We start from the raw sequence: 48,663 nt of genomic DNA, 5'->3' as shown, positions 1-48,663 counted from the left end.
CCGGCCTCGGCCGCGCACGGCGCCACCGAGGCGCCGGCGGTGACCAACGTTGCCGTCGCCCAGCAGGTCGTCGCCCAGGCCGAGAACAAGGAAGCCGCGCCGTCGGTCGAGCAGCTGATGACCAACGGCATGCCGGCTGACCAGTCGACGTATGAGATGACGCCGGAGCGGATGGCGAATGCGAAGGCGATCATCGAGGCGGGTAAGCAGATGAACCTGCCGCCGCGGGCGTGGGTGATCGCGATCGCGACGTCGCTGCAGGAGTCGAAGCTGGACAACCTGGGTCACCTCGGTGACCGTAACGACCATGACTCGCTGGGGCTGTTCCAGCAGCGTCCGAGTTCGGGTTGGGGTAGCCCGGAGCAGATCACCGACCCGAACTACTCGGCGAAGGCCTTCTACGCGGGTCTGAAGAACGTCGAGGGCTACGAGAAGATGCCGCTGACGGTGGCGGCGCAGACGGTGCAGGTCTCGGCGTTCCCGAACCACTACGCGCAGTGGGAGAAGATGGCCGCTGAGATCGTGCAGGGCACCTACGGTGTCGGCCCGTACGCCGGCCTGGCCGCCCAGCACTGACACCGCTCAACAACAGCACAGACAACACACGCCACGTGGGCGCCTTCCCAACCGGGAAGGCGCCCACCGGCATATCCGCCGGCCGTCGACGCGACGCTGCGTGCCGCCAGCGGCAGCCGCTCCGGCCGTCAGGTCAGCGCAAGGGGCGCCGGTCGTGGAATGTCCGGTGTGGACATCTTCTGCAGGTCCACACCGGCCAGCGCGTCCCGGTGCGGCACGTGCGCGAGATCGGAATCGGCGAGGCCGAGCCGCCCGTACGCGGTGTGCAGCGCGGCCACCACGGCGCCGAGCGCGCCGGAGAGGTCGCCGAGTTCGGCGCTCTGGACGCCGGGCGCGGCGGGCAGGATGTCGCGCAGCCGCGCGCCGAGGCGTTCGGGTTCCAACGCGTGCGAGATGCCGCCGCCGAGCACGATCACCTCGGGCTCGTACGCGACCACGGCGGCGGTGAGCACGATGAGCAGCGCCTGCTCGACGTGTTGTCGGACGGCGACCAGCCGGGGGTCGGTGGAGCGGAACACGTCGGCGGGGTTGTCGAAGTGCAGTCCGAGTTCCCGGCTGCGGCTGAGGATGCCGGGGCCGCTGATGAGCTGTTCGAGGGCGGAGCCGAGCGGACCGGCCGGTAGATGCCCGAACTCGCCGACCAGGCCGCTGCGGCCGCGGAAGAGTCGTCGTTCCAGGGCGACCCCGGCGCCGAGCCCGGCGCCGACGGTGAACATCACGGCGGTCTCGGCGTCGCGGGCGGCGCCGAAGCGCAGCTCGCCGAGGAGCGCGTAGTTGGAGTCGTTGTCAACCTCGACGCGGCCGTCGAGCCGTTCCTCCAGCAGTCGCAGGAACCGCGGGTCCTCCACCTGGCGCAGGTTGGGGGCGTTGGAGACGGTGCGGTCGTCCTGGCGAACCGCGCCGGGCAGGCCGAGCGCCACGCAGTCCAGTCGGGTCGAGTGGTCGCCGACGGTGTCGGTGATCAGATCGGCGAGCCAGTGCGCCAGCTGCGCGGCGTCGACGTGGCCGGGGGTGGGCACGGTCCGGGTGGCCAGCGGCGTGGCGGCCAGGTCGGCGACCACGACGCGGACGTTCGAGCCGCCGACGTCGACGCCGCAGACCACGGCGCGTTCGGCCGCGACCGTGACCGGGGTGGCGGGACGCCCGCGCGCGGGGGTCGCGGCCGCGTCGGTCTCGGTCAGCAGCCCTTCGTCGAGGAGCTGCTCCACGATCCGGGAGACGGTGGCGGGGGAGAGCCCGGTCTGGAGTCCGATGACGGCGCGGGTGACGGGACCGTGGGCCAGCACGTGGGCCAGGACGGCCGACCGGTTGGCGCGTCGGGGCGCCTGGGATTCCACCTGTCCCACCTCCGCCGGGGCCTGCGGCGTACCTCGGTCAGTGCACGCCTTCTTTTCAACGCGAAATGCTAGGGGTGCCGGGTGTGCATGGTCAACGCAGGCACGTAGGGTGAGTTGGCCGGATAGGACTCGATATGTACGCTTCCAGCGTGCCGAGACGCCCCGAGACTCGACCGTTGCGGCCCTTGACGCTCCTGTGACCGCGCCTAATACTCTCAGCCTGAGCGAAATTGGTTGCTCACCAGGCTCGACCAGCGGCTCTGCCCGACGGTTCGGCGGATACGGATCCCCGCGACGCGGGGCCCGTGCCGGCGGCCGGGCGGCGGCGCCGGCCTCGGGAGCTACAGGTTCGAAAGGGAACGATCGATGAAGATCAGCCGTAGGCGAGTGGCGGCGGTTGCCGGCCTCTCTGCCCTGGTGCTCCTGGCCGGCGCGTGCGGGAGCGGAAAATCCGACAGCAACGGCGGGGGGAGCGGGTCCAACGCGGCCCGGACCGAACCGAGCCGTTCGTTCACCGGCCCCAACGGGGAGACCCCGACCGCCGCCGACCAGCTGAAGCTGACGCCGGAGGACGAGGCGAAGGTCAAGGCCGGCAACTACACCGCCGCGTTCGTGTGGCACGAGAGCTCGGCGCTGACCAAGGCCGTCGAGTCCGGGGTGCGCGCGGAGTTCGACAAGCTCGGCATCAAGGTCGTGGCGAGCACGAGCGCCGAGTTCGACGCCGCCAAGCAGGCCAACAACGTTCAGACCGTGCTGGCGCTCAAGCCGGACGCGATCGTGACGATCGCGGTCGACCCGACCGCCGCGGCCGCGGCCTTCAAGCCCGCCGTCGACCAGGGCGTGAAGGTGGTCGTGATGACCACGCCGCCGAAGGGCTTCACCGCGGGTAAGGAGATCGTCGGCATCGTGACCGTCGACCTGACCGCGTTCGGTAAGGCCAACGCCGAGCTCATCGGCAAGGCGCTCGGGGGCAAGGGCAAGGTCGGCTACCTCTACCACGATGCCGACTTCTGGTTCACCAACCAGCGCGACAAGGCGTTCAAGGACTGGCTGGGCTACCTCTACCCGGACATCGAGATCGTCGAGGAGGCCGGCTTCTCGGACCCGGCCCGTACCGAGGACATCGCCAACGCGATGATCACCCGGAACCCGGAGCTGAAGGGCGTCTACGTGGCGTGGGCGACCGCGGCCGAGGGCGTGCTCGCCGCGGCCCGGCAGAACGGCCGCAACGACCTGAAGATCGTGACCAACGACCTGGAGGCCAACCTGGCCGCCGACATGGTCTCCGACGGCAACGTCGTCGGCATCGTCGCGAACGGCTCCACCCGGGTCGGCCAGAACCTCGGCATCGTCGCGGCCTACGGCCTGCTCGGCAAGAAGGCCCCGGCGCTGACCGTCACCGAGCCGATGGCGGCCACCAAGGACAACATCGCCGAGGCGTGGCGTGACGACTTCGGCACGGACGCCCCCGCCGAGGTCCTCAAGAAGTAGCACCGGCCGCGCGGAAGGGCCGTCACCGCGTACGGCCCTTCCGCGCGCCCACCCCCTCCACCCCGCGCAAGGAGAAAAGATCATGGGGTACGTCCAGACAGTCCGCGGGCCGGTGGCCCCCGAGGAGCTCGGCCGGGTGCTGCCGCACGAGCACCTCGGCTCGCTCGTGCCCGGGCCGTGGCTGTCCGGCGGCGTCGCCGACGACCGCGCCGACCTGGCCGTCAAGGCGGTGCAGGGCCTTGCCGAGCTGGGCTTCGGCACCATCGTCGACCTGTCCCCGTACGAGGTGGTCGGGCACGACGTCACGCTGCTGCGCGAGGTGTCGGAACGCACCGGCCTGCACGTCGTCGCGGGCTCGTCGATCTACCTGGAGCCGTACTCGCCGAAGTGGGCGCTCGAGGCCAGCCTCGACGAGATGCGGGACCGGTTCGTCACGGACGCGACCCACGGCGTGGGGGACACCGGCATCAAGGTCGGCATCTTCGGCGAGCAGGCCACCGGCCTCAACGAGATCACCCCGCACGAGGAGAAGTGCCTGCGCGCCGCCGCCCGGGCGCACGTGGCCACCGGGCTGGCGATCAACACGCACACCACGCACGGGACGATGGCGCTGGAGCAGGTCGAGCTGCTGCGCGAGGAGAAGGCCGACCTGTCCCGGGTCGTCATCGGGCACATGGACATCCACCCCGACCCGGCCTACCTGCGCGCCGTGCTCGCCACCGGCGTCAACATCGCCTTCGACACCATCGGCAAGCAGTTCTGGGACTTCGTGCTCGCGCCGCTGCCGGCGGACCCGCCGGAGGGCGAGTTCGGCAAGCGGGCGTACTACCGTCCGGACCGGGCGCGCCTGGCGAACCTCGCCGGACTGGTCCGGGACGGGTTCGCCGACCGGATCCTGCTGTCGATGGACATGACGGGCGCGGAGGCCTACCTCAACCCGCGCACGCACGGCCAGCTCGGCTACTCGTACCTGGGCAAGGAGTTCGTGGCCGACCTGGCGAAGCTGGGGGTTTCGGACGAGGAGCTCGACCAGATGCTGGTGCGCAACCCAGCCCGTCTCCTGACGATTGGCTGATGGCGGCCCCGGAACTGCCGCCGCTGGTCGACCCCGGCTACGTCGCCGGGGTCGATCTCGGGGGCACGAAGGTGCGGGCGGCGCTCGCGGACCTCACCGGACGGATCCTGGTCGAGGAGGCGGTCGGCACGGATCCGCGTGGCGGCGCGGCGGTCACCGCGCAGATCGCCACCCTGGTACGGGAGCTGGCCCACGCTGCCGGCGTCGCCTGGAGCGACGTGCGGACCACCGCCGTCGGCATCCCCGGCGCGCACAACCCGACCACCGGCGCCGTGGAGCTGGCCCCGAACGTCGCCGGCTTCGCCGACGTCGACGTGCACGACGATCTGGTCCGGCGGCTCGGGCACGCGGTGGTGCTCGACAACGACGTGAACATGGCGGCCTTCGGCGAGCAGTGGGTCGGCGGCGGCCGCAACCACCGTGATTTCGTCTTCGTCGCGGTCGGCACCGGCATCGGCATGGGCATCGTCGCCGACGGCCAGCTGATCCGGGGCGCCACCGGCGCCGCCGGCGAGATCTGCTACCTGCCGATCGGCACCGACCCGTTCGACCCCGCCAACCAGGCGCGGGGCGCGCTCGAGGAGGCGGTCGCCGGCGCGTCGCTCGCGGCCCGGTACGCGGCGGCGAGCGGCGAGGAGACGACCGTGCCGGACGTCTTCGACCGCGCCGCGGCCGGTGACGCGCGGGCCCGGGCGGCGCTGGACGACGAGGCCCGCTACATCGCGCTGGCCGTCGTCTCCGTCGCCGCGGTGCTCGACCCCGAGGCGGTCGTCCTCGGTGGCGGCATCGGGTCCCGTGCCGAGCTGCTCGAGCCGGTACGCCGCTGGGTCGCCGCGCTGCGCACCGGCGGCCCGATCGTCAAGACCAGTCAGCTCGGCCACCGTGCCGGGTTGATCGGCGCCGTCGCGGCGGCCCGGCGCGCGGCGATCTCCACCGGGCGGCCGCGGGCGCTGGCCCACCGGCACGGCGACCGGATCAGTTCTCTCAACCAGCGAAGGGACCACAGATGACCCAGGCCGACGCCGCGCTGAAGGCGAGGAGCGGACCTCGCCTGCGCGGATTCAACTGGCGCGAGTACGTCGTCTACATCGGATTCGTCGTCGTGTTCCTCTTCTTCGCCGTGACCCAGGGCGCCAACGGCTTCCTGACGACGACGAACCTCACCAACATCGTCATTCAGACGGCGCCGATCACGGTCATGGCGGTCGGACTGGTCTTCGTGCTCTCCGCCGGCGAGATCGACCTGTCGATCGGCTCGGTGGTGGCGCTCTCCGCGCTGATCGCCGCGGTCACGCTGCGGGCCACCGACAACATGCTGTACGGCGCGGCCGCCGGCCTCGGTGCCGGCGCGCTCGTCGGTCTGGTCAACGGCCTGTTCGTCACGCTGGTCAGGTTGCCGTCCTTCCTGGTCACGCTCGCGACGATGGGCGCGGTCGCCGGCCTGGCGCGCGAGGTGACCGGGCTGCAGTCGGTGCCGGTCGCCAACGACGCCTTCCTGTCGCTGTTCGGGCAGGGCGACGTCTTCGGCATCCCGGGGCTGGTGGTCTGGTCGATCGCGGCGGTCGTCGTCGGCTACGTGGTGCTGCGGCAGACCCGCTACGGCGCTCACACCCTCGCGGTCGGCGACAACATCGGCGCGGCCCGGGTCAGCGGCATCAAGGTGGCGCGCGTCAAGATCATGGTGTTGATGGGGAGCGCGATGTGCGCCGCGCTGGCCGGCCTGCTCTACGCCGGCCGCCTGCAGGGCGCCCGCTACACGCTGGGCGAGGCCGATCTGATGACGGTGATCGCCGCGGTGATCGTCGGCGGGACCAGCCTCTTCGGCGGCAAGGGCTCGATCGTCGGCGCGCTGCTGGGCAGCCTGCTGATGGGCATGCTCAACAACGGCCTCATCCTCGCCGGGCTCTCCGTCTCGCAGCAGATGATGGCCCGTGGCGCCATCATCCTCATCGCCGTGTCGCTCTCGCTGCGCGAGAAGCGCAGCTGACCTGGAGGCCAGTCATGTTTCTGGAGCTGCTGCGGCGCCGTAACCCCCGCTTCCTGCGGGCCGCCGCCGAACTGCACCACACCGGGGCGCTGCCCGCGAACACGTACGCGCTGGATCTGGACACGGTGGCGGCCAACGCCGCCGCGATCCGGCGTGAGGCCGACCGGCTCGGCCTGGCCGCCTTCGCGATGACCAAGCAGGTGGGGCGCAACCCGGACTTCTGCCGCACCATCGCCGCGGCGGGCATCACCGAGGCCGTCGGCGTCGACCTGCAGTGCGCGCTCGCCGACGCCCGCGGCGGGCTCGGCATCGGCCACCTCGGCCACCTCGTCCAGATCCCGCGGCACGAGGCGGCGACCGCGGCCGCGCTGAACCCGCGGTTCTGGACGGTCTTCAACGACACCAAGGCGCGCGAGGCGGCCGCGGCCAGCGCCGCGCTCGGCCGCGACCAGGCGCTGCTCGCCCGCATCGTCGCCGCCGGCGACCGCTTCTACCGCGGGCACGAGGGTGGCTTCGCCGCCTCCGACGTCGTCGCGGTCGCCGACCGGCTGGATGCGCTCGACGGCGCGCACTTCGCGGGCATCACCACCTTCCCGGCGCAGCTGTTCGACGCCGAGGCGGGGAAGGTCGTGCCGACGCCCAACCTGGGCACGCTGCGCGCGGCCGTCGAGCGGCTGCGCGCCGCCGGCCGCGACGACATTGAGGTCAACGCGCCGGGAACCACCTCCGCGGCGATGCTGGCGATGCTCGCCGAGGCGGGCGCCACGCAGGTCGAGCCCGGCCACGGGCTGACGGGCACCACGCCGTGGCACGCGGTGGAGGACCTGGTCGAGGAGCCCGCGGTCCTCTACGTCAGCGAGGTCTCGCACCGCTACGGCGACCACGCGTACGTCTTCGGCGGCGGCCTCTACGTCGACCCGGTGCTCGGGCTGGGCGCGACGCGGGCGCTGATCGTGCCGCAGGGCGGCACGATCGACGACGCGTACCTGGTCGACGTGGAGATGCCGGCGCCGGAGGCGATCGACTACTACGCGATGGCCGACGTGCGCGAGGCGCCGACCGTCGCGCCCGGCGACACCGTCATCTTCGGGTTCCGGCCGCAGGCCTTCGTGACCCGGGCGCTGACCGCCGGCATCACCGGTGTGCGCGCCGGCACGCCCGCCGTCGCCGGGGTCTACGCCGCCGACGGCTCCGACCCGATCGGCCCGGCCGACATCAACCCCACCGTCATCGCAGGGAGGGCATCGTGAGCACGGTGATCGAGGAGTCCGTCCCGGGGGCCGGGCCGGGAGCCGGCGGCGTGCCGCTGCAGCTGAGCAACATCCGTAAGCAGTTCGGCGGGGTGGTCGCGATCGAGCGGTTCGACCTGGAGCTGCGCGCCGGGGAGATTGTGGCGCTGGTCGGCGACAACGGGGCCGGCAAGTCCACCCTGGTTAAGATCATTTCTGGTGTCTACCAGCCGAGCGAGGGCGAGCTGCGGATGCACGGCAGGCCCGTGTCGTTCCGGGACGCGTCCGACGCGCGGCGGCAGGGCGTCGAGGTGGTCTACCAGGACCTCGCGCTGGTCGACTCGCAGCCGGTCTACATGAACATGTTCCTCGGCCGGGAGCTGACGCGGGGCCCGCTGCGGCTGCTCGACCGGCGGCGCATGGCCCGCGAGACCCAGGAGCTGGTGGACCGGCTCGACGTGCGGATCCCGAGCGCCAAGGCGACGATCCGGGAACTCTCCGGCGGTCAGCGGCAGGCGGTCGCGATCTGCCGGGCCACGCACTGGGCGAGCAGCCTGGTGTTGATGGACGAGCCGACCGCGGCGCTCGGGGTCGCCGAGACCGCGAAGGTCGAGGAGCTGATCATGCGCCTGCGCGAACGCGGCGCGGCAGTGCTGGTGGTGAGTCACAACCTCGACCAGGTGTTCCGGATCGCCGACCGGGTGACGGTGCTGCGCCGCGGCAGGCACATCGGGACCCGCGACATCGCCGCGACCACCCGCAACGAGATCGTCTCGATGATCACCGGCGCGTAACCGCGTCGGCCCCTCGCCCCGTCGATCGGGGACCTCCATCCACGGATGGCAGTCCCCGATCGACGGGGTTCTGCGTTACCGGGCCGTTGCCGCGCCCGGCCCTCCCATTCACCCGTTCGGGCCGTCTCGTCTGACCGAAATGGCCACGCCGCACGACCGCGGTCGATTCGTTGACCCGATGTACGTCGATGCGCACCGGCGGCGGACCGCCACGACTCGCGGTCGCCGCCGGAGGCGGTGCTCGGCCGACAAAGAGCTTCGCCGAACTCACAACGTTGAATGGGGAATCTCCGTGTGGGAAGAAGAGACGTCCGGCCCGGGGCGGTCGACGCGCCCGCGGACGGTGCGACGGCGGTTGTCGGCATGGCGGCGGACGCCGGTCCTGGTCGGGGCGCTCGCCGGGACGGCCGGGGTCGTCCTGGTCGCCGCCGCGTACGTGGGCACGCCCTCCCCGGCCGATCCGCGACTGCCGCCGGACGGGACGGTCGAGCTGGCGCTGGACCGGCCGGTCAACACCTTCAACGGCAGCCCGGCGCTGGGCGCGGGGGTCGACGGGCTCGAGGGCGGCGAGATCAACGAGGTCTGGACCCCGGAGAACCTCGCCGCGATGCGGTCGGCCGGTTTCGGCTCGCTCAGCTACCGGTTGCGCACCGAGCTCGGCGTGAAGGCCTGGCACTGGAACCCGCAGGGCCGCTGGAGCGACAGCGCCCGGCGGCAGGGCTACTGGACCTCGGACACCACGATGGACCACGACCCCGGCGTCTCGTACGGATACCACCTGCCGCGTCGCGGCAACACCATCGACCAGGCCAACAACGACGGTTACTCGCGTCTCGCCGACGGTGACCCCCGGACCTTCTGGAAGAGCAACCCCTACCTCGACTCGCACTTCACCGGCGAGCCGGACGCCCGCCATCCGCAGTGGATGCTGGCGGCGTTCCCCGAGGCCCTGCCGATCGACCAGGTCACAATCCGGTGGGGGACGCCCTACGCGACGCGGTTCCGGGTCCAGTACTGGACCGGCTCCGACGCCCTGCATCCCGCCGAACCGGGCAAGGTGGGCTGGAAGGACTTTCCGGCGGGTCGGCACGCCGGGCAGGGCGGCACCCAGACCGTCCGGGTGGCGCAGACCCCGCTCAAGGCGCAGTTCGTCCGGGTGTTGATGACGGCCGACTCGGACACCGCGCCGGCCGGCTCGACCGACGTCCGGGACCGCCTCGGGTACGCCGTGCGGGAGCTGTCGATCGGCTACGAGGGGGGCCGCGGCTTCGTCGACCACATCACCCACAAGCCGTCGCAGGGCCAGACGACCATGTACACGTCGTCGACGGACCCGTGGCACCGCGCGGTGGACGTGGACACGGACTACGAGCACGCCAGCTTCGCCCGCACGTACGCCAGCGGTCTGACCGCGGGGCAGCCGATGATGGTGCCGGTGCCGGCGCTGTACGGGACGCCGGAGGACGCCGCGGCGCTGCTGCGGTACCTGCGCGACCAGGATTTCCCGGTCCAGCGGATCGAGATCGGCGAGGAGCCGGACGGACAGTTGGCGCAGCCGGAGGATTACGCCGCGCTGTATCTGCAGATGGCGCGGGCGATGAAGAAAGTCGACCCGGACGTGGAGTTCGGCGGGCCGGGCTACCAGACGGTGCTGCCGGACTGGTTCGCCTGGCCGGAGGCCGGCGCGTCGAGTCGGTCGTGGACCGGGCGCTTCGTGGCGTATCTGCGCGCCCGCGACGCGATGGCGGAGTTCGACTTCTTCTCCTTCGAGTGGTATCCGTTCGACGACGTCTGCGCCGACCCGGCCCGGCCCGTCGCGCAGCATCCCGCGCTGCTGGCCGCGCTCATGCGTCGGCAGGAGGCGGCCGGCCTGCCGCCCGAGGTGCCGAAGGTGATCACGGAGTACGGCTACTCGTCGTTCGCCGGGCAGGTGGAGTTGGAGCTGCCGGGCGCGATCGTGAACGCGGAGACGGCCGTGCAGTTCCTCGCGCTCGGCGGCGAGACCAGCTACTTCTACGGACTGGAGCCGAACTGGGTCTTCCAGGAGAAGGAGGGGAAGCCCTGCGACACGTGGGGGAACCTGATGCTCTTCCAGTTCTACGACGAATTCAAGATCCGGCCGATCGTCACGTTCCACGCGGCTCAGCTGGTCAACGCGCAGTGGGCGCAGCCCGGCACCGGCGAGCACACCGTCTTCGCCGCCACCAGCGATCTGCGCACCGCCGGGGGGCATCCGCAGGTGACCGCCTATCCGGTGCGTCGCCCGGACGGCCGGCTGTCGGTGATGCTGTTCAACAAGGACCCGAAGAAGCCCGTGACCGTCCGGCTGATGCGGACCGGGGACGGCGCCCGGGAGCCGCTGCCCGGCGCCCTCGACCTCTTCCAGTACTCGGGGGAGCAGTGGCGGTGGATCCCGGAGAAGCGCAACGGGGGCCGCCCCGGGCGCAACGATCCGCCGGCGAGGTCGGTGGTGGCGCCGGGGCGCGACGCGACGATCACGCTGCCGCCGTACTCGCTGTCCGTGGTGCGGACGCAGGATCGGCTGCGCTGAGCGCGCGCCGACGCCGGCGCTCCACGGTGGACGGCCGGCTGCGTATCGAAACCTGTAACCGTCTCGTCACAGCAATAGCGTGATTCCCCGCGTACGGTCAGCGACGTTGTTGACCGTACGCGGGCGTCGGGGGCATCGGCGGCCGCGGCCCGATCCGCCGTTGGAGACGCGACATGTCGTCATGCCATCCGCGGCCGGGAGGCCCGCCCGTGCGCCTGGCTGACAGGTTCTACCTCGCCGCTCACCACGACGTGACCGGCCGGCCCCGGCTGCACGCCCGGGCGATGGCCTACGGCCTGGCCGCCGGCCTGCTCGCCGAGCTGCTCTACGCGCGCCGGATCCTGATCGACCGCGGCCGGCTGGCCGTCGTCGACCGCACCCCGCCGCCCGATCCGCTCGCCCACACCGTGCTCGACCACCTCGTCACCGAAGCCGAGCACACCGGGGTGCGGATCTGGCTCGACTTCCTGTCGCACGACGCCGGCGAGCGGGTCGGCCAACGGCTGTGGCGACAGGGACTGGTCCGCCGCGAGGAGTCGCGCCGGATGTGGCGCACCGCGACCGTCTACGTGCCGGCCGACATGAACGTCGCGGCCTGGTGCTGGATCAAACTCGCCACAAAGATCAAACGTGCCGAGGAGCTGACCCCCGAGGAGGTCGCGCTCGCCGGCCTGGTCGTGCAGACCGGCCTGGACGCACACGTGCTGGCGGGGGCGCCCCGCGCGGCGCGCGACTACCTGCACGAGCTCACCGACGCCGCGTGGCCCCCACTGCGCGAGCTGCTGGTGCAGACCGGCGTCGCCATCGGCGGCGGCGTGCTCAGCAGCCGGACCTGATTCCCCCCTCGTCCCCTCACCCCCCTGGAGGCGCAGCCATGTCCGCCCCTGCCCCGAATCCCCGTGCCGGCGCCGTCTCCGCGGTGCTGGCGAGCAACCGGCTGGGCATCCCCAGCGTGGTGTTCTTCGTGATGGCGGCGGCGGCGCCGCTCACCGTCGTCGCCGGCGGCGCCACCACCGGGTACGCGGTGACCGGCATCGTCGGCATCCCCGTGTCCTACCTGGCCGTCGCGGTCATCCTGGCCCTGTTCGCGGTCGGCTACGTCGCGATGTCCCGGCACGTCGTCAACGCAGGCGCCTTCTACACGTACGTCAGCCACGGGTTGGGCCGGCCGGCCGGGGTGAGCGCCGCGTTCGTGGCCCTGCTCGCCTACAACGCCATGCAGATCGGCCTGTACGGCGGGTTCGGCGCGGTGCTCGCCGACTACCTCGCCGGGCGACTCGGCTGGGCCGTGCCCTGGTGGGCGTGCGCGCTGCTCGGCTGGGCCGTGGTCGGCACGCTCGGCGTGCTGCGGGTCGACCTCAACGGGCGGGTGCTGGCGGTCATGCTGATCCTGGAGATCGCGGTGGCGGTCGTCTTCGACCTGGTCATGGTGGCCCATCCGGCCGGCCGGGTGGTCGACTTCGCCACCCTCGCGCCCGCGCACATCTTCGCCGCCGGCATCGGCGCGGCGCTGGTCACCGCGATAACCGGGTTCGTCGGCTTCGAGGCCACCGTCGTGTTCTCGGAGGAGACTAAGGACCCCAAGCGCACGATCGCCCGCGCCACGTACATCGCGGTGGCCGTCACCGGTCTGCTGTACGCGCTGTCGTCCTGGGCGATGTCGGTGGCGACCGGCCCGGACCGGATCGTCGAGGCCGCCCGGGCCGACGGCACCGAGCTGATGTTCACCCTCGTCGCGCCGCACGTCGGGCCGACGCTCGTCGACGTGGGGCACCTGCTCTTCATCACCAGCCTGTTCGCCGCGCTGCTGGCGTTCCACAACACCGTCGCCCGTTACCTGTTCGCGCTCGGCCGGGAGCGGGTCGTGCCGGCCGCGCTCGGCCGGACGAACCCCCGCACCGGGGCGCCGCTGTTCGGCTCCCTCACCCAGAGCCTGCTCGCGCTGGGGGTGCTCCTGGGGTACGCCGTGGCGGGCCTCGACCCGATCCTGCACCTGTTCTTCTGGGTCACCGTGACCGGCGGGCTCGGCGTGCTGATCCTGATGGCCGGCACCTCCGCGGCGGTCGTGGGTTTCTTCGCGCGGGATCCGCACGAGGAGCCCGCGTGGCGGCGCGCGCTGGCGCCGGCGCTCGCGACGCTCGCCCTGGTCACCGTGCTGGTGGTGACCATCCGAGAGTTCGCCGTCCTGCTCGGCGTCGCGCCGACCTCGCCGTTGCGGTGGCTCTTCCCGGCCAGCTACGGCGTCGCCGCGCTGCTCGGTCTCGGCTGGGCACTGCTGCTGCGCGCCGCCCGGCCACGGGTCTACGCCGCGATCGGGTGGGGCGCGGCCAGCGCCACCGTGCCGCCGCCGCCCACCGTGCCCGCCGCCGCCCGACCCGCCAGCCACGCCCGCGTCTGAGCCGACCCGAGGGAGGCCCCCGATGACCCGAACCCGACCGGCGGTCGCGATCCGCACCGGCACGACCGCCGACACCGACGTGATCACCGCGCTGCTCGCCGAGGCGTTCCTGACCGGGCCGGTCGCCGACTGGCTGGTGCCGGACCCGCGTCGACGCCGCGACGCCTACCTCGCGTTCTTCCGGCAGGAGGTGGAGCGCGCGCTGCGCGGCGGCTACGTGCACCTCGCCACCGACCAGAGCGCGGTCGCGCTGTGGCAGCTGCGGATGCGGCCGCCCGCGGAATCCGCCGAGCGCCCGGAGCGGCTACCCGGGGCGTGTGCCCCGTTCGCGGACCGGTTCGCCGCGCTGGCGGCCGCGTTCGCCGACCACCATCCGACCGTCCCGCATCACTATCTGGCGTACCTCGCGGTCGCGCCGCCGCGGCAGAACCGCGGGGTGGGCGCGGCGTTGCTGCGCCACCAGCACGCCGCGCTGGACCGGGCCGGCATTCCCGCCTACCTCGAGGCCAGTAACGGCGACAACCGCCGGCTCTACCTGCGGCACGGCTACCGCTCCGCGGCGCCGTTCCACCTGCCGTTCGACGGGCCGCCGCTGTGGCCCATGTGGCGCGATCCGCGCGCCGTCTGACGCCGCGGGGGCGCGTCCCGCGATCCGGCCGCCGTGCGACCCGACGTCCGGGCTGCGCCCCCTCGCGCGGGTTGAGCTGTTCCCAGGGGTGGATCCGGTTCGGGGAGTGCCTGGTCCGGAATGTCGGTTCCTGATGGTGCCGGCTGTCCGGTTTGCCGCGTCCGCCCGCTCGCGGCCCGCAGCTTAGCGCGCACAACCGCTGGCCGCCCCCTTTTTTGGAATGTCTCGCGCCCCGGCTCGGTTACATTCTCTGTACGCCTGAGCAACCGATGCTCGAGCGCCATTCTTCTTCGCCGCGGTATCGCGGCGCCTTTTCTCCCCGGCGTTTTCCGGGTGCGTCTTCCCGCAGCGCGACTCGCGCGCGGATTTTCCTCGAAACGGAAGGGTTTCCATCGTGAATACGATTTTCGGTCGATGGCTGCCCGCCATCGCTCACAGTTCTGCTCGTAAGGCTGTCCTGGCCGCCGCCGGTCTCGCGCTCGCGGGCGGCGCGGTCGCCGGCCCCGCGGTCTCGGCCGCGCACGCCGCGCCGGCCGGCACGCACGTGGCGACGCAGGCCGCGGTCGCGGCGCCGAAGGCCCCCGAGGCCAAGCCGGAGCTCGCGGTCAACGCCGCGCCGGCGAAGGCGCTGCCGCACGACCACCAGCTACAGCCCAACTACTACTACTGCGGCCCGGCCGCGACCCGGATCGCGCTGAGCGCCGACGGTCACGCCATGGACATGGACGCGATCGCGGCGAAGCTCGGCACCACCACCGACGGCACCAACTCGGCTGAGGACATCACCCGGGTGCTGAACGGCGTCCTCGGTGGCGACACGTACAAGATGACGACGATCCCGGGTCCGACGGCGAAGCCGGCCGAGGTCGACAAGCTGAAGGCCGACGTCGTGCGTGCGGTCGACGGTGGCCGCGCGGTCGTCGCGAACATCGCGGGCACCGCGACGGACATCGAGGGCGGTAGCCACTCGTTCGAGGGCGGCCACTACCTGACCGTCGTGGGCTACAGCGACAAGGGCAACACCGTCGAGATCGCCGATCCGGCGAACCCGGCCGGCGCCGTCACCTACAAGATGACGACCGACACCCTGGCGAACTGGATCGCCACCCGCGGCTACGCCGCGTGAGTCGGCGTCCGGTGAGCGCCGGTGACGGCGCGGGCGCGTCGAACATCCGTTTCGGCGTGTCCGTGCCCGTCCGGCCCGTCTCGGCGCGTGTGCGCCGGAATTCCCCAAGCGAAGAACAGACGGCCCGGCCATCGGCCGGAATGTGCGCCGGCGCCGGGCCGTTATATCTCCCGTGAGCCTGAGTGGTAAACGTTTCAGCTCACCCCGCGGGCCCCGATCGGAATGCCGGACGGACCGCACTTGTTATATCTCCTGCAAGCCTGAACGGCAAACATTCGGGCTTGGGCCGCGAGCGTCTTCTACCGCGGCTTCAACCCCCCGGCCGTATTCATTCCGGGGCGCTCTATGTCTTGAGGCGCACGGCGGTTTCTTACCGTGTTCCCCTTATCAGAAAGGCACCCCTCGTGAACACGACCCTGAAGCTTTCGCGTATTTTCCAGACTTCTCACCGTAAGGCTGTGCTCGGTATCGCGGGTCTCGCGCTCGTCGGTGGCGCCTTCGCCGGCCCGGCCGTGACCGCCACCGCCGCGCAGAACGCGCCGACCACGCAGGTCGTGGCCCAGGCCGCGGCGCAGGCCCCGGCGACCAAGCCGCTGGACGACATCGCGTCGAAGCCGGCGAACGCCGACGTCAAGCATGACTACCAGCTGCAGCCGAACTTCTACTACTGCGGCCCGGCCGCGACCCGGATCGCGCTGAGCGCGAGCGGTCACGATCTGAGCCAGGACGAGATCGCCGCGAAGCTCGGCACCACCGAGGCCGGCACCAACTCCGCGGTGGAGATCACCAAGGTGCTGAACCAGGTGCGCGGTGGGGAGGCGTACAAGACCACGTCGATGGGCGAGGCCGTGACGCCGGCCAAGATGGACCAGCTCCAGGCCGACATCGTCCGCGCGCTGAGCGACGGGCGCCCGGTGGTGGCGAACATCGCCGGCACCGCGTACGACACCGACGGTGTCGCCCATTCCTTCCCCGGCGGCCACTACCTGACCGTGGTCGGCTACAGCGACCAGGGCCGGACGGTGGAGATCGCCGACCCGGCGAACCCGCAGGGCGCCGTGCACTACAAGATGACCACGATCGACCTGGCCAACTGGATGGCCACCCGGGGTTACTCGGCCTGAGTGCCGACTCCGGAGCCCACGGGCGATCGGTGACACCGGATCGATCCGCGAAGGGCCAGCTCACCTCGAGCTGGCCCTTCGTCGTATCCGCGTCACGGGCTGTCCGCGTCCGCCCGCACCCGGAGTTGCAGCTCCCGGACGGCGAGCGCGGCGAGATCGCCGATCTGCGACTGCTCGACGACGGCGCCGCGCAGGCTGAGCAGCCCCCGCGCGACGGGCCGCAGATCGTTGCCGCGCAGGTCGGCGCCGGTGATGTCGCAGTCGTCGAGCTCCAGGCCGGTCAGCCGGCACGACCGGGCGACCAGTCCGGTGAGTCGGCTCTGGATCAGCAGCGAATAGCTGAGGTCGCACTGGGTGAGCGCGGTCGGCCCGGTGATCCGGGCGTGCAGCACGGTCGCGTGATCCAGGCGGCAGTCCTCGAGGATGACGTTCTTCAGCGCGGTGCCGGCGAGTTGCACGGCGGTCAGTTGACAGTCGACCAGATGGCACCGCTCCATCGTCACCCCGGTCAGCGTGGCGCCGGTCAGGTTGACCCGCTCCAGCCGGCAGCCGTACAGCGCGACGCCGCGCCAGTGCGTCTCGGCGAGGTCGACGCGCTCGACCTGACTTCGGCTCAGGCTGAAATCGACGAAGTGGGCGCGCGGCCACGCCTGGTCGGCGATGTACGCCTCGGTCAGATCGTCGGCCGGCGCCCGCGTGACCGGGACGAGGACCCCCGGCGTGAAGTGGGGAGTCAGGATCTGTACTTCGCCGATCTTCCTGGTCTGCATGGACGGCTCACCGTGGGGGCTTTGGGCGGACACGACGGGTTGATGGCGGGACGAGTTGTCTAACGACGTTCCATGTTGAAGCGCATCGATTCGGGCGTGCCATCTCCGGTGCGGCGTGACCCGCGTCAGTACAGCGGACCCCCGTGATCCCCCCATCGACGCCGCCAACCGTTACGATCGATGCCCATCTGAATGTGACCCACGCCACAGCGTTCCGGCTGGTTCCCCGTCCACCCGCGGCGACCCGCAAGGAGTAGGGCAATGGTCTCCACCGACACCCCGTCCCACCCCGCCCGCCCGACCGACGTCGACGAGGCGCTGCTCGGCGGCGGCACGTACCGCAGCCTGGGGGAGCAGCGGCTCTCCCCGACGGAGGAACGCTTCGAGCGTTCCCGGCGGACCATCGGCCTCTGGCTGGCGCCGCTGGTCACCATCGTCTTCCTGGCCCTGCCGCTGGACATGCGGCCCAGCCAGCAGACCCTCGCCGGGGTGCTGCTCGGCGTGATCGTCCTGTGGGTCACCGAGCCGGTGCCGATCCCGATCGGCGGGCTGATCGGCGTCGGGGTGATCGTCGTGCTCGGCGTGGCGCCCGCCGCCGACGTCCTCGAACCCTTCGGCTCCTCGACGGTCTTCACCTTCATCGGCGCGTTCATCCTCGCCCAGGCGATGCTCAAGCACGGAGTCGCCCGGCGGTTCGCGTTCCGCATCCTGTCGTTGCCCGGCGTCGGCCGCACCACCGGCCGCGTCATCGTCGCCTTCGGCGTCATCACCTGCGCGCTGTCGGCGTTCGTCTCCAACACCGCGACCGTGGCGATGCTGCTGCCGACCGCGCTGGGCATCCTCGCGGTCATCGCCAAGCTCATGCAGGACCGGGGGATCGCCGCAGCCGATTTCGACCCGACCCGGCTGCGCGTCGGGGTGGCGCTGATGCTGATGCTGGCGTACGGCGCCAGCGTCGGCGGACTGCTCACCCCCGTCGGGACGCCACCCAACCTGATCGGCCGCGCGCTGATCGAGGAGGCCACCGGGCGGCGGATCTCGTTCGCCGAATGGATGGCCACCGCCTTCCCGGTCTGCCTGCTGATGTTCATCGTCCTCGCCGCGATCCTGCTGCTGCTCAACAAGCCCGAGATCCGGCGCATCGACGGGGTCGCCGAGTACGTCGCCGCCGAGCGGGCCCGGCTCGGTCCGCTGTCGCGCGCGGAGAAGAACACCCTCATCGCGTTCTTCGTCACCGTGACCCTGTGGATCACCCCGGGCATCGTGGCGCTGGTCGCCGGCAGCGACTCGGCCATCTACGACACCGTCAGCGGACGGCTCAACGAGGGGACCGTCGCGGTGCTCGGCGCCGCCCTGCTCTTCCTGCTGCCCACCGACTGGCGCACCCGCGAGTACACCCTGCGCTGGAGCGACGCCGCCCGCATCGACTGGGGCACCGTCGTCCTCTTCGGCACCGGCGTGATCTTCGGCGCGCTGCTGCAGCGCAGCGGGCTCGCCGAAACCATCGGCACCGGCAGCGCGAACGTGCTCGGGCTGACCAGCGTCTTCGCCATCACCGCCTTCGCGGTGCTGCTCGCGATCCTCGTCTCCGAGACCACCAGCAACACGGCGTCGGCGTCGGTGGTCGTACCGATCATCATCCCGATCGCGGCCGCGGCCGGGGTCGATCCGCTGGTGCCGGCGCTGGCCGCCACGTTCGCGGCCTCGTTCGGCTTCATGCTGCCGGTCTCCACCCCGCAGAACGCGGTCGTATACGGTTCGGGGGTGGTGCCGATCACCAAGATGATCCGGTCCGGCGTCTCCTTCGACGTCCTGGGCGCGATCCTCATCCTGCTGCTCCTGCCGCTCATGATCGCGGCGGTCGGACTCGGGCGCTGATGACCGCCCAGCGCATCGCGGTGATTCCCGGCGACGGCATCGGCGTCGAGGTCACCGCCGCCGCGCGCCGCGTGCTCGACGCCGTCGCCGCGCGGCACGGCCTGGCCTTCCGGTACGACGAGTACGACTGGTCGTGCCAGCGCTACGCGCGCGAGGGCGCGATGATGCCGGCCGACGGCCTCGACCGGCTCCGCGACAGCGACGTGATCCTGCTCGGCGCGGTCGGCTGGCCCGGCGTGCCCGACCACGTCTCGCTCTGGGGGCTGCTGATCCCGATCCGCCGGACCTTCCGGGAGTACGTCAACCTGCGGCCGATCCGGGTCTTCGAGGGCGTGCCCAGCCCGGTGCGGGGCGCGGAGCCCGGCGCCGTCGACTTCGTGGTGGTGCGCGAGAACGTCGAGGGCGAGTACAGCGAAATCGGCGGGCGGCTCAACCGCGGCCAGCCCGACGAGGTGGCGGTGCAGGAGGCGGTCTTCACCCGGGCCGGGGTGAGCCGGATCGCCGACTACGCCTTCGCACTCGCCCGCACCCGCCGCGCGTACGTCACCTCCGCCACCAAGTCCAACGGGATCGTGCACACCATGCCGTTCTGGGACGAGGTCGTCGCCGAGCGCGCCGCCGCGCACCCCGACGTGCGCTGGGACGCCGAGCACATCGACGCGCTCGCCGCCAAACTGGTGCTGCAGCCCGGCCGGTTCGACGTCATCGTCGCGTCCAACCTCTTCGGCGACATCCTCAGTGACCTGGCCGCCGCGGTGGCCGGCAGCATCGGCATCGCGCCGTCGGGCAACATCGACCCCACCCGAACGTACCCGTCGATGTTCGAGCCGGTGCACGGCTCCGCGCCGGACATCGCCGGCCGGGGCGTGGCCAACCCGCTCGGCGCGGTCTGGTCGGCCGCGATGATGCTCGACCACCTCGGGCACCCGCGGGCCGCCGCCGACGTGACCGCCGCGGTCGAGGCCTGCCTGCGCGAGCCGACCACCCGGACCCGCGACCTCGGCGGCTCCGCCGACACCGAGCGGGTCGTCGAGGCGCTGCTGGGGCGGCTCCGGTAGCGAATGACCGGGGACATCCGCACCGTGCATGTCGTGCGGATCGACGATACGCTGCCGGTTATCCGGACAAACACCGGCTATTCGTGGTGAGCAGCCGGAGCAATCTATCTGCAATTTGTCACGACGCTGTCATGAGCGAAAAATACTCGCCCCCGGGCGGCGGCTCCGTCGCATGTGGTGGCGGGACGAAAACGTCGGACACATGCGAAACTCCGGGTCCGGCGCGCGGCGGATCGCGAACGGATGTCTGATACCTGCGCCTCGTCACGCTGGGCGCGATTTCGAAGGTCTGGGCCGACTGTTGCGGAAATCCCTGGGAGCGCCCACAAATCATGGCACACCGAGTGACATTCTTCCGGCGCGTCATGTCGCAACGCGGACAACAGTCTATGCCTTTTCTCCCCGTCGATTTCTCATGTGCTGAGGCCGCGGCATCGTGCCGTGGAGTCGTACGGAAGGGATCGACATGCTCAAGACGAAAAGGACGTTCGTCGGCGCGGTCGTCGCCACGACCGCCGCGCTGACGGTTCTCGGGGCTCTGCCGGCGCAGGCGGCGCCGGGCAAGGACAAGGAGCCTGCGCGCGCGGCCGCTAAGGTCGACGAGAGCCGCGCCCCGGACCGGGCGGCGGGCGTGCGGGCCGCCTCGTCGGCCGCCACCGCGGCGCTGGCGACGATCCAGACGCGGGTCGCGCGCTACGTCGCGACGAACGGCACCAGGTACACGTTCGGCAGCTACCTGGACCCGGCGACCGGGAACATCGTCCTGGAGACCGACGCGCCGGCGGGCGTCGTCTCCGCGTTGACCGACCTGTCCGGGGCGGCCACGGCGCAGCGGCAGGCCGCGACCGGGGTTCAGGTGCGGCGCGCCAGCGCGACCGACGCGTGGCACCGGCGGGACGACATCCAGCCGTACTACGGTGGCGGCGGCATCACGGCCGGCGGCGCGATCTGCTCCTCCGGCTACGCCGTGCAGAACGCCGCCGGCACCCGGTTCTCGGTCACCGCGGGCCACTGCTGGGCCAACGGCACCAGCGTGTCCACCGAGTCCGGCGCGAACAACTACGGCACGGTCTCCGACCGGCGGCTGGCCAGCGTCACCGGGGACGCGATGGACTTCGAGCTGATCGGTGGCCGGTCGTACTCGGGCCGCGTCTTCACCGGCGGCGTGACCAGCACCAGCAGCATCCCGGTGGTCGCCGCCGGCACCGCATACGTCGGCTACACCGACTACTGCCACAGCGGCCGGACCACCGGCGAGAACTGCGGGCACACCGCCAACAGCATCACCGCGCAGGTGTGTACGGCGACCGGCTGCAAGTCGCCGGTGATCGCGTTCACGGGCGGGACCATGATCCAGCCCGGTGACTCGGGCGGCTCCTTCTACGCCAAGGACGCCTCCGGGGCCTGGATCCGCGGCAACGTCATCGCCACCAACGGCGTCACCGGCTACGCCCAGCCGTGGACCGTCATCTCCGCGAACCTCGGCGTCAGCATCGTGACCGGCTGACCGAACCGTCCGCGGAAGAGCGGCCGGCGACCGTGCCCCGCGGTCGCCGGCCGTCGGCGTCTCAGCGCACCTCGATCGGCCACGGCCCGCCGAACGACTCCACGGTGGACCCGCCGTCGGGGGTGAACACCACCCGGCTGTACAGCTCGTACGTGCCCGGTCCGACCGTGTTGCCGCCGGCCGCGCACGACACCAGCGAAACGTCGCCGGGCAGCCGCAGCGGCTCACCCGGGGCGAGCTCCCACCGCACCCCGGCCGCGTCCTGTGCCGGCGGAACGGTCACGACGCGACCGTCGCGGACCAGGAATCCGCCGGCCCGCGGGGTTCCGACGCCCCGCACCGCCTCGCGGCTCGTGACCTCGACCGTGCCGCCGACGCTGTCGACGCCGGCCGACACGGCGGTGGGGAACTGGACGGTCATGGTCAGCGCGACGTCGACCGGCGGTCGGAACGGCTGCCCGCACTCGATGGTGGTGGCGGTGGAGGGGTTCACGGTCACACGCTCCTCGGGGGACGCATCGGGGTCCGACCCGCCGCCCACGGTGGCGCCGCCCCCGCACCCGGTGGTGGCGAGGACGGCGGCGAGCAACAGCATCGCGACCCCGCCGGCGGAACTACGGCGGTCTGACATGGCTACTCCCGGTGCTTCCTCAGTTCCCGGTGCTTCAATTTCCACTGGGATCACCCGTTTCGACGCCGTGAGCGCCGGCGGGCGTTCCGGGCGGCGCCGAAGCTGGCACACCGCGACATGCCGCGGTCAGTGTGCCGCCCGGGCGTGAACGTCCGGGTCCTCGGGCAAGATCGGTGGGGAAGCACCGGGCCGCGACGAGTTGCGAGGAGCGCGCGCAGATGACCGACACCGAGAAGAGCGACGAGTACGTCCGCTCACCGAACGCCTTCACCGACCGGATCACCGCCGACGGCTCGTCGGGCTGGCCGGTCGAGCCCGGCCGCTACCGCCTGGTCGTCAGCCTCGCCTGCCCCTGGGCGAGTCGCGCGCTGGTCGTACGCCGGCTGCTGGGGCTGGAGTCCGCGCTCTCGCTCGCGGTCACCGACCCGATCCAGGACGAGCGGAGCTGGCGCTTCACCCTCGACCCCGACGACCGCGATCCCGTGCTCGGCATCCGCTTCCTCTCCGAGGCGTACCTGGCGCGGGACCCGGACTACGACGGCGGGGTCAGCGTGCCGGTGATCGTGGACGTGCCGAGCGGCAAGCTCGTGACCAACGACTACCCGGAGATCACGCTGAACCTGGAGACGGAGTGGACGGCGCTGCACCGTCCCGGCGCCCCCGACCTCTACCCCGAGCACCTGCGCGCCGAGATCGACGCGATCAACGAAGACGTGTTCCGGGACGTGAACAACGGCGTCTACCGGGCCGGGTTCGCCGAGTCGCAGCCGGCGTACGAGAAGGCGGTCTACCCGCTGTTCGCGCGCCTCGACGAGCTGGAACGGCGGCTGCAGCGCCAGCGCTACCTGGTCGGGGACACGATCACCGAGGCCGATATCCGGCTCTTCACCACGCTGGTGCGCTTCGACGCCGTCTATCACGGGCACTTCAAGTGCAACATCCGCAAGCTGGCCGAGATGCCGGCGCTCTGGGCGTACGCCCGGGATCTTTACCAGACGCCCGGCTTCGGGGACACCGTGGACTTCGACCACATCAAGCGGCACTACTACCAGGTGCACCGCACCATCAACCCAACCGGCATCGTGGCGGTCGGCCCGGATCTGCGCCAGTGGCTCACCCCGCACGGCCGGGAGACGCTCGGCGGCCGCCCGTTCGGCGACGGCACCCCGCCGGGGCCGCCGCCGGCTGACGAGACCGTCACCCCGCTCGAGGTCGCCGGGAGCACCGCCGCATGACCGACTACGGCCACCCGCTGCGGTTCGGGGCGTTCGTCACCCCCGACGCGGGCAACCCCCACCGGACGGTCTCGCTCGCCCGCACCGCCGACACGGTCGGGCTGGACATCCTCGGCGTGCAGGACCACCCGTACCAGGCGGGCTTCTTCGACACCTGGACGTTCCTGTCGTCGCTGGCCGCCCAGACGCGGCGCCTGACGCTCTTCCCCGACGTGATCAGCGTGCCGCTGCGCCAGCCGGCGGTGCTGGCCCGCAGCGCGGCCACGCTCGACGTGCTCAGCGACGGGCGGGTCGAGATGGGGCTCGGGGTCGGCGCTTTCCCGAAGGGGATCGCGGCGATGGGCGGACCGGAGCGCACGCCGGGCGAGTCGATCGACGCGCTCGAAGAGGCGATCGCGGTGATGCGGGCGCTGTGGAACCCGGGCGGCGGGCCGGTGCGGCTGCGCGGGCGCTATCACTGGGTCGACGGCGCCGAGCCGGGGCCGCCGCCGGCGCATCCGATCGGCATCTGGATCGGCGCGTACAAGCCGCGGCTGCTGGGGCTGACCGGCCGGCTGGCGGACGGCTGGATCCCGAGCTCGATGTACGCCTCCCCGGAGCAGATCCGCGAGCTCGCCAAGATCATGGATCGGGCCGCGTCGGCGGCCGGGCGGCACCCGGGAGAGATCCGCCGCTGGTACAACGTCGCCGGCAGCTTCACCAGCCGCGGGGGCGGCTTCCTGCAGGGCGCGCCGAAGCTCTGGATCGAGCAGCTGACGGAGCTGGCGCTGTCCCAGGGCATCAGCGGGTTCATCCTCGCGCCGGGCCAGGCCGGCGAGTCGGATCTGCGGCGCTTCGCCGAGGAGGTGGCGCCCGGCGTACGGGAGAACGTCGCGGCCGCGCGCGGGACGGCCGTGCCGCAGCGCGCGGAGCAGGCCGACCTGGCGCCCTCCGAGCGCACCACGGGACACGCGATCGACCTCGACGAGGCGAGCCGGCCGCGCGCGCCGAAGCGTCCCGCGGCGCGGCGGACCGAGACCGGACAGTCCGGCGCGGACGCCCTGGTCTACTTCCACAACAACCTCCGCTCCGAGCTGGAGCAGCTCGGCGGGGTGATCGAGCAGGTCGCCAGCGGGCACAGCGACCCGGCCGCGGCGCGGTCGCTGATCAACCGGATGTCGATGCGGCAGAACTACTGGTCGCTCGGGGCGTTCTGCGCCGCCTACTGCCGCGTCGTGACGGTGCACCACACGATCGAGGATCAGCGGATGTTCCCCGACCTGCGTGACGGCGACCCGGAGCTCGGACCGGTGCTGGACCGGCTTGGGGAGGAGCACGAGGTGATCGCCGCCGTGCTGACCCGCCTCGACGAGGCGCTCGTCGCGATGATCGACGACCCGGACCGGCTGACGGCGGTGCGCGCGGAGTTCGACCGGCTGTCGGAGATGCTGCTGTCGCACCTCGACTACGAGGAGGAGGAGCTGCTGGAGCCGATCGCCCGGCTCGGCATCGTGGTGTAGCTGTCGTGCAGACGGTCGAGTTGCTCGGTGCGGCGGAGCTGGAGGCGGCGGTGCGGGCGGCCTGGGAACGGCTGGCCGCCGCCGGTCTGCCCAGCCTCGCCGGCCACCCGCACGCCACCAACCGGCCGCACGTCACCGTCGCGGCCGCCGACCGGTTCACGCCGGTGGTGCGCCGGCGGCTCGACGCGGCTGTCGCCGCGGCGCTGCCGCTCGACGTACGCCTGTGCGGGCTGCACCACTTCGGTCACCGCGGCTCGCTGGTCTGGCTGCTGCACCCGGACGCGGCGCTGCGCGCCGCGCATGCCGAGGTCTGGCGGGTCCTCGAGGGCGTGCCGCGGCGCGACCCCCGGTACGCCCCCGGCGGCTGGACGCCGCACCTCAGTCTGGCGCTGCGGCTGCCGGCCGACCGCGCACCGGACGCCCGCGCCGTCCTCGCGGGGGCGATGCCCGTCGTCGGCGCGTTGGTCGCGGCGCGCAGCTACGACGGCACGACGCGAACCGTCAGCCCCCTTGGCGACGCCTCCTCCGGTCGGTGACGGCGGAGCGGGGCGAGGACCCGGCGGCCGACGTCGCGCAGGGCATCGTCCGGCAACTCGTTGAATGCTCAATAAACCGGAGTATGGTGGGGGCAGTGCTTGACACCTCAAGCGCTACTCCGAGGAGACGCGATGCCCACCACCACCGCAACCGTCCGGACCGACCGTCCCGAGCGGTACATCAAGCAACTGGTCAGCCACATGGGGCGCAAGATCCCGGCCGAGCTCGCGACCGACGGAACGGGCACGCTCCGGTTTCCCACGGGTGGCCGCGTCACCCTCACCCCCACGGACGGCGCCCTGATCCTGCTCGCCGACGCGACCGACGCCGCCGGCCTCGCGGCCGCCGAGGACGTCGTCGCCCGGCATCTGATCCGGTTCGCCGCCCACGAGCAGCTCACCGTCACCTGGCGCCCGGTCGGCGTGGACGCGGACGCCGAGGACCCGCGATGACCCCGCCGGTGTACCCGCTGGACCGGCACCTGGCGACCGCGTTGCCGGCCACCCGCGCGCAGCGGGTCTGGTCCCCCGCCGACGGGCCGCTGCCCGCGCTCTACCTCAGCCACGGCGCGCCGCCGCTCTTCGAGGACACCCGGTGGATGACCGAGCTCTTCGACTGGGCCCGGCGCCTACCCAAGCCGACCGCCATCCTCGTGGTCAGCGCCCACTGGGAGTCCGCGCCGCTGAGCCTCTCCGGCACCGCGGCGGGCACGCCGCTGGTCTACGACTTCGGCGGCTTCGCCCGCCGGTACTACGAGATGACCTACCGCACCCCGGACGCCGCCGCGTTGGCGCGGCGGGTGGCCGCCGCGATGCCCGACACGGAGCCGGTCTACGAGCACCGGGCGCGCGGGCTGGACCACGGCGCCTGGGTGCCGCTGAAGGTGATGTACCCCGCCGGGGACGTTCCCGTGCTCCAGATGAGCCTGCCCACGCACGACCCGACCACGCTGCTCGACCTCGGGCGGCGGCTGCGGCCGCTGCGCGACGAGGGCGTGTTGATCGTCGGATCCGGCTTCATGACGCACGGCCTGCCGTTCCTGCGCCGCGAGGACGTCTCCGGCGCCGCGCCGGCGCCCGCCTGGTCCCGTGACTTCGACGCCTGGGCCGCCGACGCGCTCGCCCGCGGCGACGTCGACACGCTCGCCGACTTCGCGCACGCCGCGCCCGGGATGCCGTACGCGCACCCGACGGTGGAGCACTACACGCCGCTGTTCGTCACCCTGGGCGCCGCCGACCGGCCCGACCGGCCCGTCACCACGACGATCGAGGGGTACTTCATGGGCCTGTCGAAGCGTTCGTTCCAGGTCGCCTGAGTCGGGCGACCGCACCGACAGGGCTCTCCTCTACCCGGGTCGGCGGGGTAGAGGAGAGCCCGCAATCGCGTCGGGCGTCATCGTCACGGCCGCCACGCCGCTCATCCTCCGGCCGCCGTCGGTGAGGCGCCGGAGATCGCTCACCTCATGGTCCGCTTGGTCGTCGGTGCGTTTTCCGCCGAAACGAACATTTCGGACGACGCGCGCGGAAACCGAAAACCGGCTGACGCGTTGGGCAATAGACGGGTACACGTGGTGGGCAGGTTCGACGACGGAGGGGACTGGTATGACCGCGAAGAAGGTCGAGGTCCGCGGGAAGATCGAGGTCGTGGTCGACGGCCGGGTCACCGACGACTTCACCGCGGACGTGGACGACGGTGGCACGATCCTGACGCTGCGCACCAACGGCGACCGGGTGGTCGGGGCCTACGCGCTCGCCGAGCCGTACCACGGCCCCCAGACCTACCAACAACCCGAAACCGACTGACCCCCAGTCCGCGCGCAGCAGCCCAACCCCGTCGATCTTGCAGTTGTGGCCTGCCTTATGCCCCAATTCACGGCGCTATGGGACGGCCACAACTGCAAGATCGAGGCAGGGTCAGCGGGTGAGGCCGAAGACCCGTAGCGGGATGGAGTCGCCCAGGACGCGGTCGCCGGCGGCGTTGGGGTGGTAGCAGTCGTCGCGCCACGCCGCGCGCATGACGGTCGGGTCCGCCGGGTCGCGCAGCACCGCGTCGAAGTCGAGGACCGCGTCGAACGTCCCCGAGGTGCGGATCCACCGGTTGACCGCGAGCCGGGTCTCTTCCTTCGCGCTACCCGCCGCGTTGCACATCGGCAGGATCGTCGCACCGACGATCTTCTTGCCGGCCGCGTGCACCCGGTCGGCGATCTGCCGCATCGCCCCGATCACCTGCTCCGCGGGCGCCGGCGGGGCGTACGCGCCGCCGCCGATGTCGTTCGTCCCCTCCAGCAGCACCACGTACCGCACACCGGGCAGCGAGAGCACGTCACGCTCCAGCCGCAGCGGCGCGGGCGGCCCGCAGCACTGGTTGGTCGGGTCGTACGGGTTGGGCTGGACGCTGACGGTGTTGCCGCTGATCCCGGCGTTCGCGACCGAGAGCTGACGCCACGGCGGAAGCGCGTTGATCCGCTCGGCGAGCACGTCGGTCCACCGCGGGCCGCCGCCGACCGCGCCGTACCCGTCGGTGATCGAGTCGCCGAGCGCCACGATGGTGCCCCGCGCCAGGGAGTCCGCCGCGATCGCGTCCACCCACCACAGCGTGCCGGGCCGGAACTCCCCGTACGCCGCCCCGCCCACGTCGCCGGTGGCGTCGCCCGCGCCGGACAGGAACGAGCCGGGGGTCTTCGTCTCCGGCGGCGGGAAGGTGTGGTCGTTGACCGGGGCGCCGGGGGCGTACACGCTGACCGCCACCGCGTCGCCGGCGCGGACCGCGATGCGCACCGGATCGCTCCACACACTGCCGCCCGGAGCGATCGTGACCCGATGCGCGCCGCGGAAGGTCGCCGCCCGCACCGAGCCGGGCCACAGCGCGGGATCACCGGCGGCCCGTTGCCGACCGACCGAGACCGCGCGGACCGCCAGCGGCGTCGCGCCGAACGGGTTCGACAGCCGTACCCGCAGGTCGTGTCCGGCCACGGTCGCGGTCAGCACGTTGCGCACGGTCGCGTCCGGCGCGGTGCCGTGCACGCCCTGCAGCGCCGACTCCGTCAGCGTCACCTGCCCGGGCCAGGCCGGCCCGGCCGCCCGCGCGGGGCCGGGCGCGCCGAGCGCGACGACCAACGCCGCCGCGGCGGCGAGCGCCCACGCCCGGCGGCCCCGTCTTCCGATCTCTGCCATGTCGCCTCCCCGCTCACGCTCTCCTCGCCGACCCATCGATCATGGCCGTTCCCGCGCCGGCCCGGCACCCGCGCTGCGCCCAGCGCGCGACGACGCGCGTCGATCGGTGGGTTCGCGGCGGCCAACGGCGCGCGGCGGCGGCCGGATGGACGGAAGGGGCGGCGGCCACCACGTCGCGGGGGTCGGACGCGACCGCGGTTTCCGCGTCCGGGGTGGGCCGTCGCGTCAGTCCGCGTGACCGCGATCACTGACGGCGGTCTCCTCAGCCGCGGCGGCGCGCGGCCGATCGGGGCGGTGTGACGGCGATACGCGGCAGAGCGGGCTTCCTCGCGCGGCTGATGCTCATCGCCGTGCTGCCTGTGTTCGGCCTCGGGATCGTGCTCGGCCAGCAGTTGCGGGACATCGTTCGCGATGGCGCGGTCGACGACGGCCGGCGGATCGGCGAGCTGGTGACGCGGCTCGGCCTGCAACCGCACCTGGAGCCCGCCGACTTCGCGCGGGGGCTCGACCCCGGGCGCTACGCGCGGCTGGACCGCTCCGTGCGGGACAGTGGGTTCCTGGGTGGCGAGGTGGCCCGGGTGAAGGTCTGGAACGCCGACGGTGTGGTCGTCTACTCCGACGACCCCGCCCTGGTCGGCCGCCGCTTCGACCGCTCGCCGGGGCTGGCCCGCGCGCTGGCCGGCCACACCCACTCGGAGCTGCTGTCGCGGCTGGAGGAGGCCGAGCAGGCGAGCGAGCGCGACTACGGCGCGGTGGTCGAGGTCTACGTCCCGGTGCGCTTCGCCGGCGACGCCGCGCCGCGCGGCGCGTTCGAGCTCTACCTGCCGTACGCGCCGATCGAACGGAAGGTGAACGCGGAGGTACGCCGCCTGTACGTGTTCCTCGCCGGCGGGCTGATCCTGCTGGCCGGGCTGCTGGCCGGCGTGGCGGTGATGACCGAACGGCTGCGGCGGCAGGCGGCGGCCAACCGGCATCTCGCGCTGCACGACGCGCTGACCGGGCTGCCCAACCGGACCATGCTCTACGACCGCCTCGATCAGGCGCTGCTGGCGGGCAACCGCAGCGGCGCGCCGGTGGCGTTGATCGCCGTCGACCTCGACGGCTTCAAGGAGGTCAACGACACGCTGGGCCACCAGGCGGGCGATCGGGTGCTGATGGAGCTCGCCGACCGGCTACGCGGCCAGGCGCGCGCCGCCGACACGGTGGCGCGGCTCGGCGGCGACGAGTTCGCGGTGCTGCTGCCGGCCAGCGACATCGCGGGCGCGCGCGAGGTGGCCGAGCGGATGCAGCGTCGCCTGACGGAGCCGCTGCTGGTGGCGGGGGAGCGGGTGCGGCTGCGCGCCAGCATGGGCATCGCCGTGCACCCGCTGCACGCCACCCAGCCGGACAGCCTGCTCGGCCGGGCCGACCTGGCGATGTACGCCGCCAAGTACGCGGCGCTCGGAGTGGTCGTGTGGCACCACGACATCGACCAGATGACCGGCGACGCGGCGTGATCGCCGTCGTCGGACGGGCCCGACGCTCAGCGCGGGTCGGCGGCCGGGCGTGGCGCGGCGCGTTGCCGGAGCGGGGTGCCGGCGGCACGGCGGGACTGACCGGGGTGATCGGGCGCCACCCGGATCCGGTCCGGGAGCCCGCGTTGCTGGCCGTCGCCCGGCACCCGGCCACCCGCCGGCGCACCGTCGGCGTCGGACCCCTCGCGCTCGCTGCCGAGCAGCTCGGCGATCTCCGCGTCCCGGGCCCGGGTGACACCGGCCCGGACCAACTCGCGCACGGGGGGCAGTACCGCGAACGTCGCGCCGGCGCCGAGGGCCGCGTCCCGGACCTCGCGGATCAGGTCCGGGTCGGCGTGGGCGGCGGGGAAGAGCACGCCGACCGCGCCGGTCCGCGCGATCGCGGCCGGAACATCGCGCCGCCCGCCGAGCACCCGTACGCCCTCCAGGCGCAGCCGCCGCGTCGCCGGATCGTCGTCGAGCAGGCCGACGGGGCGGTAGCCGCCCCGCGGGTCGCTGACCATCGCGCGCAGCACGCCCTGTCCGGCCGCACCGACCCCGAACAGCAGCACGGGTCGGGCGGTGGCGGCGTCCGGGCGCAGCGACCGCTCGTGCCGGCGCCGGCACGCCGCGCGGAGCGCGATCATCACGAGGAACGCCAGGGCGGCCCCGACGGCGGGCGCCCCGGGGGGCACCGGCCGGGGCCGCGCCGCCAGGTCGGCGACGAGCACGAGCGCCCCGGCGACGGCGGTGGTGCCGGCGAGCGCGCGCAGCTGCTCGAAACTGCCGCACGGGTAACGCCCGAGACAGCGCCGACGCGCCGTGTCGAGCGCGGCGTGCACGATCGCGGCGATCAGTCCGACTCCGACGGCACGCGCGAGGTGTGCTCCGGTGAAATCGAATTCGAATCGTGTCCAGACCGCGACCACGAAACCGCCGATCCAGGCCGCTGCGTCACCGACCAGCAGCCCCGCCGTAGGTCGCCGAGCATTGGGTCGTGAATCGCCGCGGCTGGCCGCGGCAGATGAAATCAACGGCATCGATATCTCCTGGTGCGGCGTGTTCGGCTGCCCTTGGCGTGCCGCGGCGGCCCTGTCGTCAGGTACTCAATGCCTATCCCGGCGAATTCGATGGGGCCCTGTGTTTCACGTTTTCCATGCGCCGATTTCCCGGCGTGACCGGACGAATGTCCGCGTCGTTGATTCAGATGCCGGCCGACGCTGTTTTCGGGCATGCCGTACCCCGCCATGGCGCCGCGCGGCTCGCCATGTCATGAGCGCTCAAAGGACATTCGACACACCATGCGGATTCTCATCACCGGCGGGGCCGGATTCATCGGGGCGAACCTGGCGCGCGTCGCGCTGGCGAATCCGTTCTTCAGCGACGTGCGCGTCATCGACGACCTCTCCACCGGGCTGCGGTCGAATCTGGACGGACTCGACGTGGACCTCGTCGTCGGGTCGATCCTCGACGAGGGCGCGCTGCGGCGCGCGATGACCGGCCGGGACGCCGTGCTGCACCTGGCCGCCGTGGCCAGCGTGCCGCACTCGGTCCGCGACCCGTTCACCGCGCACGCGGTGAACGCCACCGGCACGGTGCGGGTGTTGGAGGCGGCCCGGGAACAGGGGATCGGGCACGTGGTCGTCGCCTCGTCCTCCGCGGTCTACGGCGCGAACCCGCCGCTGCCCTCGACCGAGCTCACCTGGGCCGGCCCGCTGACCCCGTACGCGGCGAGCAAGCTCGCCACCGAGGCGTACGCGCTGGCCTACCAGGCGTCCTACGGGATGCCGACCCTGGCGTTCCGGTTCTTCAACATCTACGGGCCGGGCCAGCGCGACGACCATCCGTACGCGGCGGCGATCCCGCGGTTCGTGCGTGCCGCCCTCGACGGCAACCCCGTGGTCTTCCACGGCGACGGGCGCCAGACCCGCGACTTCACGTACGTGGACGACGCGTGCGCGGTGCTGCTCGACGCGCTGCGTCGTCGCGTGCACCACCCGCAGCCGGTGAACCTGGCCTTCGGCACCTGCACCGACCTGCACACCGTGGTGGGGGCGCTGGAGTCGATCCTGGGCCGCCCGATCGAGCGGCACCTGGCCGCGCCCCGGGTCGGCGACATCCGGCACTCCACCGCCGACACCCGGCTGCTGCACACGCTCTTCCCGAAGCTGACCGAGACGGCGCTCACCGACGGGCTGCGCGCCACCGTGGAGTGGTTCTGCGCGGAGTCGTCCGCGGTGCGCCAGCGGGCCGCCCGCACCGTGTCCTGACGCGCCCGTCCGGCCGGGCGCGCCGCGGTCAGCGCTGGGCCACCCCGATCACGGTCCGTTCGATGATGTCCACGACCCGCATCGCGGCGACCCGGTCGTCGAACAGCCGGATCGCCCGGCGGCGTGCGTGGTCGCCGCGGGCCGCCAGTCGATCGCCCGCGAACTCCCGGTACGCCGCCTCGAGCGCCCCGGCCAGCGCCGCGGGATCGCCGCACGGCACCACCCAGCCCGCCTCCTCGTCCAGCGACTCCGGCAGCCCACCGGCGTCGCTGACGATGCTGGGCAGCGCCATCGCGCTCGCCTCGAGGACCGCCGCGCTGCCCCCGGCGTTGCGGCACGGGCTGACGTTCAGGTCGGCGGCGCGGTAGTACGGCCGCACGTCCGGGGTGGAGTCGACCCAGGTGACGCCGACGCCGGGGTCGTCGGTGATGCCGAACCGCGCCATGAGCCCCTGGCGGTGCGTCTCGCCCGCCTCGCCGACGCCGCCGCCGACGAGCACCAGATGCGACCGCGGCGCGCCCGCGTGGAAGGTGCGCCACGCCTCGAGCAGCACGTCGTAGCCCTTGATGTCGCGTCCGCGGTAACGCGAGCGGCGGGGCGGATAGACGAAGCCGACCATGACGGCGAGGAAACAGTGCTCGTCGACCCCGATCTCCGCGCGCGCCTTCGCCCGCGCCTCGGCGCGCGCCGGCGAGCCCGCGTACCGGTCGCGGGGGGCCCAGGCGGGCCGGAACCGCGCGAGGTTGGTGCCGGCGTACGCGACGGGGCGGCGCTCGGCGGGGCAGCCGAGGCGGCGGTAGTGCTCCGAGACATGCGCGGTGCAGCAGATCGTCACGTCGTCCAGGCGCCACAACAGCCGTTCCAGCCGGCGGGCCCGGCCGGAGTCCAGGTGTGGCGCCTCCGCGGTGACCCGGTGCACGCGCCGCACGGGCAGGCCGAGCGTGCCGAGTCGGGCGGCCACCGCGGCCGCGTACGGGTGGTAGTAGACGGCGTCGGCGCGTAGTTCGCGGATCAGTCGGCGCAGCCGCCGCAGCCCGCGCAGGGTCGCCGGCGTCGGGCGCAGCCGGGGCGGCAGCGGCGCCTCGCGCACCTCGAAGCGCCGCGCCCGCAGCGCTTCGGCCAGCCCGGTCGGGGCCAGCGCCGGGGCCGGTGTCAGCACCACGGTCACCTCGTGCCCGCGTCGGCGCAGCTCCTCGGCCTGGCCGACGATCCACATCCCGGGTCGCGCGATCACCGCGATCCGCACGTCGACCCTTCCCACCGGAGATCCGGTCGGGTCCCACCGGTGGCCGCCGCGCGCCGGTGCGCGGCCGGGGGGCGCCCGCGCGGCGCGGGAGCGGCGGTCTCGGCCCGGGGTGGGCGCGCGGGGTGGCGGTCGTCGACAGGGCTCACGTCAAGCGCTCCAGAACGTCGGGAAGGCGGTCAGGTCGTCGTGCCGGTGGCGTGGTCAGCGCGGCGCCGTGGGCAGCAGGTCCTGCTGGTGGGCGGCGACATAGTCGGTCATGGCGTCGGTGCGCAGCGCCTGCCACAGCGCCGCGCCGCGCGGGGTGTCCAGGTGCACGACGCTCTGGCCGTCCTCCCAGCCGGTGCCGGCCAGCGGCGCGGTGAGGAACCACAGACGTTGCGGTCCCAGCCCCGCCGCCTCGAACGCCAGTTCGCGCAGCTGCTCGGGGCGGAACGAGTCGTCCACGGTGACCGCGCGGGTCGTCGCGTCGAGCAGTCGGTAGACGCGCATCGGGTCGCGGGCCGGATCGGTTCCGGCGATGCCGGTGAAGACGGCGCGCAACAGGTTCTGCTGGCGCCGGATCCGGTCGAGGTCGCCCTCGGGCAGGCTGGAGCGTTCCCGGACGTACGCGAGCGCGGCGTTGCCGTCGAGATGGTTGGCGCCGGGGCGCAGCGCTGGATCCCCGGTTTCCCCACCGGCGGCGACCTGGACGTCGATCCCGCCCAACGCGTCGACGATCGCCCGGAACCCCGCGAAGTCGATGATCATGAAGTGGTCCACCCGGACCCGGGTCAGCTCCTCCACGGTGCGCACCAACAGGGGCGGACCGCCCAGCGGGTACGCAGCGTTGATCTTCATCATGCCGTGGTCGGGGACGTTGACCCACGAGTCGCGCGGGATGGAGACGACGCTGGCCGAGCGGTGCAGGCGATCGAGCCGGATCAGCATGATCACATCGGTCCGCTGGTCGGCCGGGCCGGACCGGTCGTCGGTGGCGTCGAGGCCGGTGCTCTGTCCCGACGAGCGCAGGTCGGAGCCGACCGCCAGGATCGTCTCGCCCCTGGCGGCCGCCGGATCGGTGGCCGGCCGGCTGCCGGGGTCGATCCCGGCGAAGGCCCCGCCGATCCGGCCGATCCCGGTGTTCAGTCGCGCGCCGACCAGGTACGCGGTCGCCGCCGTCCCGATGCTCGCGCTGATCACGACGACGAGTCCCACCAGGCCGACGCGACGCAGCCCCCGCCAGATCGCGCCGAGAGCGCGCCGTTCCCGCACCGTGCTGTGGCCGCGACCGCGGTTGCTCCGGGTCGTCGCCGCGGCGCTGTGCTGACTGCTCACCGCTGCGCTCCTTCCTTGACCAGCGTGCGGGCGGGCGCCACCACGTGGCGCTCGGCGATGCGCGGCAGCTGCGGTGGCGGCGCCGGCGCCGGCTTCTGCAACAACAGGACGATCAGGGTCGTGCCGACCAGCAGCGCGCCGGCCACGGTGCCCGCGGCGGGCAGCACGCCGCCGGCGACCAGGACCGCCAGCAGCCCGCCGCCCGCCGTGCTGAGCACCAGCAGCACCAGCAGCAGGTTCGGCCCGAGGGCGAAGCCGAGTCGGGTGGGGCGGCCGGGGCCGTCCTCGACCCAGCCCCGGTCGCGGCCGGCCACCGCGACCACCACGGCGTCGACCGCCACCACCGAGGTGATCAGCATCAGGATCGGCAGCCCGACGAAGGAACCGTGTCCGGAGTGGACGATCGCGGCGCTGACGGCGAGAAAGAAGCCGGCGCAGAGCGCGCCGCTGTCACCCATCGTGATCCGGGCCGGCGGCGCGTTGTGCAGAAGGAAGCCGGCGCACGCGGCGGCGAGGCAGAGCAGCAGCAGCGCCAGTTCGGTCTGGTCGATCACGAACGCGGACGCCGCGAGCGGCACCGCGGTCGCGCACGTCACGGTCGGCAGCACCCCGTCGGTGCTGTCGAGCACTCGGAACGCGTTGGCGATCCCGACCACCCAGAGCATGGTGATCACGAGGTCGAGCCAGCTGGGCTCGATGAGCCGCAGTCGCACGTCGCCGACCGCGACGGCGAACGCCATCGTCGCGTGCGTCGCCGCCCCGATCGGCAGACGGATCCGCCGCAGATCGCGCAACAGCCCGAGCAGGCTGACCGTGGCCGCGCCGGCCAACAGCGTCGTCAGGCGTACGTCGAGCCGGCCGGTGACGGTCACCGCCGGCGCCAGCGCGGCCGCGGCAACGACCACGCCGCCCAGCCGGGGCACGAACCGCTTCTGGGTGAAGACCCGGTGCCGGGCCGGGCGCTCGACCAGACCGTGCCGCAGCGCGAGTCGGCGCGCGGGCTCGACGAGCAACGCGGGAATCACCAGTGCGGCGAGCACGGCGACAATCTCCGTACTCAATGGGTCGGGAATTTTCATGTCAACCCCTTGACGCGGACATGCGAAAGCGCACCCGATCGCCGGAATCGTCGCCCCGTCGTGGAATGCATTCCGCGTTCTTTCCGCGGGCGATGCGAAGATAACTGTTTATGAACCTCTCGCAGCATAGAGGTGGGCTCCGTGGCGGCGTCGCCGAACCCACCTTTCTCCGCTGAATGGACAGGGCACATCGGCCCTGTGAAGGAGCAGGTCGACCCGCATTGTGGTCGGGCGTCGCCGTCTGTCGGTTTCACATATGTGGCGTTCGCATTCACTGTTCCGGGTGGGTGCGGGAGCGACGCCCCGTCAGCCGACGCAGGCCGGCGACGAGATTCCAGCGCGCGGCCCCGACCAGGTCGTGTGCGTGTTCCAGCGGGGTGTAGTCCTGGCGACGCCTGTTCTCCGCGATCGCGCTGTCCAGGTCGTTGCCGCACGCCGTGAGCACCGAGTCGAAGTCCCGGCGCACCGGTTCGAGCAGGTCGTACCCGAACGACCGGTGCAGCCGGGCGAAGAGCGGCTTGTACAGCCGTGCGCGATCGTGCAGTCCCGTGGAGTACGACATCGGGCTCTTCGGCCGCTGCCGGATGTAGTCCGGCAGCAGGTCGGCGAAGGCCTCCCGCACGATCCACTTCTCCTGCCCGTCGCGCACCTTCAACGCCAGCGGCATCCGCATCGCCAGCTCGACCAGGGCCGGGTCCAGGAACGGCACCCGCGCCTCGACGCCGTGGCCCATGCTGGTCCGGTCCACGCGCTGCAGCTCCGTCCGGCACAGATTGCTGATCTTGTGCAGGAACAGCCTCCGCGCCCGGTCCGCGCCGGCGTCGTCGTACATCCGGTAGCCGCCGAACAGCTCGTCCGAGCCGTCGCCGGTCAGCACCACCTTCACGCCCAGCTCGTGCACGCGCCGGAACAGCGGCACCGAGACGACCGCGTTGATGATGTCGCCGTACTCGGTGAGCTCCGCCATCCGGATCGCGGTGCGGATCTCGGCGAGGCCGATGTCGCCGGGGCGCAGCTCGATCACCTCGTGCGGCACCCCGAGGTCGGCGGTGAGCCGGCGCGCGTACGCCAGGTCCTCGCTCTGGGGCGTGCCGACGGTGAACGCCACGCACTCCGGGTGCAGCTGGTGGACGTGGAGCAGCGTCACCGAGCTGTCCAGCCCGCCGGAGAGCACCACGCCGACGGTCAGGTCGGTGTCGACCCGTACCCGGATGCTGTCGTGCAGCGTGGAGCGCACCAGCTTCACCGCTTCGTCCGGATCGTCGATCGGGGTCTGGTCGGCGCCGATGCGCAGCAGGTCGAGGTAGGGCGTCAGCCGCGGCTCCGCCTCCGGTTCCGCCCAGCCGTGCTGCCCGGGACCCACCTCGTTGATGCGCGCGCCGACCGGCACCAGCGCCTTGACCTCCGAGGCCACGTGCAGGCAGCCGTCGCGGTACGCCCAGTAGAGCGGCTTGACGCCGAGCGGGTCGCGCGCGAGGTATACCCGGCCGGTGGGGCGCTCCACGATCGCGAACGCGAACTCCCCGCGCAGGCGCTTCACCGCGTCCATGCCCCAGCGCAGGAACGCCTCCATCACGATCTCGGTGTCGCTGACGCTGCGCATCCGGCGCCCCACGGCCACCATGTCGGCCCGGAGCTCGGCGTGGTTGAAGACCTCGCCGTTGTAGCAGAGCAGCCACCGACCGTCGGGGGAGAGCCACGGCTGCACCGCGCGCTCCCGGTCCACGATCCGCAGCCGCTGCGTGCCGGCGAGCAGCCCGTGCTCCAGCACCGACTCCTCCACGTCGCCGCGCGGCGCCAACCGGGCCAGCATCCGGGCGAAGATCGCCGCGTCGGCGCGGGCGCCGACGACCAGGGCGATGCCGCACATCAGACGTCACCGCCGAGCGCCCCGAACTCGGCGCGCAGCTCCGGCACCGCGGTGGGGCTGACGCACACGTGCCACACCTGTCCTTCGTCGATCACGTTGATTCCGCCCCGGCCCTGGTGCTCCAGCAGCACCACCTCCAGCGCCCGGTGCGCGTCGAACCGCCGGAACCACGACATCTCGATGTCCATGCCGTAGCCGACGCAGTGCGAGCTGGGCAGCATCGCGGCGTACCCCAGCGCGCGCAAGCGGTGCTGGTGTTCGATGCTGCGGGTGAGGCTGGTGACCCAGAGCGGTGGGGTGCCGGGCGGGCAGATCCGGGCGAAGTCGCGGGAGAGCCGGTTGAGCAGCGCCACGGCCTCGGGCCGGGCCCGGGTGAAGAGCAGCCCGGCGGTGCGGGGCGCCCGTGCGGTCCACACCCGGCGCTCGGCGGCCCGGGTGACCCGGGTCAGCAGCGTCTGGGCCTGCCGCCGGTACCGGAACCGCAGCAGCTTGCGCCGCCGCAGCGGATCGAGGTCGACGAGCTCGTCCGAGCCCAGCACGTCGGCGTCCGTGACGTACGGGCACGTCTCGCCCCACCACATCGCGTCGATCCGCGACAGCAGGTAGATCCGGATCAGCGCGACGACGTCGAGGGCCGCGCCCCGGGTCCGGTGCTGGGCGTCGAGTTCGCGCAGCAGCTCGCCGGTCGTCTCGGCGACTCCGGCGGGGGTCGCGGCGAGCACCCCGGCCAGGGACGGCTCGGCGAGTCGCTCGACGATGATCGTCTCGATCCGGTCGCGGTGCGCGGTGAACGAGTGCGGGGCGACCCGTGCGAGCAGCTCGGCCACCGCGGTGCGGTACGTGGTCAGGTTCGGCACGAAGGGCGTCACGCCGGTGCGACCGTTGCGGCCCCAGGGCGTCGCGATGTCGGGCCGTCGGCCCTGGCCGGGCAGCCGCGCGTCCGGATTCTTGCGCCCGCCGGTGGGGGTCCGCGACCGCCGCGGCGAGGCCGGCGGAACGGTAGCGGCGGGGCGCTCGCGCCGGGACCGTTCCGGCGGCGGCGCGGGCTGCGGGTCGCCGATCGGCAGTCCGCGGCGGCGCGGCAGCACGGCGTCCGGCGCCGCGATCCGGTCGCGCAGCCGCCGCGTCAGTGCCGAGGTCGGCGCGATGAGCGGCGCCACCGTGGGGGCGGGCCGGTACGTGTCGGTGAGTGCGGTCCGTGGCAGCTCGGCGGCGCGGATGAGCCGGGGACGCCCGGCGTCGGTGCCGGCGTCGGCGCGGCCGGCGTCGGTGCGGCCGTCCGGCGCGGGCGCCCGGATGCGCCCGCGCGCCGCGGCGCAGTGGTCGGGGTACGGCGCGCCGGCCGTCGGCGGCCGCCGCAGCCGGTAACCGACGCGCGCCGCGAGGATGAGCGCCAGCGCGACGCCCCCGGCGATGACCGGCGCGGCCGGCGTCAGCGGTCGGTTACCCAGCAGGGACAACCCCGCCAGCAGGAGCGTCGTGGTGAGCGCGACCGTGGTGGTCAGCGTCTCGAGCTCGAGCCGGCTGCCGATCGTGAGCCGCCCGGCCGGCACCGGTCGGAGCCGCGCCACGAGGGCGTAGCCGGCGGTCGCGACGCCGGCGGCGCCGAGCGTCGGGCCGAACCCGGCGGATGGGAGCCCGAATTCATCTCCGATCCACGCGGCGAATATGAATCCGGCGCACCAGGCGGCCGCGTCGTACAGCAACAGCAAAGCGCGGAGTCGTCGTGGCTGCCACATTCGGGATCCGATATTTGTCCCGCGCATTGCGGGACGAGTAGCCGCTTCCATATGTCGCCCTCAAGATCCTGTTTCTGATGGTGGCCGTATTGAGGGATCGGGGTCGGGTACGGCCGTCAATCAACTACATTCAGTTAGGCGGCAAGCACAGTGGTTGGTTGTTTCATAGTCGCATTCCGCGGGGCTGCCGACAGTGTTTCGGCAAGATAGACGGTTATCGCAGGAACGAGAGGATAAAAGCCGATGGAATTTCGCAATCGCCTCCTGGCGGTTCGGCAACGGTGGTGGCTTGTCCTGATGACGGTCGTGCTCGCGCTCGGGATCGCCGGGTTCGCGACCATCCGCGCCGACCCGAAATACGCCACCACCGTGACCTTCTTCGTCACCACCCCGAACCAAGGGGTGAGCGATGCCTACCAGGGCGGACTCTTCCTGCAGCAGCGCGTGAAGTCCTACGTGGACCTGCTCCGCAGCGACCGGCTCGCCCGCGCCGTGGTGGACAGCCGCGACTTCGGTCTCACGACCCAGGAGGCGCGGTCGCGGATCACCGCGCGCGTGCAGCCCGACACGGTGCTGGTGGAGGCGACCGTGGTGGACAGCGACCAGGCGCGCTCCGTGGATCTGGCCCGGGAGATCTCCACCCGCTTCGTGGAGCTGGTGCAGCGGATCGAGACGCCAACGGGCACCGACCGGGCGCCCGTGCGGGTGGAGGTGGTCGACGGGCCCCGGCTGGATCCTGAGCCCGTCTCGCCGCGCCCGGTCCGCGACCTGCCCCTCGCCGGGCTGCTCGGCCTGCTCGCCGGCATCGTGCTGGCCGCCCTGCGCGGCATCACCGACACCACCGTCCGCGACGAGGCCGGGCTGCGGGAGGCCGCCCAGACCCCGCTGCTGGGCCGGGTCCCGTTCGAGAACGCCGCCCGGACCGAGCCGCTCATCGTCGACGACGCCGCGCACTCGCCGCGCGCCGAGGCCGTCCGGAAGCTCCGGACCAACCTGCGGTTCGTCAACCTCGGCGAGGCGGTGCAGGTCATCGCCGTCACCAGCGCGATGCAGTCCGAGGGGAAGTCGACGATGGCCTGCAACCTGTCGATCGCGCTCGCCGAGGCCGGCTGGCGGGTCCTGCTCGTCGACGCCGACCTGCGGCGGCCGCACGTCGCGGAGTACATGGGGATGGAGGCCGGGGTCGGGTTGACCGACGTCCTGATCGGTGAGGTCGCCGTGGAGGACGTGCTGCAGCCCTGGGGGGACGTGCCGCTCTCCGTGCTGCCCAGCGGGGCGCTGCCCCCCAACCCCAGCGAGCTGCTCGGTTCGGCGGCGATGGCCGAACTGCTCACGACGCTCAAGGGGCACGCGGACATCGTCGTGGTCGACACCGCCCCGCTGACCTCGGTCACCGACGGCGCGGTGATCGCGGCGCAGTGCGATGGCGCGCTGCTCGTCACCCGGCGCGGCAAGACCACCGCGTCGCAGGTGGCGGCCGCCACGACCGCCCTACGGGCGGCCGGGGCCCGGATTCTCGGCGCGGTGCTGAACATGTCGGCGCTGCCGAAGGCGGACGCCTACCAGTACGCCGCGTACCGGGTGGCGCCGGCGACGCCGGTGCGGCCGCGGGTGCCGGGCACGTCGGGCAAGGCGATGGCGCCGGCACAGAAGACCGGGGGGGACGACGCCAAGCGGACGCGGGCGAGAAAGCTCAGCAAGGCTTCGCGATGACGTCCACGACGGGTCGCAGCGCCCGCTCGATCTCCCCGGCGCACCGGCGGAACTGGCCCAGCGGCTGCCCGAGCGGGTCGGCCAGATCGTCCTCGCCGGCCCGGGCCGGCTGGACGAGCGCCCGGGCCCGACCCGCGGTCGAGACCAGCGCCGCCAACCGCTCCGCGGGCGCCGCGTCGATCTCGGCCGTCGGCCACCCCCGCTCGGTCGCCGCCGTCACCAGCCGGGAGAACTGCCGCAGCGTGAAGGTACGGCGGATCGCGCCCGGCGCCAGCGCGACGCACGCGCCGCGCTGCTCCCGCGTCGCCGTGAGGACGACGCCGGCGCGCGCGAGCGCCGCGGCGGTGACCGGCCGGCTCCGGAAGGTGTGGCTCTCGCCCGACCACTGGGCGGCGACCGCGGCGGCGTGCGGGTGCATCGGCTGTCCGGGCACGGCGTGGGTGCCGGCGCTCGACACCGCCACGGGCGCGTCGGCCGCCGGCGCCATGTCGGTCAGCATCGCTCGGGCGATGTACTCCGCCATCGGGGATCGGCACAGGTTGGCGTGGCACACGAAGAGCAGCCCGCCGACCATCCGCATCCCCCCTCGCGGCGCTCGATGTCCGTCGGTCTACATAACGCACGAGGTGGGGTGGAACAACGGCCGCGGCCGCAGGGAGCGGGGTCAGAAGTCGGGCAGCGCGTCGTCGTCGCCGACGTAGTCGTACCAGTCGACCTCCACGGTGCCGGCCCCGACGTACATGCCGATCACCCGGCCGGTGAAGCCGCCCGCGACCTCGGTGGACAGGTATCTGCCGTCGAGTTCGGCCAGCGGCACGAATCGCCCGTCGTCCTCCTCGACCCCGAGGCTGACGACGTCCGGCTCCTGCCGCGGGTGGTCCGGGCTGGCGGCCGAGGCGCGGATCTCGATCCGCAACACGACCGGACCGCCGCGCAGCGCCCGCTCGCCCAGCGACTGCGCCAACGGCCCGATCCGGGCCCGCGCCGTCGCCGTCCGCCCGGTGATCTCCACGGCGTAGTGGTGCTGTTCGTCCAGGCGCACCGCGAGCCCGCCGCGGCCGTGCGCGGCGTCGATCCGGGCGCGCACCCGTGCGTTGAGGTGCCCCTGCCGGCGGCCGACGAAGGTGACGCCCGGGTCGTCGAGCGACCGTGCGCCGGGGCGCAGCGTCAGCCAACCCGGGCGTTCGGCCAGCGAGACCCGGTCGGGCGTCCGGGAGCGGAGTGAGATCCACTGCGGGGCCAGCGTGGGCGTGCTGAAGTCGTCGCGGACCGGCGGGTCGGGCCAGGGCGCCGGCGCCAGGGAGGGTCCCTTCATCTCCAGCCCGACCTCGCCCACGACCGGCCAGCCGTCGACCCAGCTGACCGGCGCGAGAAACGTCTCCCGGCCCAGCACGTGCCAGCCCGGCGTGCCGCCGCGCAGACGCGCGCCCAGGAACACCAGCCACCAGGACCCGTCGTGCGCCTGCACCAGGTCGCCGTGCCCGGTGTTCTGGATCGGGTTGTCCGTGCCGCGGTGGGTGAGGATCGGATTGCTGGGGCACGGCTCGAAGGGGCCGGTGGGGGCGGGGCCGCGCGCGACCGAGACCGCGTGGCCCTGTTCCGTACCGCCCTCGGCGATCAGCAGGTACCACAGGTCGTCGTTCCGGTACAGGTGCGGCGCCTCCGGGTACTGCCCGCCGGTGCCGGACCAGAGCCGCCGGGGCGCCTCCAGGGCGCGGCCGGTCACCGGATCGATGCGCACCTGCGCGATCCCCGCGTAGGTGCACCAGCAGTTGCCCTCGTCGTCCCAGGCCAAATCCGGATCGATGCCGGGCACGGCGGGCAGGTGCACCGGCTCCGACCACGGGCCGGCCGGGTCGTCCGCGGTCACGATCAGGGTGCCGCGGTGGGGGACGTTGGACGTGATCAGCCAGAACCGGCCGTCGTGGTGGCGCAGCGTCGGGGCGTAGACGCCGCCGGAGGAGGGCATGGTCTCCGGCAGCCGGAGCTGGGTCGGCCGGTCCAGCGCGTTGCCGATCTGGCGCCAGTGCGCCAGGTCCCGGCTGTGGAAGATCGGCACGCCGGGGAAGTACTCGAAGCTGGAGCACGCCAGGTAGTAGTCCTCGCCGACGCGACAGACGCTCGGGTCGGGGTGGCAGCCACTGATGATCGGGTTGCTGAAGGTGCCGTTCGTGGAACTGATCGGATCCTCCGGGGGCTCGGGTGGGGGGCGGGTCGGCGTCCCCGCGGGGACGCCGACCCGACCGTCGCCTGGTGCGGATCAGTGCTCGCTGACACCGTAGTCAACGCGCGCGCCGGCGGCTCGACCGATCCGCTCCGCCCCGACGGGCGCAGCCTCCCGATCTCGTCACCGGGTGGGTCTTTCTGGGTACCGTACGTGGTTGCGCACGTACCCGCTGTCCGCCCACTGGTGCCGAACCCCGTGCCGCCCCGCCGCGCCGGATCGCCGGTGCGGCGGCTTCACCGCCGGCCGCGGCTCCCGGCGAGAGTGAGCGTGCTGGAGACCGCCGCGTGCGCGGGCTTCGGCCCGTAGTTCTCGTCGAGGAGGTTCGCCGCGCCCTCGCCCTCGAACCAGTCCGGCACCCACGAGTACTTGTCGGTGAAGCCCCAGACGGTGTACGACACGCACTTGCGGGCGAGCAGGCACGCCTGCAGCAGCGCGCTGTAGGCGAACGCCTGCGCCTGCAGCTTGGTCGCGTCCGCCGGCATCGGCATCCGGACGTCCACCTCGGTGAACGCGGTCTCCACGCCGAGCGCGTCGAAGCGCTGCAGGTTCTCCAGCACCTGGCCGGGGAAGCCGTACTGCACACCGAGGTGGCCCTGGATGCCGAAGCCGTGCACCGGCACGCCCTCGCTGCGCAGCTGCTTGATCAGGTTGTAGTACGCGGTGCTCTTGGCGTTGATCCCCTCCACGTTGTAGTCGTTGAGGTAGAGGCGTGCCTTCGGGTCGGCCTGGTGCGCCCAGCGCAGCGCGTCGGCGACGTACCCGGGCCCGAGCTTCTCCAGCCAGATGGTGTTCCGCCACTGGCCGTCGTCGGTGAAGATCTCGTTGGCGACGTCCCAGTGCCAGATCCGCCCCTTGAAGTGCCGCACCTCGTCCTGGATGTGCTTCTTCAGGATCTGGCGCAGCTCCGCGGAGCTGAAGTCGCCCTCCGTCACCCAGCTGGGGTTCTGGTTGTGCCACACGAGCGTGTGTCCGCGGACGAGCTGCCGGTTGGCGCGGGCGAAGTCGACCAGCTGGTCGGCGGCGGCCCAGTCGTGCGCGCCGCGCTGCGGCTCGGTCGCCTCCCACTTCATGACGTTCTCGGCGGTGACGGTGTTGAACTCCCGCGCGACGTGCTCGCGGTAGGGGGTGTCCGAGGCGAGCGCGTCCATGTTGACCGCGGTGCCGATGCGGACGTCGGCGCGGGCGGCCAGGGCCCGCAACGTCGGGCCGGTCGCCGGCTCCGACCCGGCGGCCGGGCCGGCGGTGGCCGCGAGCGGTGCCGCGGCGGTCAGCGAGATGAGGACGGCGGTCGCCGTCGCGGCGGTCGCGACGGCCCGGGTCAGCTTCATGCGGGACCTCTCGGGGTGCGAGGGGATGGGGGATGTCGAAGCACTCCGGAGCGCGGCCGGCGAGGCATCCGGGTCAACTTCCGGAACACTTCCGTAACTTGTGGGAAACGCTAGGGTTCGCCGGCGCGGGCAGTCAACCCCCGTTGCCGGGGCCAAACAACGCCCGGCGGCGTTCGGGGAGCCGGTTCGGTCATCGAAAGTGTTTCGGTCGTACCCTGGAGCCCTCACCGAAGGAGCAGCCCGTGACGGTCGACGAAGGACGCAGGATCACCATCACCGCCATCGCCCAGGAGGCCGGCGTCTCGGTGCCGACCGTCTCGCGCGTGCTCAACGGGCGCAGCGACGTCTCGCCGCAGACGCGTGAACGCGTGGAGGAGCTGCTGCGCCGGCACGGCTACCGGCGTCGCGTGACGCGGGCGCGGGCCGGGGCGAGCCTGATCGATCTGGTCTTCAACGATCTCGACAGCCCGTGGGCAGTGGAGATCATCCGCGGCGTCGAGGACGTGGCGCACGCCGCCGGGGTGGGCACGGTCGTCTCCGCCATCCACCGCCGCTCCACCTCCACCCGGCAGTGGCTGCAGAACCTGCGCACCCGGGCCACCGACGGCGTCATCCTGGTCGCCAGCGATCTGGCCCCACCGGGCTACTCCGAGCTGCGTCGGCTCAACGTGCCGATGGTGCTGGTCGACCCCGCCGGCGTGCCGAGCGTGGACATCCCGACCATCGGCGCGACCAACTGGGCCGGCGGGCTGCGCGCGACCGAGCACCTGCTCTCGCTCGGCCACCGGCGGATCGGCTTCATCGCCGGCGCCCCGCAGATGCTGTGCAGCCGAGCCCGGCTGGACGGTTACCGCGCCGCGTTGGAGGCGGCCGGCCTCCCGGTCGCCGACGAGCTCATCCGACCGGGGGACTTCTTCCACGAGTCGGGCTTCGAAGGGACGCACGCGCTGCTCGATCTCCCCGAGCCGCCGACGGCGATCTTCGCCTCCAGCGACCAGATGGCGTTCGGGGTGTACGAGGCCGTGCGGCGGCGGGGGCTGCGGGTGCCGGACGACGTCAGCGTGGTCGGCTTCGACGACCTGCCCGAGGCGCGCTGGGCATCGCCGCCGCTGACCACCGTGCGGCAGCCGCTGGCCGAGATGGGCCTGCTCGCGGCCCGTACGGTGCTGCGGCTGGCGCAGGGCGAGTCGCTCGAATCGCCCCGGATCGAGCTCTCGACCGACCTCGTCGTCCGGGACAGCTCCGCTCCGCTCGTGACCGGCTGACCGCGGCCACGCCCCACCGGCCCCACGCGGGCGTACGGGTGATCCAGCGGGGCAGTTTTCCGGCATGTTTCCGGTAACTCGTCGGACCGCTGACGTCGTGGACGGCGTCACCGGCGTGCGCGGGCGCGGGCCTGCGGCCACACGCGGCGCGCCGCCGATCGCGGCGGTTAGGGCGCCGCGCACCGGGTATGCGCCGGTCGCGACGCGGCGCTGCGCCGGCCGGGGATGGGGGCTCGGATGCGACTCGATGACGACGACATCAGGACGACCGGTGGTGGCCGTCCGGGTGAGGGGCCGGCGGACGGTGGCGCGGACCCGGCGGGGCGCGACGGCGGCGCGGACGGCGCCGCCCGGGACGAGGGGCCCGCCGACGGCGGCGCCACGCCGGGGCAGCAGGACGGCGGCGCGGACGGCGGCGCCGGCGCACGGCGGGCCGAGGGCCCCGCCGACGGTGGCGTCAACCCGGCCGGTCGGGATGGCGGCGCCGACGGCGCGGCCCGCCCCGCCGCCGACGCGGCGGTCGACCGTGGCGCGGACCGGGGTGTCGAGCGCGGCGCCGACGCGGGGGCGGACGTCGGCGCGGACCGGGGTGTCGAGCGCGGCGCCGACGCGGGGGCGGACGTCGGCGCGGATCGGGGTGTCGAGCGCGGCGCCGACGCGGGGGCGGACGTCGGCGCGGATCGGGGTGTCGAGCGCGGCGCCGACGCGGGCGCGGACACCGGGGCCGACCGCGGCGCCCTGCGCGGCATCGAGGAGGTCACCGACCGCGGTGGCGACCGCGGCGCCGAACGGGGCATCGACGCCGGCGCGGACCGGGGAGCGATCCCGAACGAGGGCCCGGCCGACGGCGGCGCCACCCCGGGTCAGCAGGACGGCGGGGCCGATGGCAGCGCGGTCCGTCGCTGAGCCGGTCCAGCGGATCACCGCCGCGCCGCCGCCCGGTGGACGCCCCGCCCTCGCCCGGTGCGTGGCCGCCGACCCCGACACCTTCGCGGCCCGCTACTGGGGGCGCGCGCCGCTGTTGTCGCCGGCGGCGGAACTCGCCGGACCGGACGGCTTCACCGACCTGTTCAGCCCGGCCGACGCCGACGAACTGCTCAGCCGTCGTGGCCTGCGGACGCCGTTTCTGCGGGTCGCCAGGGACGGACGGGTGCTGCCCGAGTCGCGCTACGCCGGCGCCGGCGGCGCGGGCGCCGAGATCACCGACCAGGTCCTCGACGAGCGGGTGCTCGGCCTGTACGCCGACGGCGCCACCCTCGTGCTGCAGGGGCTGCACCGGGTGTGGCCGGCGCTCATAGACTTCAGCCGGGAGCTCGCCGGGACGTTGGGGCAGCCGCTCCAGGTCAACGCGTACCTGACGCCCCCCGGCAACCAGGGCTTCGCCACCCACTACGACACCCATGACGTCTTCGTGCTGCAGGTCGACGGCCACAAACGGTGGCGGGTGCATGAGCCGGTCCTGCCCGATCCGCTGGAGCGGCAGCCCTGGGGTGGGCGCGCCGACGAGGTGTCCGCGGTGGCCGAGGGGCCGTCGACGCTGGACGTGGAGCTCGCGCCGGGCGACGCGCTCTACCTGCCGCGGGGCTGGCTGCACAGTGCCCGGGCGCAGCGCGGCAGTTCCCTGCACCTGACCGTGGGGGTCCGGGCGCTGACGCGCTACGCCCTGGTCGAGGCGCTGCTCGACCTCGCCGCCGAGGACCGGCGGCTGCGTGCGACGCTTCCGCTCGGGCTGGACGTGGCCGACCCCGACCGGATCGCCCCGGAACTCACGGCGACGCTCGCCGCGCTGCGCAGTTGGCTGGCCGAGGCGGCCCCCGCGGCCGTGGCCGCCCGGCTGCGGCAGCGGGCCTGGCCGGCGACGCGGCCCGCGCCGATCCGGCCGCTGGCCCAGGCCGCGCTGCTCGACGCGGTCACCGCCGACACCCGGCTGGCGCCCCGCCCCGGACTGCGCTGGCGGCTCGTACCGGACGGCGACCACGTGGCGCTGCAGATCTTCGACCGCACCGTCAGCTTTCCCGCGCGGTGCGCCCCGGCGGTACGGGCGCTGCTGGCCGGCGACGTCCGCCGGGTGGGCGAGCTGCCCGGGCTCGACGACGACCGTGACCGCGTCGTGCTCGCCCGCCGGCTGCTGCGGGAGGCGGTCGCGATCCCGGCCGACGACCCTCCGGAATGACACGGGGCGTGCGTCGCGGGGTGTCAGTCCGGCGGCTCGCCGGCGGAGCGGTCCGCCGCCGCGTCCCGTACGGCGTCCAGCGTGCGCGGCCCCCACGGCTGGGCGCCGAGCGCGGCGATCCGACCGCGCAGTTCCCGGTCGGCGGTGACCACCACCACGGGTCGGCGCGGCGCCTCGGCGGCGACCAGCGCGACGATCGCGTCGTCGCCGGAGCGCGGCGCCGGCACGACCCGGACCCCGTCGCTGCCGGGCACGCCGCGGGCGGCCCCCTCCACCACCAGCACCACGTCCAGCGGCGCCGGCAGTGGCGGCAGACCCGCGGTCGCGACGCCGGCCAGGGCG

41 protein-coding genes and 1 pseudogene (1 of these 42 only partly in view) are annotated in these 48,663 nt (G+C 73.0%); 28 read left to right on the top strand and 14 right to left on the bottom strand.

Going from position 1 to position 48,663, the window contains the following annotated elements:
* Positions 1-576, top strand: a 576-nt coding sequence (locus BLW47_RS14935; RefSeq protein ID WP_217634830.1) for a hypothetical protein, incomplete at its 5' end; no start/stop codon positions are given.
* A 128-nt stretch (positions 577-704) separates the two neighbouring features.
* Here BLW47_RS14935 and BLW47_RS14930 read toward each other — a convergent pair.
* Positions 705-1,913, bottom strand: coding sequence for an ROK family transcriptional regulator (locus BLW47_RS14930; protein WP_091556856.1), 1,209 nt, complete (start codon positions 1,911-1,913; stop codon positions 705-707).
* A gap of 366 nt (positions 1,914-2,279) precedes the next feature.
* Between BLW47_RS14930 and BLW47_RS14925 the strand changes: the two genes are divergently transcribed.
* The 12 genes from BLW47_RS14925 (at position 2,280) to BLW47_RS14870 (ending at position 16,316) form a co-directional block, all read left to right on the top strand.
* Positions 2,280-3,404, top strand: coding sequence for a substrate-binding domain-containing protein (locus BLW47_RS14925; protein WP_091556695.1), 1,125 nt, complete (start codon positions 2,280-2,282; stop codon positions 3,402-3,404).
* Positions 3,405-3,486: 82 nt separating this feature from the next.
* Positions 3,487-4,479, top strand: a complete 993-nt coding sequence (locus BLW47_RS14920; protein ID WP_091556693.1) for a phosphotriesterase family protein — start codon at positions 3,487-3,489, stop codon at positions 4,477-4,479.
* Complete coding sequence (locus BLW47_RS14915) at positions 4,479-5,489, top strand: ROK family protein (RefSeq protein WP_091556691.1); 1,011 nt, start codon at positions 4,479-4,481, stop codon at positions 5,487-5,489. Before BLW47_RS14920 ends, BLW47_RS14915 begins: the two co-directional genes overlap by 1 nt.
* Positions 5,486-6,466 carry an ABC transporter permease gene (locus BLW47_RS14910; RefSeq protein ID WP_091556689.1) on the top strand — a complete coding sequence of 327 codons (981 nt, stop codon included), beginning with the start codon at positions 5,486-5,488 and terminating at the stop codon, positions 6,464-6,466. Before BLW47_RS14915 ends, BLW47_RS14910 begins: the two co-directional genes overlap by 4 nt.
* Before the next feature lie 14 nt (positions 6,467-6,480).
* Positions 6,481-7,716: an alanine racemase gene (locus BLW47_RS14905; protein ID WP_091556687.1), complete on the top strand. Its 1,236-nt coding sequence runs from the start codon at positions 6,481-6,483 to the stop codon at positions 7,714-7,716.
* Positions 7,713-8,489, top strand: a complete 777-nt coding sequence (locus BLW47_RS14900; RefSeq protein ID WP_245736647.1) for an ATP-binding cassette domain-containing protein — start codon at positions 7,713-7,715, stop codon at positions 8,487-8,489. The genes BLW47_RS14905 and BLW47_RS14900 overlap by 4 nt, the downstream gene beginning before the upstream one ends.
* Positions 8,490-8,844: 355 nt before the next feature.
* Complete coding sequence (locus BLW47_RS14895; protein ID WP_091556686.1) at positions 8,845-11,040, top strand: discoidin domain-containing protein; 2,196 nt, start codon at positions 8,845-8,847, stop codon at positions 11,038-11,040.
* A gap of 209 nt (positions 11,041-11,249) precedes the next feature.
* Complete coding sequence (locus tag BLW47_RS14890) at positions 11,250-11,876, top strand: GOLPH3/VPS74 family protein (RefSeq protein ID WP_175543637.1); 627 nt, start codon at positions 11,250-11,252, stop codon at positions 11,874-11,876.
* A gap of 38 nt (positions 11,877-11,914) precedes the next feature.
* Positions 11,915-13,438, top strand: a complete 1,524-nt coding sequence (locus tag BLW47_RS14885; protein WP_091556681.1) for an APC family permease — start codon at positions 11,915-11,917, stop codon at positions 13,436-13,438.
* Positions 13,439-13,460: 22 nt separating this feature from the next.
* Entirely contained in the window at positions 13,461-14,066 is a 606-nt protein-coding gene (locus tag BLW47_RS14880) for a GNAT family N-acetyltransferase (RefSeq protein WP_091556679.1), read from the top strand.
* Positions 14,067-14,460: 394 nt separating this feature from the next.
* Entirely contained in the window at positions 14,461-15,192 is a 732-nt protein-coding gene (locus BLW47_RS14875) for a C39 family peptidase (RefSeq protein ID WP_425435399.1), read from the top strand.
* 458 nt (positions 15,193-15,650) lie between these two features.
* Positions 15,651-16,316 (top strand): C39 family peptidase, encoded by a 666-nt coding sequence (locus tag BLW47_RS14870; RefSeq protein WP_342709323.1) that lies wholly within the window; start codon positions 15,651-15,653, stop codon positions 16,314-16,316.
* A 92-nt stretch (positions 16,317-16,408) separates the two neighbouring features.
* On the opposite strand, the gene BLW47_RS14865 is transcribed toward BLW47_RS14870, so the two are convergent.
* Positions 16,409-17,086 carry a pentapeptide repeat-containing protein gene (locus BLW47_RS14865; RefSeq protein ID WP_175543636.1) on the bottom strand — a complete coding sequence of 226 codons (678 nt, stop codon included), beginning with the start codon at positions 17,084-17,086 and terminating at the stop codon, positions 16,409-16,411.
* A gap of 261 nt (positions 17,087-17,347) precedes the next feature.
* Here BLW47_RS14865 and BLW47_RS14860 point away from each other — a divergent pair, with 261 nt between their 5' ends.
* From BLW47_RS14860 to BLW47_RS14850, 3 genes are all read left to right on the top strand, one after another.
* Entirely contained in the window at positions 17,348-18,964 is a 1,617-nt protein-coding gene (locus BLW47_RS14860; protein WP_091556675.1) for an SLC13 family permease, read from the top strand.
* The gene (locus tag BLW47_RS14855) at positions 18,964-20,022 is read left to right on the top strand and encodes a tartrate dehydrogenase (protein WP_091556673.1); all 1,059 of its coding nucleotides are present in this window, start codon (positions 18,964-18,966) and stop codon (positions 20,020-20,022) included. The genes BLW47_RS14860 and BLW47_RS14855 overlap by 1 nt, the downstream gene beginning before the upstream one ends.
* Before the next feature lie 466 nt (positions 20,023-20,488).
* Positions 20,489-21,529 carry a chymotrypsin family serine protease gene (locus BLW47_RS14850; RefSeq protein ID WP_091556671.1) on the top strand — a complete coding sequence of 347 codons (1,041 nt, stop codon included), beginning with the start codon at positions 20,489-20,491 and terminating at the stop codon, positions 21,527-21,529.
* Positions 21,530-21,590: 61 nt separating this feature from the next.
* Here BLW47_RS14850 and BLW47_RS14845 read toward each other — a convergent pair whose 3' ends face one another.
* A complete protein-coding gene (locus BLW47_RS14845) occupies positions 21,591-22,160 on the bottom strand; it encodes a hypothetical protein (RefSeq protein WP_139307303.1) in 570 nt (189 codons plus the stop codon).
* 218 nt (positions 22,161-22,378) lie between these two features.
* Here BLW47_RS14845 and BLW47_RS14840 point away from each other — a divergent pair, with 218 nt between their 5' ends.
* The 6 genes from BLW47_RS14840 to BLW47_RS14815 all read left to right on the top strand — a co-directional run bounded on the left by BLW47_RS14840 (position 22,379) and on the right by BLW47_RS14815 (position 27,233).
* Positions 22,379-23,395 carry a glutathione S-transferase family protein gene (locus BLW47_RS14840; RefSeq protein WP_091556667.1) on the top strand — a complete coding sequence of 339 codons (1,017 nt, stop codon included), beginning with the start codon at positions 22,379-22,381 and terminating at the stop codon, positions 23,393-23,395.
* Positions 23,392-24,894: an LLM class flavin-dependent oxidoreductase gene (locus tag BLW47_RS14835; RefSeq protein WP_091556664.1), complete on the top strand. Its 1,503-nt coding sequence runs from the start codon at positions 23,392-23,394 to the stop codon at positions 24,892-24,894. The genes BLW47_RS14840 and BLW47_RS14835 overlap by 4 nt, the downstream gene beginning before the upstream one ends.
* A gap of 5 nt (positions 24,895-24,899) precedes the next feature.
* Positions 24,900-25,430 (top strand): 2'-5' RNA ligase family protein, encoded by a 531-nt coding sequence (locus tag BLW47_RS14830; protein WP_091556662.1) that lies wholly within the window; start codon positions 24,900-24,902, stop codon positions 25,428-25,430.
* Positions 25,431-25,562: 132 nt separating this feature from the next.
* The gene (locus BLW47_RS14825; protein WP_091556660.1) at positions 25,563-25,883 is read left to right on the top strand and encodes a DUF2218 domain-containing protein; all 321 of its coding nucleotides are present in this window, start codon (positions 25,563-25,565) and stop codon (positions 25,881-25,883) included.
* Positions 25,880-26,746 (top strand): dioxygenase family protein, encoded by an 867-nt coding sequence (locus BLW47_RS14820; protein ID WP_091556658.1) that lies wholly within the window; start codon positions 25,880-25,882, stop codon positions 26,744-26,746. Before BLW47_RS14825 ends, BLW47_RS14820 begins: the two co-directional genes overlap by 4 nt.
* A gap of 286 nt (positions 26,747-27,032) precedes the next feature.
* Positions 27,033-27,233, top strand: coding sequence for a hypothetical protein (locus BLW47_RS14815; protein WP_091556657.1), 201 nt, complete (start codon positions 27,033-27,035; stop codon positions 27,231-27,233).
* A 111-nt stretch (positions 27,234-27,344) separates the two neighbouring features.
* Here the strand turns inward: BLW47_RS14815 and BLW47_RS14810 are convergent, their stop codons facing one another.
* Positions 27,345-28,604 carry a GDSL-type esterase/lipase family protein gene (locus BLW47_RS14810; protein WP_091556654.1) on the bottom strand — a complete coding sequence of 420 codons (1,260 nt, stop codon included), beginning with the start codon at positions 28,602-28,604 and terminating at the stop codon, positions 27,345-27,347.
* A gap of 350 nt (positions 28,605-28,954) precedes the next feature.
* Between BLW47_RS14810 and BLW47_RS14805 the strand changes: the two genes are divergently transcribed.
* Positions 28,955-30,100, top strand: coding sequence for a GGDEF domain-containing protein (locus tag BLW47_RS14805; protein WP_175543635.1), 1,146 nt, complete (start codon positions 28,955-28,957; stop codon positions 30,098-30,100).
* 26 nt (positions 30,101-30,126) lie between these two features.
* Here BLW47_RS14805 and BLW47_RS14800 read toward each other — a convergent pair whose 3' ends face one another.
* Positions 30,127-31,137 (bottom strand): nucleoside-diphosphate sugar epimerase/dehydratase, encoded by a 1,011-nt coding sequence (locus BLW47_RS14800; RefSeq protein WP_139307302.1) that lies wholly within the window; start codon positions 31,135-31,137, stop codon positions 30,127-30,129.
* Positions 31,138-31,398: 261 nt separating this feature from the next.
* Between BLW47_RS14800 and BLW47_RS14795 the strand changes: the two genes are divergently transcribed.
* Positions 31,399-32,367, top strand: coding sequence for an NAD-dependent epimerase/dehydratase family protein (locus BLW47_RS14795; RefSeq protein ID WP_091556649.1), 969 nt, complete (start codon positions 31,399-31,401; stop codon positions 32,365-32,367).
* A gap of 28 nt (positions 32,368-32,395) precedes the next feature.
* On the opposite strand, the gene BLW47_RS14790 is transcribed toward BLW47_RS14795, so the two are convergent.
* The 5 genes from BLW47_RS14790 to BLW47_RS25630 form a co-directional block, all read right to left on the bottom strand.
* Entirely contained in the window at positions 32,396-33,628 is a 1,233-nt protein-coding gene (locus tag BLW47_RS14790; RefSeq protein ID WP_245736646.1) for a glycosyltransferase family 4 protein, read from the bottom strand.
* A 186-nt stretch (positions 33,629-33,814) separates the two neighbouring features.
* Positions 33,815-34,927 (bottom strand): LCP family protein, encoded by a 1,113-nt coding sequence (locus BLW47_RS14785; protein WP_091556647.1) that lies wholly within the window; start codon positions 34,925-34,927, stop codon positions 33,815-33,817.
* Positions 34,924-35,988 carry an MraY family glycosyltransferase gene (locus BLW47_RS14780; protein ID WP_139307301.1) on the bottom strand — a complete coding sequence of 355 codons (1,065 nt, stop codon included), beginning with the start codon at positions 35,986-35,988 and terminating at the stop codon, positions 34,924-34,926. The genes BLW47_RS14785 and BLW47_RS14780 overlap by 4 nt, the downstream gene beginning before the upstream one ends.
* Positions 35,989-36,277: 289 nt before the next feature.
* Positions 36,278-37,876 carry an asparagine synthetase B family protein gene (locus tag BLW47_RS14775; RefSeq protein WP_091556644.1) on the bottom strand — a complete coding sequence of 533 codons (1,599 nt, stop codon included), beginning with the start codon at positions 37,874-37,876 and terminating at the stop codon, positions 36,278-36,280.
* A complete protein-coding gene (locus BLW47_RS25630) occupies positions 37,876-39,588 on the bottom strand; it encodes a DUF5715 family protein (protein WP_245736645.1) in 1,713 nt (570 codons plus the stop codon). The genes BLW47_RS14775 and BLW47_RS25630 overlap by 1 nt, the downstream gene beginning before the upstream one ends.
* A 324-nt stretch (positions 39,589-39,912) precedes the next feature.
* Between BLW47_RS25630 and BLW47_RS14765 the strand changes: the two genes are divergently transcribed.
* Positions 39,913-41,328, top strand: coding sequence for a tyrosine-protein kinase domain-containing protein (locus BLW47_RS14765; RefSeq protein ID WP_245736644.1), 1,416 nt, complete (start codon positions 39,913-39,915; stop codon positions 41,326-41,328).
* Here BLW47_RS14765 and BLW47_RS14760 read toward each other — a convergent pair.
* From BLW47_RS14760 to BLW47_RS14750, 3 genes are all read right to left on the bottom strand, one after another.
* Positions 41,309-41,908, bottom strand: a complete 600-nt coding sequence (locus BLW47_RS14760) for an arsenate reductase/protein-tyrosine-phosphatase family protein (protein WP_245736643.1) — start codon at positions 41,906-41,908, stop codon at positions 41,309-41,311. The two genes, BLW47_RS14765 and BLW47_RS14760, sit on opposite strands and share 20 nt — an antisense overlap.
* Before the next feature lie 84 nt (positions 41,909-41,992).
* Positions 41,993-43,477, bottom strand: coding sequence for a glycoside hydrolase family 43 protein (locus BLW47_RS14755; protein ID WP_281247272.1), 1,485 nt, complete (start codon positions 43,475-43,477; stop codon positions 41,993-41,995).
* Positions 43,478-43,788: 311 nt separating this feature from the next.
* Positions 43,789-44,883: an endo-1,4-beta-xylanase gene (locus BLW47_RS14750; protein ID WP_091556638.1), complete on the bottom strand. Its 1,095-nt coding sequence runs from the start codon at positions 44,881-44,883 to the stop codon at positions 43,789-43,791.
* Between the two features lie 242 nt (positions 44,884-45,125).
* Between BLW47_RS14750 and BLW47_RS14745 the strand changes: the two genes are divergently transcribed.
* The 3 genes and pseudogenes from BLW47_RS14745 to BLW47_RS14735 all read left to right on the top strand — a co-directional run bounded on the left by BLW47_RS14745 (position 45,126) and on the right by BLW47_RS14735 (position 48,321).
* Positions 45,126-46,148, top strand: a complete 1,023-nt coding sequence (locus tag BLW47_RS14745; protein ID WP_091556636.1) for a LacI family DNA-binding transcriptional regulator — start codon at positions 45,126-45,128, stop codon at positions 46,146-46,148.
* 237 nt (positions 46,149-46,385) lie between these two features.
* Positions 46,386-46,718: pseudogene (locus tag BLW47_RS25380) on the top strand (BatC protein); the annotation flags it as partial.
* A 313-nt stretch (positions 46,719-47,031) separates the two neighbouring features.
* Positions 47,032-48,321: a cupin domain-containing protein gene (locus BLW47_RS14735; protein WP_091556632.1), complete on the top strand. Its 1,290-nt coding sequence runs from the start codon at positions 47,032-47,034 to the stop codon at positions 48,319-48,321.
* Between the two features lie 23 nt (positions 48,322-48,344).
* On the opposite strand, the gene BLW47_RS14730 is transcribed toward BLW47_RS14735, so the two are convergent.
* Positions 48,345-48,663, bottom strand: partial view of a PIN domain-containing protein gene (locus tag BLW47_RS14730; protein WP_139307300.1) — the 3' portion only. It continues 104 nt past the right edge of the window; 319 of the gene's 423 nt are visible here — the last part of the coding sequence; the start codon falls outside the window, past its right edge — the gene reads right to left on this strand; the stop codon is at positions 48,345-48,347.

The sequence above is a fragment of the Micromonospora pattaloongensis genome (genome assembly GCF_900107255.1).
In the GTDB taxonomy this organism is placed as follows: domain Bacteria; phylum Actinomycetota; class Actinomycetes; order Mycobacteriales; family Micromonosporaceae; genus Micromonospora_I; species Micromonospora_I pattaloongensis.
Note: the sequence above shows the minus strand (reverse complement) of the source record. Positions and strands in the feature narration are given on the sequence as shown.

Excerpts from the sequence above, each read along its gene's own strand:
- BLW47_RS14925 (WP_091556695.1), top strand. The coding sequence starts at position 2,280 with ATGAAGATCAGCCGTAGGCGAGTGGCGGCGGTTGCCGGCCTCTCTGCC.
- BLW47_RS14920 (WP_091556693.1), top strand. The coding sequence starts at position 3,487 with ATGGGGTACGTCCAGACAGTCCGCGGGCCGGTGGCCCCCGAGGAGCTC.
- BLW47_RS14915 (WP_091556691.1), top strand. The coding sequence starts at position 4,479 with ATGGCGGCCCCGGAACTGCCGCCGCTGGTCGACCCCGGCTACGTCGCC.
- BLW47_RS14910 (WP_091556689.1), top strand. The coding sequence starts at position 5,486 with ATGACCCAGGCCGACGCCGCGCTGAAGGCGAGGAGCGGACCTCGCCTG.
- BLW47_RS14905 (WP_091556687.1), top strand. The coding sequence starts at position 6,481 with ATGTTTCTGGAGCTGCTGCGGCGCCGTAACCCCCGCTTCCTGCGGGCC.
- BLW47_RS14885 (WP_091556681.1), top strand. The coding sequence starts at position 11,915 with ATGTCCGCCCCTGCCCCGAATCCCCGTGCCGGCGCCGTCTCCGCGGTG.
- BLW47_RS14880 (WP_091556679.1), top strand. The coding sequence starts at position 13,461 with ATGACCCGAACCCGACCGGCGGTCGCGATCCGCACCGGCACGACCGCC.
- BLW47_RS14865 (WP_175543636.1), bottom strand. The coding sequence starts at position 17,086 with ATGCAGACCAGGAAGATCGGCGAAGTACAGATCCTGACTCCCCACTTC.
- BLW47_RS14860 (WP_091556675.1), top strand. The coding sequence starts at position 17,348 with ATGGTCTCCACCGACACCCCGTCCCACCCCGCCCGCCCGACCGACGTC.
- BLW47_RS14855 (WP_091556673.1), top strand. The coding sequence starts at position 18,964 with ATGACCGCCCAGCGCATCGCGGTGATTCCCGGCGACGGCATCGGCGTC.
- BLW47_RS14850 (WP_091556671.1), top strand. The coding sequence starts at position 20,489 with ATGCTCAAGACGAAAAGGACGTTCGTCGGCGCGGTCGTCGCCACGACC.
- BLW47_RS14845 (WP_139307303.1), bottom strand. The coding sequence starts at position 22,160 with ATGTCAGACCGCCGTAGTTCCGCCGGCGGGGTCGCGATGCTGTTGCTC.
- BLW47_RS14840 (WP_091556667.1), top strand. The coding sequence starts at position 22,379 with ATGACCGACACCGAGAAGAGCGACGAGTACGTCCGCTCACCGAACGCC.
- BLW47_RS14835 (WP_091556664.1), top strand. The coding sequence starts at position 23,392 with ATGACCGACTACGGCCACCCGCTGCGGTTCGGGGCGTTCGTCACCCCC.
- BLW47_RS14825 (WP_091556660.1), top strand. The coding sequence starts at position 25,563 with ATGCCCACCACCACCGCAACCGTCCGGACCGACCGTCCCGAGCGGTAC.
- BLW47_RS14820 (WP_091556658.1), top strand. The coding sequence starts at position 25,880 with ATGACCCCGCCGGTGTACCCGCTGGACCGGCACCTGGCGACCGCGTTG.
- BLW47_RS14815 (WP_091556657.1), top strand. The coding sequence starts at position 27,033 with ATGACCGCGAAGAAGGTCGAGGTCCGCGGGAAGATCGAGGTCGTGGTC.
- BLW47_RS14810 (WP_091556654.1), bottom strand. The coding sequence starts at position 28,604 with ATGGCAGAGATCGGAAGACGGGGCCGCCGGGCGTGGGCGCTCGCCGCC.
- BLW47_RS14800 (WP_139307302.1), bottom strand. The coding sequence starts at position 31,137 with ATGCCGTTGATTTCATCTGCCGCGGCCAGCCGCGGCGATTCACGACCC.
- BLW47_RS14795 (WP_091556649.1), top strand. The coding sequence starts at position 31,399 with ATGCGGATTCTCATCACCGGCGGGGCCGGATTCATCGGGGCGAACCTG.
- BLW47_RS14775 (WP_091556644.1), bottom strand. The coding sequence starts at position 37,876 with ATGTGCGGCATCGCCCTGGTCGTCGGCGCCCGCGCCGACGCGGCGATC.
- BLW47_RS14765 (WP_245736644.1), top strand. The coding sequence starts at position 39,913 with ATGACGGTCGTGCTCGCGCTCGGGATCGCCGGGTTCGCGACCATCCGC.
- BLW47_RS14760 (WP_245736643.1), bottom strand. The coding sequence starts at position 41,908 with ATGCGGATGGTCGGCGGGCTGCTCTTCGTGTGCCACGCCAACCTGTGC.
- BLW47_RS14750 (WP_091556638.1), bottom strand. The coding sequence starts at position 44,883 with ATGAAGCTGACCCGGGCCGTCGCGACCGCCGCGACGGCGACCGCCGTC.
- BLW47_RS14735 (WP_091556632.1), top strand. The coding sequence starts at position 47,032 with ATGGCAGCGCGGTCCGTCGCTGAGCCGGTCCAGCGGATCACCGCCGCG.